Annotated in this window: 38 protein-coding genes and 1 tRNA gene (1 of these 39 running past the window's edge); 30 read left to right on the top strand and 9 right to left on the bottom strand. The window is 38.8% G+C overall.

Going from position 1 to position 57671, the window contains the following annotated elements:
- From G466_RS0103205 to G466_RS0103195, 3 genes are all read right to left on the bottom strand, one after another.
- On the bottom strand, positions 1-139 hold the 5' end (the start) of the coding sequence (locus tag G466_RS0103205) for an alpha/beta hydrolase (protein WP_026812353.1). The gene continues 776 nt to the left of window position 1, outside the view; the window shows 139 of its 915 coding nt (coding positions 1-139); it begins with the start codon at positions 137-139; the stop codon falls past the left edge of the window.
- A 236-nt stretch (positions 140-375) separates the two neighbouring features.
- Positions 376-2067: a M56 family metallopeptidase gene (locus G466_RS0103200; RefSeq protein ID WP_169720731.1), complete on the bottom strand. Its 1692-nt coding sequence runs from the start codon at positions 2065-2067 to the stop codon at positions 376-378.
- Positions 2068-2078: 11 nt separating this feature from the next.
- The gene (locus G466_RS0103195) at positions 2079-2438 is read right to left on the bottom strand and encodes a BlaI/MecI/CopY family transcriptional regulator (RefSeq protein ID WP_026812351.1); all 360 of its coding nucleotides are present in this window, start codon (positions 2436-2438) and stop codon (positions 2079-2081) included.
- Between the two features lie 381 nt (positions 2439-2819).
- Here G466_RS0103195 and rimK point away from each other — a divergent pair, with 381 nt between their 5' ends.
- Both rimK and G466_RS0103185 read left to right on the top strand, forming a co-directional pair.
- Entirely contained in the window at positions 2820-3698 is an 879-nt protein-coding gene (gene rimK / locus G466_RS0103190) for a 30S ribosomal protein S6--L-glutamate ligase (protein ID WP_026812350.1), read from the top strand.
- On the top strand, positions 3685-4650 hold the full coding sequence (locus G466_RS0103185; protein ID WP_026812349.1) for a succinylglutamate desuccinylase/aspartoacylase family protein: 966 nt from the start codon (positions 3685-3687) through the stop codon (positions 4648-4650). The genes rimK and G466_RS0103185 overlap by 14 nt, the downstream gene beginning before the upstream one ends.
- A 249-nt stretch (positions 4651-4899) precedes the next feature.
- On the opposite strand, the gene G466_RS21350 is transcribed toward G466_RS0103185, so the two are convergent.
- The 5 genes from G466_RS21350 to G466_RS21345 form a co-directional block, all read right to left on the bottom strand.
- Entirely contained in the window at positions 4900-7197 is a 2298-nt protein-coding gene (locus G466_RS21350; protein ID WP_169720730.1) for a glycosyl hydrolase family 95 catalytic domain-containing protein, read from the bottom strand.
- 363 nt (positions 7198-7560) lie between these two features.
- Entirely contained in the window at positions 7561-9327 is a 1767-nt protein-coding gene (locus tag G466_RS0103175) for a SusD/RagB family nutrient-binding outer membrane lipoprotein (protein ID WP_026812348.1), read from the bottom strand.
- A 9-nt stretch (positions 9328-9336) separates the two neighbouring features.
- A complete protein-coding gene (locus G466_RS0103170; protein WP_026812347.1) occupies positions 9337-12732 on the bottom strand; it encodes a SusC/RagA family TonB-linked outer membrane protein in 3396 nt (1131 codons plus the stop codon).
- Between the two features lie 601 nt (positions 12733-13333).
- On the bottom strand, positions 13334-14842 hold the full coding sequence (locus G466_RS0103160; protein WP_026812346.1) for a RagB/SusD family nutrient uptake outer membrane protein: 1509 nt from the start codon (positions 14840-14842) through the stop codon (positions 13334-13336).
- A gap of 20 nt (positions 14843-14862) precedes the next feature.
- Positions 14863-18039, bottom strand: coding sequence for a SusC/RagA family TonB-linked outer membrane protein (locus G466_RS21345; protein WP_084418696.1), 3177 nt, complete (start codon positions 18037-18039; stop codon positions 14863-14865).
- Positions 18040-18483: 444 nt separating this feature from the next.
- Here G466_RS21345 and G466_RS0103150 point away from each other — a divergent pair, with 444 nt between their 5' ends.
- The 21 genes from G466_RS0103150 to G466_RS21340 all read left to right on the top strand — a co-directional run bounded on the left by G466_RS0103150 (position 18484) and on the right by G466_RS21340 (position 47779).
- Positions 18484-19356, top strand: a complete 873-nt coding sequence (locus tag G466_RS0103150; RefSeq protein ID WP_026812345.1) for an AraC family transcriptional regulator — start codon at positions 18484-18486, stop codon at positions 19354-19356.
- A 97-nt stretch (positions 19357-19453) separates the two neighbouring features.
- Entirely contained in the window at positions 19454-20785 is a 1332-nt protein-coding gene (locus tag G466_RS0103145) for an L-fuconate dehydratase (protein WP_026812344.1), read from the top strand.
- Positions 20786-20822: 37 nt separating this feature from the next.
- Complete coding sequence (locus G466_RS0103140; protein WP_026812343.1) at positions 20823-21599, top strand: SDR family NAD(P)-dependent oxidoreductase; 777 nt, start codon at positions 20823-20825, stop codon at positions 21597-21599.
- 145 nt (positions 21600-21744) lie between these two features.
- Positions 21745-23988 (top strand): alpha-L-fucosidase, encoded by a 2244-nt coding sequence (locus G466_RS0103135; protein WP_034234497.1) that lies wholly within the window; start codon positions 21745-21747, stop codon positions 23986-23988.
- 210 nt (positions 23989-24198) lie between these two features.
- Entirely contained in the window at positions 24199-26550 is a 2352-nt protein-coding gene (locus G466_RS0103130; RefSeq protein WP_026812341.1) for a PDZ domain-containing protein, read from the top strand.
- A 13-nt stretch (positions 26551-26563) separates the two neighbouring features.
- Positions 26564-28162, top strand: a complete 1599-nt coding sequence (locus G466_RS0103125; RefSeq protein ID WP_026812340.1) for a sulfatase family protein — start codon at positions 26564-26566, stop codon at positions 28160-28162.
- 101 nt (positions 28163-28263) lie between these two features.
- Entirely contained in the window at positions 28264-29121 is an 858-nt protein-coding gene (locus G466_RS0103120) for a fumarylacetoacetate hydrolase family protein (RefSeq protein WP_026812339.1), read from the top strand.
- A gap of 124 nt (positions 29122-29245) precedes the next feature.
- Complete coding sequence (locus G466_RS0103115) at positions 29246-30706, top strand: sulfatase-like hydrolase/transferase (RefSeq protein WP_026812338.1); 1461 nt, start codon at positions 29246-29248, stop codon at positions 30704-30706.
- Positions 30706-32841, top strand: coding sequence for a GDSL-type esterase/lipase family protein (locus tag G466_RS23450; protein WP_026812337.1), 2136 nt, complete (start codon positions 30706-30708; stop codon positions 32839-32841). Before G466_RS0103115 ends, G466_RS23450 begins: the two co-directional genes overlap by 1 nt.
- Before the next feature lie 25 nt (positions 32842-32866).
- On the top strand, positions 32867-34261 hold the full coding sequence (locus G466_RS0103105; protein ID WP_026812336.1) for a sialate O-acetylesterase: 1395 nt from the start codon (positions 32867-32869) through the stop codon (positions 34259-34261).
- Between the two features lie 15 nt (positions 34262-34276).
- On the top strand, positions 34277-36643 hold the full coding sequence (locus G466_RS0103100) for a glycoside hydrolase family 95 protein (protein WP_026812335.1): 2367 nt from the start codon (positions 34277-34279) through the stop codon (positions 36641-36643).
- A 43-nt stretch (positions 36644-36686) separates the two neighbouring features.
- Entirely contained in the window at positions 36687-38027 is a 1341-nt protein-coding gene (locus tag G466_RS0103095) for an alpha-L-fucosidase (RefSeq protein WP_026812334.1), read from the top strand.
- A gap of 519 nt (positions 38028-38546) precedes the next feature.
- A complete protein-coding gene (locus G466_RS0103090) occupies positions 38547-39461 on the top strand; it encodes an alkaline phosphatase (protein ID WP_034234496.1) in 915 nt (304 codons plus the stop codon).
- Between the two features lie 13 nt (positions 39462-39474).
- On the top strand, positions 39475-41040 hold the full coding sequence (locus tag G466_RS0103085) for a sulfatase (protein ID WP_084418694.1): 1566 nt from the start codon (positions 39475-39477) through the stop codon (positions 41038-41040).
- 5 nt (positions 41041-41045) lie between these two features.
- Positions 41046-42089 (top strand): glycoside hydrolase family protein, encoded by a 1044-nt coding sequence (locus G466_RS0103080; protein ID WP_026812331.1) that lies wholly within the window; start codon positions 41046-41048, stop codon positions 42087-42089.
- Between the two features lie 17 nt (positions 42090-42106).
- Positions 42107-42889, top strand: a complete 783-nt coding sequence (locus tag G466_RS0103075; protein ID WP_026812330.1) for an L-fucose dehydrogenase — start codon at positions 42107-42109, stop codon at positions 42887-42889.
- A 53-nt stretch (positions 42890-42942) separates the two neighbouring features.
- Positions 42943-44256, top strand: a complete 1314-nt coding sequence (gene fucP, locus G466_RS0103070; RefSeq protein ID WP_026812329.1) for an L-fucose:H+ symporter permease — start codon at positions 42943-42945, stop codon at positions 44254-44256.
- Between the two features lie 122 nt (positions 44257-44378).
- Entirely contained in the window at positions 44379-44708 is a 330-nt protein-coding gene (locus G466_RS0103065) for an L-rhamnose mutarotase (protein ID WP_026809562.1), read from the top strand.
- 47 nt (positions 44709-44755) lie between these two features.
- Complete coding sequence (locus tag G466_RS0103060; protein WP_026812328.1) at positions 44756-45916, top strand: alpha-hydroxy acid oxidase; 1161 nt, start codon at positions 44756-44758, stop codon at positions 45914-45916.
- Positions 45917-46223: 307 nt separating this feature from the next.
- Positions 46224-46295, top strand: a tRNA-Arg gene (locus G466_RS0103055).
- Positions 46296-46933: 638 nt separating this feature from the next.
- The gene (locus tag G466_RS21340) at positions 46934-47779 is read left to right on the top strand and encodes a tetratricopeptide repeat protein (RefSeq protein ID WP_051315503.1); all 846 of its coding nucleotides are present in this window, start codon (positions 46934-46936) and stop codon (positions 47777-47779) included.
- 248 nt (positions 47780-48027) lie between these two features.
- On the opposite strand, the gene G466_RS0103045 is transcribed toward G466_RS21340, so the two are convergent.
- On the bottom strand, positions 48028-48909 hold the full coding sequence (locus tag G466_RS0103045) for an AraC family transcriptional regulator (protein WP_026812327.1): 882 nt from the start codon (positions 48907-48909) through the stop codon (positions 48028-48030).
- A gap of 218 nt (positions 48910-49127) precedes the next feature.
- On the opposite strand from G466_RS0103045, the gene G466_RS0103040 reads away from it, so the two are divergent.
- The 7 genes from G466_RS0103040 to G466_RS0103010 all read left to right on the top strand — a co-directional run.
- Positions 49128-50747 carry a fucose isomerase gene (locus tag G466_RS0103040; RefSeq protein ID WP_026812326.1) on the top strand — a complete coding sequence of 540 codons (1620 nt, stop codon included), beginning with the start codon at positions 49128-49130 and terminating at the stop codon, positions 50745-50747.
- 210 nt (positions 50748-50957) lie between these two features.
- Positions 50958-51893: a dihydrodipicolinate synthase family protein gene (locus G466_RS0103035; protein ID WP_026812325.1), complete on the top strand. Its 936-nt coding sequence runs from the start codon at positions 50958-50960 to the stop codon at positions 51891-51893.
- A 53-nt stretch (positions 51894-51946) separates the two neighbouring features.
- Positions 51947-53449 carry a sodium:solute symporter gene (locus G466_RS0103030; protein ID WP_026812324.1) on the top strand — a complete coding sequence of 501 codons (1503 nt, stop codon included), beginning with the start codon at positions 51947-51949 and terminating at the stop codon, positions 53447-53449.
- Entirely contained in the window at positions 53446-55125 is a 1680-nt protein-coding gene (locus G466_RS0103025) for a ribulokinase (protein WP_026812323.1), read from the top strand. Before G466_RS0103030 ends, G466_RS0103025 begins: the two co-directional genes overlap by 4 nt.
- Before the next feature lie 154 nt (positions 55126-55279).
- Complete coding sequence (locus G466_RS21335; RefSeq protein ID WP_189356648.1) at positions 55280-55822, top strand: exo-alpha-sialidase; 543 nt, start codon at positions 55280-55282, stop codon at positions 55820-55822.
- Positions 55823-55912: 90 nt separating this feature from the next.
- Entirely contained in the window at positions 55913-57076 is a 1164-nt protein-coding gene (locus G466_RS0103015) for a sialidase family protein (RefSeq protein ID WP_084418692.1), read from the top strand.
- 89 nt (positions 57077-57165) lie between these two features.
- A partial coding sequence (locus G466_RS0103010) for an IS256 family transposase (protein ID WP_026812321.1) occupies positions 57166-57671 on the top strand: 506 nt, incomplete at its 3' end.

The raw sequence follows: 57671 nt of genomic DNA, 5'->3' as shown, positions 1-57671 counted from the left end.
TGTCCGCACTTACTATTTCCTCTGTATCATTACCCTTTATGGCATTTGGAATTTTATTGGGCCAAAGGGGAAGAATGGTGTTCTGGGCAAAAGTGGTCATTGAGTATATACTGATTAAAATAAAAAGGAATGGTTTCATAGTGGTATGGATTGGTACTGTTAAAGATAGAAAATATCGTTTAATAAGCAGGTGTTATATCCTGGCCATGGTGTGTTGTGAAATGAAACACCTATTAAAAATATTAGGATAGCTAAATTACACATGAAATTAAACAAAGAGAGAGTAATTTATTTTGTTCGAATTGGGAGTTTTTAAAAAAAAATGGCAACCCCTTTCGAAGTTGCCATTTATATTATTTTTTGAACAGTGTATACTTATTCTTTCCTAGTTGTAATCTCAATCACTCCATTTTTCCCTTTTTCTCCAAACTTTTCTATAGCTTCTGCTCCCTTAGTGACATTTATGCTTTTAATGGAACTTGCCGGGATATTGTCGATATTAAAGTCTGCTTCTTTTTCTACACCGTCTACTATATATAATGGAGTATTAATTGTAGTTTGATTGGTGGCGCCATTGTTTTCTTTTTTGGTTGATATAGCCGGACTTTGTAGTGCTTGATGACTTTTAGTAGTAATCATAATAACACCATTTTTGGCCTTATCCCCGTATTTATGGGTTGCGGTAGATCCTTTAAGAACATTAATGCTGTGTATTTCAGAAGGATCTATGTCGGTAGCCTTAAAGTAGGCGCTTACCTCCGATCCATCTACTATATAAATTGGGGCGGTTAAAGTAGAATCTTGAGTAAGTGAGCCATTTAAGAGTTTGACTTTTATGGGCAAATTACTTTGTTCACTCCTCTGCTCATTAATTTTTGGTTTTTTGACGCTTATCTCATAACCTAGGGATATCATATTTCCTTCGTCATCGATTTCCATACTGAAATTAAATGGCTGGATGCCGTCCTTATCTGAAGAAGAACTGCTGCTGGAGCCGGTGTCGTCGTTATAAGATGAGTTGATAGCGGTGAGAATGCCATCCGCATTTCGGGATATGTCCGTAAATCTTAAGTCGATATTATAATCTTTTTTTATCGTATTGGAGATTCGCTCCAAGTCTTTCTTTGTTCTGTTTTTGTTTATCGTAAATTTAATTTTACTACTAGGAGCTTTTTCGCTTTCCAAGCCACTGTACTTTTGGACTGAATTCGGATTTACTTGGGTGACCGTTTTCGTGTTAAAAGCAACTAGAAAGAAGGCGAGAAAAGGTACTGCTAGACTGAATTTCCAAGCTCTGATTTTCTTTGATTTGTTTTTGTTTAACATAACTATTCGTTTTTTGATTAATGATGTGAAAAATGGATTGATGATTGATGAATATGGTGAGCCAACACCAGCTTGTTTAAGTAAGAGATACTGATATTCTTTTGGACTTGACATGTTTTTGGTGGCTGCATTATCGGCAAGGTATTCTAGATTAAGGGATAAGGTTTTCTTATATAACCATACAAATGGATTCATCCATTGAAGCGCAGATAATAGGTGAATCAATAATATATCTACTGAATGGCGCTGTAGGCAGTGTATTTTTTCATGAGCAATGATAGTTTTCAATTCCTGGGGCTGGTGCATACTAGGATTATATACAATAAGATTAAAAAAAGAAAAAGGAGAGGTGTTTTCCTTGGTCTCGACAATGGTAAGCCCATCTGTTTTGAAAGCAGTTCCCTTCCGTATTAGTTTATTTAAAGAAATTAGCTGTATACCTAAGCGTGTTAAGAATAACATAGCCCCAATGGCATAAATAGTGGTGATAACTGTCCACCAATCTGTAGTAGCATCAGGTAGCATTATTGCTTCAGAAGTTTGTGTTTCCGTTAGCGCGTAGGGCAAGGGATCTACTAGGATTAATTCTGTTAAGGTCCACAGAGGAAAAAGCAATGCGATAAAAATGCCTGATATTAGAAAAATCCGGTGCCATTCAAAAAAGGTTTCTTTTTCTAGAAAACGTTTAAAGCAACACCAGAAAAATGCCAGAATTCCACTGCTTTTTAATAAATATAGCATGAAATCTTCCATTAATTATTCTTTTCTATATGGTTTATTATTTCTTTTAGCTCTTCCACACTTATTTTATCTTCAGAAGCATAGTAGGACACTAAATTCTTATAGGAGTTATTGAAGTAATCTTCAATGGCCCCGCTGATAAATTGTTTCCTATATGCTTCCTTGGCCACTACTGGATAATATTGATGGGTGTTTCCATAGGTATTATGAGCGACATATCCCTTTTCTTCCAGGTTTCTGATAATTGTAGAAAGGGTGTTGTAATGGGGTTTGTCTTCTTTAAACTGGGCAAGAACATCTTTTACAAAAGCTTTTTCCAAGTCCCATAAAATTTTCATTATCTCCTCCTCTTTGTTTGTCAGTTTTTTCATTGTGCCATAATTTTAAGATTATAGGTGTTCCAATAAAGCACGTGAGACCGTGTGTTTTAAATCTTCGTACAGTATGTTAGTCAACTGTTTATTAATAAAATTCTAACATGAGAACAAGTTATAACTATTTTTACAGTTATGCAACTATAAAAACAGTTAAGAAACTAAAATAATAGTTTTTTGGTGTGAAAGTTCCTAAGTGGATGTAACATTAGAAATCCAGTATAATGTTCTTTATAGAAAAGTTCACGCTATAAAATAGGAGTAGATATGGATTTAATTAAAGCTTTTGCCGTATATTAAAATCTGGAAAAAATAGAATTCAAGTTCATCTCACTTTTATCTATGGTTCCATTTTAAAAACAACTAATTAATAGAAATATGAAAATTGTAATCCTATCCCAAAATCCCAATTTATATTCCACCAAAAGGCTTGTGGAAGCTGGTGAAAAAAAAGGGTATGAAATGTTGGTCGTTGATCATGGTAAGTGCGACCTAGTTATTGAAAAAAAGAAACCTGGACTAATCTATAAGGGGGAGGAACTATTGAATGTAAATGGTGTAATTCCACGTATTGGAGCTTCCATTACTTTTTATGGTACGGCCGTGGTAAGGCAATTTGAAATGATGAAGGTATTTACTGCGGTGGAATCACAAGCTTTAGTACGCTCTCGAGATAAGTTGAGAAGTCTTCAGATCTTGTCTAGGGCAGGTCTGGGGTTGCCAAAAACAGTATTTAGTAATTATTCAAAAGATGTGTCTACCATTATTGATAATGCTGGGGGTGCGCCTGTGGTTATAAAACTGTTGGAAGGCACTCAGGGATTAGGTGTAGTCTTAGCAGAGAATAGGAATTCTGCGGAATCTATCCTAGAAGCGTTTAATGGTTTAAAGGCTAGGGTGATAGTACAAGAATTTATAAAAGAGGCAAAAGGTGCCGATATTAGGGCCTTTGTAATAGATGGTGTAGTGGTAGGTGCTATGAAGAGGCAGGGTAAGGAAGGAGAGTTTAGGTCTAACCTTCACCGTGGGGGGTCTGCAAATATCATAGAACTTACCGATGAGGAAGAGAATGCAGCTATAAAAGCGGCACGAGTTATGGGCCTTGGTGTAGCCGGAGTGGATATGTTACAATCTTCTAGGGGGCCACTAATTTTAGAGGTAAATTCGTCCCCTGGTTTAGAAGGTATAGAAGCCGCTACCGGAAAAGATATAGCCGGACTTATTATAAAATATGTAGAAAGACATGCCGAACACTAGTTTTGAATTATTAGGGCATTCCATTTTACCGGGTAAGGGGATGTTGCTGAATCTAGATATCGCAAAATTGCATACGGGGACAAAAATTGAGGTTCCTATTATTGTGCAACGAGGTAAGAAACCGGGGCCTGTTCTATTGATTACGGGGGGGATCCATGGAAATGAAGTGAATGGGGTGGAGATTGTTCGCAAACTGATTTCTAAGAAATATAACCGACCAGTTTCAGGAACGGTTATTTGCATTCCCGTGATAAATATTTTTGGATTTTTAAATCAAGCTAGGCCTTTCCCCGATGGAAGAGATTTAAACCGAATGTTCCCTGGGAGTCCTCGTGGCTCTTTGGCCAGTAGGTTTGCCTACCATCTAATTAAAGAAATTGCGCCTGTAGTAGATTATTGTATCGACTACCATACCGGAGGGGAAAGTAGATTCAATGCACCACAAACTAGGATAAATAAAGGTGATGAAGAAAGTATGGAATTGGCTAAAGTATTTGGTAGTCCATTTATAGTATTGGCAAATACTAGGGAGAAGTCGTTTCGCGAAGCCTTGGCAAAAATGGGTAAAAAGGTATTGCTCTTTGAAGGCGGAAAATCCTTGGATATTAATGAGAAGGTAACCCAGACAGGAATTGCAGGCGCGCTCCGAGTAATGGATCATTTAGGAATTAGGGATTTTTCCGAGGAATTAGAACTGATGGAGGGGAAGGTCCTTAATCCTATTACTATTAAATCCTCTCAGTGGGTGAGGGCCAAATATTCCGGAATGTTCCATCCGTTTGTTGCCTTGGGCGCCAAAGTGAAAAAAGGCGATCTTTTAGGAAGTGTATCCGATCCGTTTGGCAATTTTGAGCGGAGTATAAAGGCAACTTTCACCGGCCATGTTATTTGTATCAATCAATCCCCTATAATTAATCAGGGAGATGCTATCCTTCATATTTCCCAAGAGTGACGTTGTAATAATAATTAGCTCTTCCCTTCTTTATTTCGGTAATGGAGATCCTAATCTAAAAAGCACGATTGATTCACATTTTTAAGACAGATAACCACTAAAATCAAGGGTGATAGTAGCTTATTTAATCGGATTTTAAAACGTTATTAGTGATGTAATCATCTTCCATGATAGACCAATTGGTCGGTATTATGGTGTAAGCATTTGATTGCCAGATGGTGTTTTGCTCTAAAGCTCAATATTCATACCCTATAGTCTAAACTGTACCTCTTGTCCCGGTTTCATATTTAGGATCATTATGTCGCCCTCCCATTGGAATTCTGTATCGGGTTCCGAAATAAGTCGTTGGGTAGAGAAGGGATTTTTAAGTCTTAATTCCCCTCCTTTTTCAGAAACTATTTTCACCCATTTTACTTCCTCAGATATCATTTGGGCAGAAACCAAAAAGGCACCTTCTGTCCTTAATTTACTAAAACCTACATTGTCCCATTTTTTTGGTACGGCCGGAAATACTTTTATAGTGCCTGTATGACTCTGTATTAGCATTTCCTGTAACCCAGCAGCAAAGGCAAAATTACCTTCTAAGGTAAATGGTCTATAAATTAAATTCGATTTGCCGGTACCTGATTGGTCACCGTTAACATGGAAGCTGTTGGGGAGTACAAAGGCTGTTGCAAAATCTTTTAAGGCCTTTGCAGCTCCCTCTCCATCCAAGGCGCGTGCTTTTAAATTTCCTAACCAACTAAAAGAATATCCAACCCATTGGCTAGATCCTATTTTGTCTAAATGGTCAATTGTGTTTTGTATAATAAGTTTTTCTTCTTCGCCGTTAGATACATCTATAAGTCCAAGTGGATGGATGGCCATAAGATGTGATAAATGTCTATGAGATTCTTTGTAGGGTAGGCTTGGAGATACCATAAGTCCATTTTTATCAATGGCATAATCTGGCCATTCCTTTAGGATGGCATTCCATTTTTCGGCCTCTTCCTTTAGGCCTAATTCCATTGCCAATTCAGCGGCATGGGTATAGGTCCACCTCACTAGGGAAAGGTCAAAATTGGTGATATCACTAAACCAAGCATCTCGAGTATTGTTGCGAATTTCGGGACTGGAGCTTAAAGGGAGTTTCCTCTTGCCATTTTCGTCCATAATCGAAAGTTCGTCAAAATGGATGGCTACATCCCTAATCCACGGATAAGCTTTGTTTTTAAGGAATTCTCGATCCATTGAGTATCGCCAATGCAAGTAAAAGTGCTGACCTAACCAAGCCCCTACCGTTGGTCCAAAGGAGTATTGTATCCACCCGCCCATAGGTTCTCCCGTTAAGGTGGTTACCCCGGGAACATTTAACCCTTTAGTGCCGTAAAAATCATTGGTATATTTCTTAAAAGCAGTTTTGTAATTGCTCATCCAATCTATAAAACCCTGTTCTAAATCGAGGTGGTTCCCTGAATAAGCGGGCCAATAACTTAACTGGGTATTTAAATCGTGATGAAAATCGCCCTTCCATGGTGGCAACTTCCCATTGTCTGCCGTCCACACACTTTGTAAGGATATTGGAGGTGCCCCTTGCCTTGCCGCTGAACCAAATTTGTACATTTCCATGTACCACTGATTTTGTAAAATGGGATCTGGAACGCTAACTGTGGACTGATTCCAGAAATTATGCCACCAATTAGTGTGACGCTCCAGAGCATTAGACATTCCTAATTTAAGGCTATTGGCAACTATTTCTTCTGCAGACTTGGAAGTGTCCAAAGTGGATTTTTTTGAACTGATACTCCAACTGCCCTTTAAGTGGGTAGGAGTGGGCTCCCATTGGGTGTGTACTTGAAATTTAAAGTCATCCCATCCCTGCTGGTCATAGGTAATGGTATGCTCTCTTTGTGTGACCCTTCCTCCTTCATAATCTAGTCTACGGAGGTCTTGTCCCGCTACCGGATCCTCATTTCCTTCTTGTTGTAAGGATACATAAGGTGGGGGAATGATAGTGGGGTTTAGGTCACTGTTTACGTTTTCAAAAGAATACCAGCCTAAAGGCTCCGTAGCGTGTACAAAGGCTTTAAAGGAAGCCCCGTTTTTCCATTTAATTTCGCATACGGCAGTAGCTAAGTTCAGCTTTACGTAATCTATTTCCCCAAGTCCACTTATGTCGAATTCTAAGGCGCCTCCTGGAATTTTGGAAGGTGCTGGTAAGTGGTCATAAGGTACATCATAGCGATCCTGTACATTTATATAGGTATCGTTTTCCCACTGTTGTTTAACCCAATCGAATCCGTAGTCCTTAAAATTTAAATTTTCCATAGGTCGTAGATCCCATAGGTCTGCCTTATCTAGGGAAAAGCGCAATTTGCCATTTTTTTCCCATATAAGAGCTCCTACCGTTGCATTTCCTAAGGGGATAGCCTCGTCCCAGGAGGAGGCTAAATAATCAAATTTAAGTTCATATTTGGGAATACGGTCCAGTTCTGTATATGTAACCTCCTTCTTGCAGCTTACGAGTAAGCTTAAAAATAGGATAGGAAATAGAAATCTATAATTCATTTGAATGTATCGGGTTAAGAAATTTGGGGGCTTCCTTTGTATTTAATCTAGTAAAATAACGAATTTTATTCTGATATGACACTCAATTTTTAGAGGGCCAATATACCTAACCTGCCAGAAAAGAGCAACTAATACAAATGCTATGTTTTATATTATTTTTTGTTGTCCTGGAGTTATTTTTATCTGAGCAGTAGCGTGCTTAAATCTAGACATAGAATTATGTAAAGAAGATTATTCTATTAGGTGAGGAACAAATTATTGAATTGAAAAAATCCGGAACCATTGAAACGGTATCCGGATTTCCCAAACTAACTCAATTTATACTTGATGCTGTTGATAGGACAACAATTACAATACTCCAATTTAATTTCCTCCACTACCAATGGTAGGATTGTTCTTATCCCACCACAATCGTTGAGAATTTAATACACTGGGCGTTTCATCTCTTGGACTCGTAAATCCTTGGTCTGTATTTGCTTGTAGCCATTTGGCAACATTTAGATCCCCGGGTTCAGGGGAAGGGATTCTTCTTGGGAACGGTATTTCAGGATCATCGGTAGCTGATCTTGCTAAAAGTGATGAACCATATTTTGGATATCCCGTACGCATAGAAAGAATCCATCCTTCTTCTGGCAAACGATAGAAATTTAGAAATTGTTGGATGAATACCTTTTCTAAATCATTAGTGCCATTTAACTGTAAGGAGGGGTTGGTTAGATAATTTGATATTTCCTCCTCGCTGATGGGCAAATATGGATATTCCTTATTTGCTACCCGCATAATTAAATCTTGCTTTTCACCAAGCATATTATAGGTTCTCAAAGAAGATTCAGTTCCTTTTCTATACCAGTCGGCCGCATCACCTGAGATATAACCTTTTAGTATAAATTCGGACATCATAAGGCATACTTCGGAATAAGATAGCATTACATCTACATAGTTTCCTTCGGGTTGTGGTAATCCTCCATATTGAAAATTACATTCCTGAATCAATCTTCTGTTGTATTTAGAAAGCATCGTAGCAGCAGGTCCAATTGCATTAGGTTGGTCAACGAAAGAATAATAATCAGGAATTCCTATGTTAGCATCGTTTCTATATGCGGGTAATCCTATAAATCGATATCCCAGAATCTCTTCACCATCTGCGGTAGTATACAGGACATCATTATCATTGTTTATGTCCACGGCGGGAGAAATAGTAGAAGGATCGGCAAACTCATCAATAGTTTCTTGGGTATATCCATTGGGCTCATAAAATATTCTCAACCGTGGATCTGTAGTAGATTTCATAAATTCTATAATAGGTTCTGCGGACCACATTACACCTTTCCATTCAAATCCTGCACCAGGGGAACCTCTGTAGGTTCCGCCTAAGTCAAATGTAAATTGGTCATCGTTGCTTTCAAACAATCTGCCATCGGACACTACACTTGTAATAATTTCCTGTGCTTTGGCCTCATTTTGACTTAATAAACGTGTTGCTAGTCTTAATTTAACGGCATTGGCACATTTGATCCATTTAGTGATATCACCCTGATATACGATATCATTGGATGAAAAATCATAATTGCTAGCTATATTCTCGTCCATTTTTTGAATGGCCGAATTTAATTCACCCAAAATTTGCATTAAGACGGCTTCTTGTTTATCGTAATTGGGGTCTAATTTACCTTCTTTACGACCCATGGCTGCTTCGGAGTAAGGAATGTCTCCAAATTGATCGGTGACTCTAAGGGCAAAAAAAGCTTGAAGGACATCTGAGGCAGCCACCATTTTTTGATAGAACTTTTGTTCTTCATCCGATAATTCAGAAATCTGAAGCCTCATTTCGGTTAGATGGTTCATTATTTTCACATAGAAGGTATTGTATTTGTTTCCTGGTAGAATAGTATTAATATCGCTATCATTGGCCTTACCCTGAACCAAATATTGGGCCCAGGTCATTTTTTGATGGTTTTCATGATACCATTCACCTTCATTCTTATAGGTAACCATTTCCTTTTGAACATAAGTAAATAAGGTTTCTGGAGGTGGCACCCCTATATTGGGATTGCTGTTGATTTCTGCAAAATCATCGTCACAACCGGTAAAAACAACCAAGCCGATTAGTATATATATTATTTTTTTCATGTTGTAAATTTAGAAATTGAGTTTTAACGAAAATGAAATAGATCTAATGTAAGGAGCCGACTTTTGTTGTAGTGGGTTTGCAGCTGCGTTACTACTTAGTGTTGGATTTATATTATCTGGCAAGGAATTATATAGAAGACCCAAATCACGTCCTGTTAATGCCACAGAAGCACTTTTTACTAGAATTTTATCCAATATTTCGGAGGGGACGTCATAAGTTAAAGTTACTTCCCTTAAGCCTACCCAACTAGAAGTGTAAACACCGGTTATTGGTGTTCCCGTACTTGCTGAAGTCCAGCGGTAAATATATCCGGACCAGTGGGTTGGTTCTACCAATCCTTGATCGTATGCTTCCTGATAAGTCAATCCGCCTACATCAACACTAGTTCTGTTATCTGAAGGTCCAGAAGTAACGGTGGTTCCATCAGGAAATACTCCATGTGGAATATACCCATCCTCATAGGTCTTCCCATAAAAATTTTGCCCTTGACCTTCACTTGTCCAAGTAATGCCACCTTGTGAGGCATCCCTGTTGGGTAATGAGCTTTCCAAAACCCCTTGATGAAGTCCATATCTGGCATCTGCCGAATAAATTTCACCACCAAATTTAGCATCTACAATAGCACTTAAACGGAGCCTTTTATATCTTACAGAAGTATTCATGCCACCATACCAATCGGCTTGCATATTACCCATAACATAGAGCGAATCCTTATTTTGAATACCAATAGGGTAGGCTACAGACCATCCATTTCTATTAGCAAGAACGGGGATGTCATGATTAGCAGTGTTTGCACCATCATAAAAGTCATAACCTCTTCTTGTTACTAGATCCCCGTAGTTTCCTCCAACATAGGCATAAGACGCCGTGTCTGCATTGGAGTCATCCGGATTTCCAAATAACCTAAATTCATTTATTCCCGGTGCCAGTTCAATTATTTTATCTCGGTTATGAGTGTAATTAACTCCTAAATCCCAGCTAAAATCGGGGTTATCTATTAATCTAAAATTAATGGCTGCCTCTATCCCTTGGTTTTGAAGGTTCCCAGCATTGATTAATTGATTGTTTATGCCTGACTCTGAAGGGACTTGTAATGGAATAATTTGATTTTTAGTATTATCCTTATAGTAAGCTAGATCCAAACCAACTCTGTTATTCCAGAGTCTAAGATCTAAACCAGTTTCAAAAGAATATTTTTTTTCTGGCTTCAAATTTACGGAGACAGCGGTATTGTCTTCAAACCTAAACATATTAAGGTTGGGGTTTTGACTAAAATTATCCGCTACAAACCCGGTAGATAACCTATAGGGATCGGTATCATTACCAACAATGGCGTAAGAAGCCCTTAATTTGGCAAACGATATATAGCTAGGAAGCTTAAACGTTTCTGAGGTCACCCAAGACAAGGTTGCAGAAGGATAAAAATAGGAGTTGTTTCCTTTGCCATTTGGATAAACCAAGGCTGAAGACCAGTCATTCCTAGCGGTAGCACTGAAATAAAGGTCTCGTTTATAACTGGTGTTGAAAAAAGCATAAATAGAATTTATTTTTTTTCTATGTCCGACACCGCCACTTGCTTGGACAGCATCTTTTGAGTTGGCCAAAGAGTAGAAATCACGTATTTTAAATCCACCCGTAGTATTGGCAAATTGACTTTGTTCTTTAGAAGTCCATAATTCCCCTCCTACCAACAGATCCATTCTGAAATTATCCGAAATTTGTTTGTCGAAAAATAATTTTGCAGAGAAACTGTGTTGGAATTTTTCACCATTACCAAAGTAGTAAGACCCATTTAAGCGATCCCTATTGTCTGCAAAGGTCTTGCTTTCTTGATTGTAGGTGTATTGGTTTAGATTTCCTTCCAACGTTGCTGAGATATTATCAGTAATCTTATAATTCAAATTTATATTAGAAATAAATGAACCTTCTGTTCGGGTTTTGTCGTCTTCAAGTGCATGGGCCCAAATTCTGCTCATTCTAGTAAAATTGTAGTTATCTCCATAGGGATGAGGAACTCCGCCATCAATGTCCAAATAGTTATCCTTCCACTTGTTTACATCATAGTTTCTTGGGAAACCATCATGAAACCAATGGCTAAGTCCACCTGGTTCTAAAGGATTTTTCGCTTTTGAACGAGTGTAGTGCATTACAGCGCCAACCGTTAGCTTATCTTTTATTAAATCATGTGATCCTTTGAAGCTTAAAGAATTTTTGTCAAAATCGTTTCTTAATTCAACGCCAGATTCGGAAAAGTTGGAAAAGGATAGTCGAAAACTACTAGTTTCGCTACCACCATCAATGGCTACATTAGTATTCCTTATAAAACCAGTATTAAAGTAATCCTTGTAATTATTGGGTTTTGCTGACCAAGTTGCTCTAGAACCATCATAGTCTATTATTTCTTGGCCATCAAAGCGAGGTCCCCAACTAGCTGCATGCTCCTCATAGGAATCAAAAGCCATAGAAGGTAAGCCGGTTTCAAGATCATAAGTGAAAAATTGACTTGTATCATGCGCATCATCACGTGTCCTTGTATTAGGTCCATTAGTGACAAAGCTAAAACCACCAGCAGTAAGGCCAGAACCATATTGGTTTTGGAAATTAGGAGCGTCATAAACAGTTCTTACACCAATGGTCTGGTTAACACTAACTCCGAGACCTTTACTTTTTTTACCAGATTTGGTGGTTACTATTACCACCCCATTTAAAGCCCGAGATCCATAAAGGGCAGAAGCAGCAGCTCCTTTTAAGATAGAAAAAGATTCAAAATCATCTGGGTTAAGGTTTTTAAGTTGGTTACCCCAATCGGCCCCTTCTTGACCACTAATGTCATTGTCCAAGATTACCCCATCCACAACAAAAATAGGTTGGGTATTCTGATCAAAAGTTGAGTTACCTCTTATTGTTATTCTTGTTCCACCAAATGTTCCACCCGATGTAGTGCTGACTTGGACTCCCGCCGTTTTTCCTTGCAATGAGTTGACTGGATTGATTTGTGCAACTTGAGCAATTTCATCTCCATGAATTTCAGATACAGCATATCCAAGAGCTCTTTCCTCTCGTTTTATACCCAATGCGGTTACTACTACTTCTTCGAGCTGACTAGCGTCTTCTTGCATAGCAATGTCTATGTTGTTAGAAGTGCCAACAGTTATCATTTGGGTTTTCATCCCAATAAACGAGAAAACTAGAACGTCGCCTGTTGAGGCCTGAATAGCATAATTTCCATCAAAATCGGTTTGAGTTCCAATTGTGGTGCCTTGTATAACAATACTCACTCCTGGCAGAAGTGTTCCATCATTGGTGCTTGTGACACTTCCTGCTACGGTTTTACTTTGTGCCAAGACCCCATTTAAACAGAGTAAGGTTAAAGCTGTTAATAAGAAACGAATTTTCTTGTTCATACGATTTTAGTTATTTGGTTCGTTATTTGCACGGTTTAAATAGTAACCGGATAAGGTTTTAAAATTACTAATTATTTGTTAAAATACTGGGAAAAAGTAAGGAATAATGTGGAAGGCAAACCTGTGTACTGTATTTACGTACCTGTCCGGAAATGTTTGGATAAGAAGTGTAAGGTAAAGTTAAGTGGAGGTGGTAAATATGCAAATTGAAAAAATCCGGGACCATTAAAACGGTATCCGGATTTTCCAAACTAACTCAATTTATACTTGGTACTGTACATAGGACCAATTTAACAAAGACTAACCTTAACTTTAAAGATTTTTTATTACTAATCCTCTTTAAGGAGGAATATAATGCAATATAGATTAAGAAAAGGGCATGCGCTACCAATTTAAGTACCAATGCTGATATGTTTTTTGCTCATAATGAGGTTGTTGCTATTTGGAGCGCCTTAGAAGTATAATAAGTGTTAAATCAGTAGTATCTAAATTACGTGCTAAAGGGTGTTTAATTGTATATAGTGCTAAAATGATGAAGGCATGGATAGTATTTATTTATCCATGCCTTGCCTACTGTTATTGTATTAATCTAACTACAAAATTAGTATCCCGTATTTTGCACTAGATTTGGGTTGTTCTGCATTTCTGATGTTGGTATCGGAAATAAAAGTTCTCTTTCAGTTAAAGCTTTATTTGGTAAATAAGAGAAGTTGTGGCCAATAAAATCCCTCAACTCATTTGTTTCGGGGTTATACGCTTTTCTCCATCTCACCATGTCGAACCAAGTCTGGTTTTCAAAACTTAACTCGTGAACTTGTTCTATTCGTACAGCTGTCCTGAAGTCATTTTGTGAAAGACCAGCTAAATCAGCAAGTTCAGCACGCTGTCTTATCTTATTGACCGCATTGTATGCCTCTGTGGAAGGACCCCCTTCAGCCTCATTTGCGGCTTCTGCATACATTAGTAATACATCGGCATATCTGTAGATAGTCCAATTTAAGTCGGACTGAGCACTCGCTTCATTTGCTTCAATATCAAAATGCTTATAAATATAAGGTGCTCCCAAGTTAATACTGTCGTTACGATCTGCTTCTAACGAGTAGTTTGAGAAGTAAAACTGCTTCTCTTCTGCTCGTTTATCCCCAGTCTCGTAGGAATCAACAAACTCGTTTGTTGAAAAGATACCACCTGTTTGGGCCGAATATGCTGAAATTCCTAGGTTATAGGGCAAAATTGCTGGTTGCCAATTGCCTGATTGAATATTGGCTGCAAATTGAGTCATAAAGATGTACTCGCCAGTGTTTTTGGTAGATGGGTCATGTAGCTCATCGTAAGTATCAAAAAGTCTAAACTCTCCAGAATTAATTACCTCTTTAGCTTTGGCAGCGGCAAGCGCGTAATTCTCTGTTTTTTGAAGTGGGTAGCCGGCCATGGTGAGATATACATCTGCCAATAGGGTTTTAACTGCCCCCAAAGAAATCCTGCCAGATTGATCTCTCCATGGTAAACCAGCGCTCTCAGCTTCTGTAAGATCGCTAATGATTAAATCATAAACCGCCTGGGGTGATGCTTGTTCGGGGTATAATTGATCCGAACCCAAATCCACAGAATTGGTAATAATAGGAATGTTTCCAAACATTCTTAGTAAGCCAAAATAGTAGTATGCCCTCAAGAATTTAGCTTCACCCAAATATTTTTGCTTCTGTGTTTCGTCCATATTGATTTCAGGGATTTTTTCAATTGCCAGATTAGCTCTAGAGATTCCTAAATAATAATTGCTCCAGAAACTATTTCCGTATCCATTGTCCGAATTGTTAATTAAATCCTTTACCAGATAGATGTTAGTAGCCTGCCCAAGGGATGTGTTGGCCAAGCCTGTGGCAAATTCCAACATTAACCATGGGCCTCCGCCAAATCCACTTTCGGTAATCGGAATCAACGGTTGATAGATTCCATTAATAGCACTCTTGGCATGTTCAGCCGTGGTAAAATAGGTATCGGTTGTGAAGTTAGACGCGTCTTCTTCATCTAAAAAATCACTACATGCTGTTGTGCATGTTATTGCGGTTACCACAGCTATAGCTCTTATAAAGTTTTTATAGATTTTCATTTTTTTTATCTTTTATATCGTTATAGTCCAACATTTAATCCTAGCATAAAGGTGCGAGGTCTCGGATAATCATAAAGGGAGTATCCTTGATCAAAAGCTCCACCACCATTAGAGCTTTCAGGGTCATAACCCGGGTAGCTTGTTGCTACGAAAAAGTTCTGAACTGAGGTATATAATCTTAGACGATTTAGATGTAATCGCTTTGCTACTTCAGGCTTAAATACATAGGATAACATTAAATTTCTTCCTCTTAAAAATGAAGCATCCTTTAATTTTCCGGAATCATTATTAGTGTCATACCCAGCAGCAATAGGTCTAATCTGAGCAATATGTGTATTTTGATTTTCTGGAGTCCATGCATTTAAAACGGTCTTAAAGCTATTGGCAATTGTTTGGCGGTCCTCAGCCGAATGTTCGTCCCAGTACATAACACTATTACCATACTGAAACTGTAAGTCGACCAGTAGCTCAAGATTGCCATATCTAAAGGTGTTGGAAAAAGTTCCAAAACCGTCTGGAATACCTTTTCCGATTATGGCTCTGTCATCACTATTAATAGCCCCGTCATTGTTAAGGTCGCGGTATTTAATATCTCCTGGCAGCCTGTCATATATAGCTGCCTGAGCTGCCTCATCAGTACTCCATGTCCCTTCATCAATATATCCGTAAAAAGTACTAACAGGTTCACCAACACGAATTAATGTGGATCCCAAGAAAATATCGGAACCACCAGAAAGTTCAACAACCTCATTTTTATTAATTGAAATATTAAAGTTACTGTTCCATCCAAAAATCTCGTTATCTATATTGGTTGTGTTTAAACTAATTTCAATACCCTTGTTTTCCATACTACCAACGTTTCTAAATACATTAGAAAAACCACTAGAAGAAGGTACTGGTGCATTTAGGAGCATATCTGTCGTTAATTTTCTATATACATCTATTTCCAGTCCAATACGATTATTTAAAAGCCCCAATTCTATACCAGCGTCTACTTGGTCTGTTTTTTCCCATTTTAAATCAGGATTTGCCATACGTCCAGGAACAGTATAGGCGGCACGATCACCCCCAAAAATTACGGTTCCGTTAGTTAAACCGGCTAATGCTCTGTAAGCGGGTATTTCGGAGTTGCCTGTAGAACCATAACTAGCTCTAATTTTTAAGTTGGAAATGGTAGAGGACTCCTTTAAAAAGTCTTCTTCAGAAGCTCTCCAAGCAAGTGCAGCAGAAGGGAAAAAAGCGAATTGATTTTCTGGACCAAATTTAGAGGATCCGTCAGCTCTACCGGTAAGGGTCAACAAATATTTATTCTTATAGTTATAGTTGACACGTCCAAAATAAGAGTTTAACCCATATGCAATCTTACTAGAAGAAGGCGCCTGAGGTTTAGATCCTGCACCAAGGTTGTTAAATCCGTAAAAGTCATCAGCAAATCCACGGGTAGATGCTCTTGCAGAAAACTCATCAATATGCTGCCAAGAAAGACCAAGCATAGCCGATAGCGAATTGTCACTATCAAAGTCTTTGTTATAGGTCAAATAATTTTCAAATTGCCATGAATTATAACGAGCATTATTCACATGTGCAGCACCGTCTGGTCTGGCTATGTATCTAAGGTCTTTACCGCCATAATAATCGTTTCTTTGATTAATGATGTTAGCTCCTAGAGTGGTGCGTAGTTGAAGGTTGTCATTAAATTTAATATTACTGTAGAAGTTACCCAGAACAGTCTGGGTTTTTAAGAAGTACCTACGGTCATTTGCTACTGCTACTGGGCTACCGCCACCTTCCATTCCAGGATAGTCTATGTTAGATCCCCAAGTACCATCCTCATAGCGAACGGGTATAATGGGTAGGGCTTCGTAAACTTGTCGCATTGTAGTGATACCACCACCCCCAAGTTCGTCTACTTGTTTTTCGTTTTGGTCGTTATAGCTTAGACTACCTCCAACTTTTAGCCAGTCGTTAACATCGGTATCCAAAGTAAACCTCCCTGAATAGCGCTTAAGCCATGATTCGATGAGTAGACCCTCTTCATCACGGAAACCCATGAATAGTCCAAAATTGGAGTTTTCATTGCCGCCGGTAAATGAAAGTTGATGGTTTTGGATAAAGGCATCTCTAATGGCTTCATCTTGCCAATCTGTATCATAGAGGGGTTTTCCATTACTGTCAAAAAGTCTAGGGTCTGTCCTTTTTAATCTAGGATCGGTATATCTTCCACCTGCCCATCCATCAGGATCAAATTTTTCAGCATTGGCATAGGCAATTTCCTCAACAAGTAAAAACTCTTCGGAATTTAGAAGGTCTAATTTTTTAGGTAAAGTCCCTAAGCTAAAATCTACATCATAGTTAACATTGGTGCGTCCAGTTTTAGAGCCTTTTTTTGTGCTTACTAATATCACACCATTGGCACCTCTTGCACCATAGATAGCGGTTGCCGATGCATCCTTTAAAACCTCGATAGATTCTATGTCATTGGGGTTCATGTAGTCAATTGGTGTACTGCCATTTGGTAGGCTGGCAGCACTTAGAATTACACCATCAATCACATAAAGTGGGGTATTTGCAATACTTACTGAAGTATTACCACGGATTCGTACTGTGGTTCTTCCTCCAGGTCGCCCTGAACCAGAAGATACGTTTACACCAGATACTCTACCGGCCATGGCTTGGTTTAATGAGGCTGCTGGTCTTTCAGCTAATTCTTCGGCCTTTACGGATCCCACAGCACCGGTGAGGTCACTTTTTTTCTGAGATCCGTATCCAATTAGGACCACCTCATCTAGACCAGAAGCTTTTTCTTCCAAGTTAACGGAAACGGTGCTTTGTCCGTTTAAAGGAACTTCTTTAGAAGCAAATCCAATGTAGGAGACAATAAGGGTTGCATTTTCATTGGTAACATTAATTGTAAAATTACCATCAAAATCAGAAGTTACTCCATTGGTAGTTCCTTTTTCTACAATGTTCGCCCCTGGAAGAGGATCGCCTTGAGTATCCGTAACGGTACCGCTAACTGAATGTTGTGGAACGGTAGCGTTTTTAAAGTCTAATGTGGAATTTAAATTTTCCGTGTAGGTGTTAGCATGAATTTTAAATAGTGAAATTATAAGTAAAAGGGCGGTCAGTTTCATTTTTAAATGATACGTACTAGACCAATCCAAATGGAAAGGCTCCGCTGAGTTTATTGTTCTCATCTTTTAATAAGTTTTGTTGGTTAACATTTTTGTTTTGCTCACTTCATTATGTTGGAGTTGTTCCAACAATCTTCGGTTTTTAGTGAAAGTGATTTTATTGTTGTTCTCTTTGTCAGTTCATTTTGTAAGTGTGCTTTTAAGTTAGTATAGCTAGTTGAGTGTCTTTTGAATGTTATAATAGTCTCAAATAATAGGTCTTCACAAATTATTCAGAATTCATTTCAATAGTCTTTATTAATTTAACTACTCCTAAGGTTGTTTTATCTCTAAGAAAGAGCTTACATAAAAAAGGGAATGTTCGAAGGTATTCTGTATTCTCCATGCAAGGCAACTAATATACAGTATTATTTCAATACTTTTTTTGCTTCATTAATAATTATGGTTAAAACTAAGTATATTTGTTGGTTATAGTTTAGCTATTTTACTCTTTAGTCAAATTTTATTATGAAACTACATTTACTGAATAGAGCTAGTTTGCAGCATAGTTCCTTTACGGTTACGATAAACAATTTTTCACACTTTTTAAAAGTGTGGCATTATCATCCAGAATTGGAGTTGGTGTATATTATAAAAAGTACGGGAACACGATTTATAGGAGATGGTATTGAGAAATTTGAGGAGGGTGAACTAGTGCTCTTGGGGGAAAATTTGCCTCATATGTGGCTTAATGATGAGGTTTATTTTGGAGAAGATTCCAATTTGACTGCTGAGGCAATCGCCATTCATTTTAAGGAAGATTTCTTGGGAGAGGAATTTTTGAAGGCTATAGAAATGAAGTCCATTTCTCAATTGGTAAAAAGAGCAAGACAAGGGATAAAGTTTACAAATATAGATAATGGAGTCTTGACCAAGATCAAGGAACTGGTCAATATGGACCCTTTTCATAAGATAATGGGACTTTTGGAAATTCTGCACCTGCTGTCTACCCATGAGGAATACCAATTATTGTCCAGTCCCGGTTTTTTGAACTCCTTTAACAAAACGGATAACAAGAGTTTGGATGAGATCTATGAATATATTTTCAAGAATTTTAATCAGCCTATAGGGTCCAAGGATGTGGCTGAGGTTGCTAGAATGAATCCCTCCGCTTTTAGTAGGTTTTTTAAAAGGGTCCACAGAAAAACCTTTACGCGTTATCTCAATGAGATACGGATAGGGTACGCCTGTAAATTGTTAATTGAGAACAGGGATAATATTACCCCAGTATGTTATGATTCTGGGTTTAACAATATTTCTAATTTTAATCGTCATTTTAAATCTATAATGGGGATGTCGCCTTCAGAATATGTGAAGCTTCATACTCAAAAACAAGAGTAGGTCCCTATTAGGGTTAAAAAAGTATCGAAAATGAGGCTTGGGGTGGTTGAGATGGTGTAGGGGTAGTATTAATTTTGTTTGACTAATATTTTAAGCAATGAGCAGTAAAACAATAATTACGGATGTTTTGGTGAAAGACGTCCGATTTCCGACTAGTAAATCTTTGGATGGTTCAGATGCAATGAATCCTGACCCAGATTATTCCGCAGCATATGTAATATTAAAAACCGACCATCCGGACGGATTGGAAGGTCATGGGCTAACCTTTACTATAGGTAGAGGGAATGAGCTTTGTGCTGCAGCAATTCACTCCCTTGCACCCTTGGTGAAAGGAAAATCTATGGAAAGCTTTATCCAGAATATGGGAGCTTTCTGGAAGATGATCACTGGAGATAGTCAGCTTAGGTGGTTGGGGCCAGAAAAAGGAGTAATTCATTTGGCAACAGGGGCTGTGGTAAATGCTGTTTGGGATTTGTATGCTAAAATGGAGAAAAAGCCACTATGGAAATTATTGGCGGATATGTCTCCAGAAGAACTGGTATCCTGCGTCGACTTTACCTATATCACCGATGCCGTTACACCAGAAGAGGCGCTACAGCTTTTGAAGGGAAAAGAGGCTGGGAAGCAGGAAAGAATAGACTATTTGCTTAAAAATGGTTACCCTGCCTATACTACTTCTGCAGGGTGGTTGGGCTACTCAGATGATAAGATGAGAAGACTCTGTAGGGAGGCAAAAGAAGCCGGATTTAAGCATATGAAAATTAAAGTGGGTTCCGATCTACAAGACGATATGCGCCGTGCAGCTATTATCCGTGAAGAAATTGGCACTGATTTAAGGTTGATGATGGATGCCAATCAGAAATGGGATGTAGATGAGGCTATAGCAAATATGGCTGAACTTAAAAAGTTTGATCCCTGGTGGATAGAAGAGCCTACTAGTCCGGATGATATACTAGGTCACGCTAAAATTGCGAGGGCTGTAGATCCTATAAAAGTGGCTACAGGCGAGCACTGTCAGAATAGGGTAATTTTTAAGCAGTTGATGCAGGCCGATGCTATGGGGATCTGCCAAATAGATAGCTGTAGAGTTGGAGGGGTGAATGAAATTTTGGCCATCCTGTTAATGGCGGCTAAATTTAATATTCCCGTATGTCCGCACGCTGGTGGAGTTGGATTGTGCGAATATGTGCAGCACCTCTCTATGATCGATTTTATTGCGATTAGTGGAACCATGGAGGATAGGATAATTGAGTATGTAGATCATTTGCACGAGCATTTCTACGACCCAGTGGTGATTAAGAACGGAGCCTATATGCCTCCTTCCATGCCGGGATATAGTATAACTATGAAGGAGCAATCTTTGGAAGATTATAGTTTTCCAAATGGTATTATCTGGCAGCAGGATGCGGCTGAAAAAGCGCAGCAATAAAACAAAATATGTATTATAAAATATTAATCTGAAGAACATGACACTTTTTAGTTTAAAGAATAAAACAGCCATTATTACTGGCGGTGCTAGTGGTATTGGCGAGGCTATTTCCAAAAAATTTGCGGCCCAAGGGGCTCAAGTGCATATTTTGGAGTTCAATGCCGAAAACGGAAATAAAACCGTAGAAGAAATTTCTGCTACAGGTGGTAAAGCAACATTCCATGCCTGTGATGTTTCCAATACGGAGCAGGTAGCCCAAATTGTGGATGCCATTTCTAAAAAACAATATATAGATATTTTAGTGAACAATGCAGGTATCGCCCATGTAGGAAATTTGGAGGGGACGGCTGAAAGCGATTTGGACCGAATTTATAATGTAAACGTCAAAGGGGTTTATAATTGTATGCACGCGGTAGTAGGAAAGATGAAAGAAAAAGGTGGGGTTATTGTTAATATGGCCTCTATTGCTTCTTCGGTAGGGATATCGGACCGCTTTGCATACTCCATGTCTAAAGGTGCGGTGTTAACTATGACACTTTCAGTTGCAAAGGACTATTTGGAGCAGGGTATCCGTTGTAACAGTATTTCTCCGGCAAGAATCCATACGCCTTTTGTGGACGGATTTATAGGAAAAAACTATCCTGGAAAGGAAGCAGAGATGTTTGAGAAACTTTCAAAAACGCAGCCTATTGGTAGAATGGGTAAACCAGAAGAAGTTGCCAATTTAGCATTGTACCTATGTTCAGATGAGGCCTCCTTCATAACGGGAACCGATTTCCCAATAGACGGAGGGTTTATAAAATTGAATGGTTAGGATTAGTGGGTTAATGTAACAATTGATTAATGTTCCAAAGTGTCAATTTGGAGATTTGTTAATGTGGTGATTGCTCAATTTGATAGCAAGACCATAATGCATACTGGTAATAATTTCGATCAACGAAAAGTGAAAGAATAATAAAATGAATAAAATTTTTCAATTTTTAGCCATAGCAGTTTTTTTGTCGGCCTGTTCCCAAAAACCAAAGTTCGATGCTTTGATAATGCCAGTTTCCAGTACTATTCCTGTGAAGGATACAGATACCAAGGATTCCATTATTGTAAAAGCGGCGCATGTAGTTCCTACCCCTAACCAGTACGAGGCCTTAAAAAACGAATTTATTGCGTTTATCCATTTTGGCCCAAACACATTTACTAGAATGGAATGGGGGAATGGAATGGAGGATCCAAAGATATTCGATCTTAAGAATTTGGACACAGATCAATGGGTAAAGGCCATGAGCGATGCAGGAATGAAAAAGGTAATCCTTACAGTAAAGCATCACGACGGATTTGTGCTTTGGCAAAGTAGGTATACCGATCACGGGATAATGTCTACTCCTTTTAAAGATGGTAAAGGTGATGTGTTAAGGGAACTTTCAGAATCATGTAAAAAGTACGGTCTTAAATTAGGAGTGTATTTGTCTCCAGCAGACCTGTATCAGATAGAAAATGAGGAAGGACTTTATGGAAACTTAAGTGAATATACAGAACGCACTATTCCAAGACCAGTAGAAGGTAGGCCTTTTGAAAATAAGACCACTTTTACTTTTAAGGTTGATGATTATAACGAGTATTTCTTAAATCAGCTTTTTGAACTATTAACCGAATATGGCCCCATCCACGAAGTATGGTTTGACGGTGCTCACCCGAAACGCAAGGGAGGACAGACCTATAATTACCTAGCTTGGAAAGAATTGATAAGATCATTGGCGCCAGAAACGGTAATTTTCGGGAAAGAGGATATTCGTTGGTGCGGTAATGAGGCAGGAGATACTAGAGATACCGAGTGGAATGTTATTCCGTACTTGGAGGATCCAGCAAACCTAAACATATTTGATGATATAACTGCTGAAGATATAGGAAGTCGTGAAAAACTCTATGATGGCAAGTTTTTGCATTATCAACAAGCAGAAGTCAATACTTCTATAAGAGAAGGTTGGTTTTATAGGGACGATACCGATCAGAAGGTACGTAGCACAGATGATGTTTTTGATATTTACGAAAGATCAGTAGGGGGTAACGCTACCTTCTTATTAAATATTCCCCCAAATAGGGAAGGGAAGTTTTCTCCGGAAGATGTCAGCGTTTTAAAAGAGGTAGGGCAACGAATAAAAGAAACCTACACCAATAATTTATTGGACGGTGCAGATGGCCCTAAAAATATCTTGGATGCCAATACGGAAAGTTTTGAGGTTTTCGATAAGGAGAATAGTGAAATAATTATAAGCACAAAAAATCCCATTACCCTTAATAGATTTGTACTGCAAGAAGCTATTGCTACCCATGGAGAAAGAGTAGAAAAACATGCTTTGGATGCCTGGATAGATAATGAGTGGAAAGAAGTAGCGGTATCTACAAATATTGGATATAAGAGAATTTTAAGATTCCAGGAAGTAACTACCAATAAGCTACGGGTAAGGCTAATGCAATCTAGATGGTATCCTGCAATTTCTTTTGTAGGTGCCTATTATTATAATACACGCCCTCCGCAACTTACTATAGAAAGGAATGTTGATGGAATGGTGACTATTGCTCCTAAAAAGGAAGATTTTGGATGGAAACCCCACGGTCAGGATATTAGCGGAAATTTAAATGGTGAGTATACTATTAGGTATACCAAGGATGGATCTAGTCCAACAGCAGATTCCCCTATTTATACCGAAAGCTTTTTATTCCCTTCTGGAGAGATAAACGCAGTATCCCAGATAAAGGAGCAAATGGGGAGCGTAACCAATACAGCATTCGGAATAATTAAAAAGGATTGGAAATCATTGGGAACCGATAGCCATACAGGAGATCAAACAGCAGAAAAAGCTTTTGATGGGAATCCCGCTACTTTCTGGAGATCTGGAGATAAAGGAGCTCCACATTATATCAATATAGATCTAGGACAAGAGTATACTATTAAAGGGTTTACCTATACGCCACAAACTGTGTCTTCGGAAGGAATGATTCAGCAGGGTAGAATACTATCTAGTGTGGATGGAAAATCTTGGAAAACGGTAGAGGATTTTGAATTTGGAAACCTGATAAACGATCCGGTGACAAGAAAACATGACTTTAAATCTGCCATAACCACAAGATATATCAGAGTGGAGTCTAAAGAAATTGCAGGAGGTAGTAAAGTTGCAGCTATCGCTGAGGTTGATTTTTTGGTAGACTGATTAGATAATACTAAGTATTGAGTACAAAGTATTGAGTTTTGAGATGTGGGTTCGATTCCGCTCAACCACCGCTTGGATAGGAGATTGAGCGTAGTCGAAATCATAAGGAGATTAAGCCTGCCTATAAAAAGGTAGGTTAATTCAAATGTATAGAGTTGAGAGTCTAGTGCCCAGTAGTGAGAATGTAGTTAAGGTGACTATATAAAAGAAATGAAAAAAACAGCGCCATTTATTTTAATGATAGCCTTATGCCTAATAGGGTGTTCCCCATCGGCATCCGATATTTATATAACGACCAGTGGAGGTGAATCTAAAAATGGAAAACTGGTTTTTAATACTATTGAGGAGGGACTTAATGCCGTTGTTCACTTGAGAAGTGAAGGGGTTCAGAATACATTGACAATTCACCTAATGGAAGGGGAGCATCGGTTAAGTTCCCCAATTAGGATTAAACCAGAACACGGACCTTTAAAAATAGTTGGCAAAGGTGCAGATAAGACTATAATTAAAGGATCCAAACTGCTTACCCCTAAATGGGAAAAGTATAACGATAATATCTGGGTAGCACAATTACAAAAAGAGGATAATTTTGATCAGCTTTTTGTTAATGGAAACCAGCAAATATTGGCCCGTTACCCCAATTATAATGAAAATGGGGGGCACTGGCAAGGTCATGCTGCCGATGCTATTTCCTCCGAAAGAGTTAAAACTTGGACCAATCCCGAAGGAGCAATAATCCATGCTATGCATAGTGGAGAGTGGGGAGGATTTCATTACGTATCTACCGGGGTTAATGAAAATGGCGAACTTATATTGTCTGGTGGACATCAGAATAACCGTCCTTCAGATATGCACAATAAGTATCGCATGGTAGAGAATGTATTTGAAGAATTGGACGCTCCAGGAGAGTGGTATTTAGATGTAGATTACAAGTTATTTTACTGGCCTACAGAGGGCGGTGATATTACCAATGCCCTAATAGAAGGAGTTCAACAAAAGCATTTACTAGAGATAGTGGGCGTTGAGAAAAATCCGGTGCGTGATATTGAAATAAGTGGAATTCGCTTTGAACATGCTCAACGTACTATTATGGAAGAATATGAGCCTTTGCTAAGAAGCGATTGGACCATCTACAGAGGGGGAGCGATCTTCTTGGAAGGGACATACAATGTAAGTTTACAGAATTGTGAACTGACCAACCTTGGAGGGAATGCCATCTTTGTAAGTAATTATAATAGGGAGGTAACACTATACGAAAACCATATTCATAACGTGGGAGCATCGGGTATTAGTTTTGTAGGTAGTCCCGAAGCGGTACGGTCGCCATCCTTTCAGTATGGTGAATTTGTTCCCGTAGCAGAAATGGACACAGTTAGAGGGCCAAAAAACAATACCTATCCCAGTAATTCTGTTGTAGATAATAATCTAATTCATCGTACGGGAAGAGTAGAAAAGCAAACGGCAGGTGTGCAAATTGCCATGGCGATGGATATAACCGTAAGCCATAACAGTATTTATGACGTTCCTAGAGCGGGGATAAATATTGGGGACGGTACCTGGGGCGGACACATACTTGAGTACAACGATGTTTTTAATACTGTACTGGAATCTGGAGATCACGGGGCATTTAATTCTTGGGGCAGAGACCGCTTTTGGCACCCTAATCGGAATACGATGAATCAGATTGTAACCGATAATCCAGAAATGCCCAAATGGGATGCTATCAAGACTACGATCATAAGGAATAATAGATTCCGCTGTGATCATGGTTGGGATATAGACTTGGATGATGGTTCTTCCAATTATCATATCTATAACAATCTGTGTTTAAATGGAGGTATTAAATTACGGGAAGGATTTTATCGCACCGTAGAAAATAACATCATGTTGAATAACGGATTTCATCCTCACGTATGGTATAAGAACAGTGAAGATGTTTTTAAGCATAATATAATTTTTACACAGCATAAGGATATTCGCTTGGATGGATGGGGTAAGGAGGTGGATTATAACTTTTTTCCGGACCAAGAAAGCTTGTTGTATGCTCAAAATAAAGGAGTCGATAAAAATAGTAGGTATGGTGAGGCTCAATTCATTAATGCAGAAGCCGGAAATTATAAGGTTAAAGAAGGTTCACTTGCATTGGAATTAGGATTCAAGAATTTTGAAATGGATCAGTTTGGAGTTACTAATGAAAAACTGAAGTCGCTTGCTAAAACCCCTGAGAACCCTCAGCTATTTTTTGGGGAAGACAGTGATAAGGAGGCAATATTCGATTGGTTGGGTGCTAAAATAAAGAATATTACCACCATGGCAGAACGCTCGGCATCCGGATTAAATAAGACCGCAGGTGTTTTATTGGTATCCATAGAAGGGGAATCCGTCGCTGGAAATTCGGATTTACAGCAAGGAGATGTCATTGTTGTAGCAGAAGGACACCAAATAGATACGGTGGCAGATCTAATGAAAGCGTATCAAACTTATAATTGGATGGGAAAATTAAACCTTACCATAATTAGGGACCAAAAGGAAAAGAAAATTATAATAAATACAAAAATCTAAATGCTGATAGGATATGAAAAGTAGATTTTTAAGTTGTTTAGTTTTGGCAATAATGGCCTGGTCATTAATTTCCTGTGGTTCTACAAGCAAGAAAATAGAAGAAAAGGGAGAAAAAAGGCCCAATATCATCTATGTCCTTGCCGATGACCTTGGTTATGGGGATATCGCTATTTATAATCCTGATGGTAAAATAAAGACTCCAAATCTAGATGCTATTGCTAAACAAGGAATGCGGTTTACGGATGCGCATACCTCTTCTGCGGTATGTACTCCTACTCGTTACGGGATTATAACAGGAAGGTATAATTGGAGAAGTCCTTTAAAGAGCAGTGTGCTAACAGGGAACTCCAAGGCGCTTATTCCTAATAATAGGACTACTGTAGCTTCATTGCTACAAAAGGAAGGATATGAAACCGCTTTCATTGGAAAATGGCATCTGGGATGGGACTGGGCTCTTAAAGACCCTAAAGTAGAATCTGGTGACGGTTGGAATCCGAACGATTTTGAAAATATAGATTTTTCAAAAGCAGTAAAAAATTCACCCAAAGATTTAGGCTTTACCTATTCTTACGGCCATAGCGGGTCGCTAGATATGGCTCCTTATGTTTATGTGGAAAATGGAATGCCTACTATGGTACCTGATACGGTTACCGAAAGCAAAGATAAATATGGCTGGTGGCGAAAAGGCCCTACGGCGCGTGACTTTGATTTTGAGGATGTTACCCCAAATTTTTTTAGAAGATCCATTGACTATGTCAAACAAAAATCTACAAGTGAAAATCCTTTCTTTTTATACTTGGCACTCCCTTCACCACATACCCCAATTTTACCTACCGAAGAATGGGCGGGAAAAAGTAATTTAAATCCTTATGGGGATTTTATGATGCTGATAGATTCTTATATGGGGCAGTTGGCAGATGCCATTAAAGAATCGGGTATAGAAAATAATACTATCGTTATCTTTACCAGCGATAATGGCTGTTCACCTGCAGCAGATATTAATGAGATGCTAGCAAAAGGGCATAGTCCTAACGGAATTTATAGAGGGCATAAGGCCGATATTTTTGAAGGAGGACACCGAGTGCCGTTTATGGTAAAATGGCCATCCAAAATAAAAGCAGGTTCAGTTTCCGATAAAACAATTTGTACCACAGACCTCTTAGCTACATGTGCAGATATTGTTGGGGTAGATTTAAAGGATAATGAGGGAGAAGATAGCTTTTCTATTTTACCCTTACTAAATGATGCCAATTCAGAAGTCTATACGAGAGAGGCTACCGTACACCATTCTATAAACGGAAGTTTTGCGATTAGAAAAGAGAATTGGAAAATGATATTTAGTCCGGATTCAGGTGGATGGAGCGATCCCAAACCAAATTCGGAAAATATAGGGGAGCTTCCTAAATTCCAGTTATATGACTTAGCTAATGATCCAAGAGAATCAACCAATCTTTATGGACAGTTTCAAGAAGTGGAAAAAGAACTTACACAATTGATGATTGCTTATATTAAGAATGGAAGAAGTACGCCTGGGAAAAATCAGGAGAACGACCCAGAAGGTTATGGAAGTAAGAATTGGAAGCAATTGGAAGTGTTTGGTGAGGAGATGTGAGTATTGAGTATTGAGATGTGTTTTCAGCAAGGGAGAGTATGAGCTTTATATGATATAATTGAAATAAGTTAAAAGGAACAGTAATTTAAAATAATAAGAAAATGAAATTAATTCGATTTGGAGAGGTAGGAAAAGAAAAGCCAGGAGTACAACTGGAAAATGGTACTAGGTTAGACGTATCTGCTTTTGGAAGGGATTACAATGAGGATTTCTTTGGAACTGACGGATTGGAGCAATTGAAAAAATGGTTGGAAGAAAATGAAAGTAACTGCCCTAAAGTGGACGATAGCGTTCGTTTAGGAGCTCCTTTGGTTAGGCCTTCAAAGATTGTTTGTGTTGGACTTAATTATGCGAAACACGCGGCTGAAAGTGGAATGGCGGTACCAAAAGAACCAGTTCTTTTCTTTAAAGCCACCTCTGCTATGGTAGGTCCTAACGATGACGTTATTATCCCTAAAAACAGTGTAAAAACAGATTGGGAAGTAGAATTAGCGGTGGTTATTGGTAAAAAAGCCTCTTATGTTTCTGAGGAGAATGCAATGGGCCATGTTGCTGGTTACGTGCTGCATAACGATTATAGCGAAAGAGAATTTCAAATAGAACGTGAAGGACAGTGGGTAAAAGGGAAGAGCTGTGACACCTTTGCTCCAGTTGGACCTTTTATTGCTACAAAAGACGAGATTAAAGATCCTAACAACCTTCACCTTTGGTTAAAGTTGAACGGAGAGACTGTACAGGATAGCTCTACCTCCGATTTTATTTTTAACGTTCAAGAAGTGGTAAGTTATATCAGTCAGTTTATGACCCTATTGCCAGGAGATATTATTTCTACTGGTACTCCATTTGGGGTTGGACTTGGATTTAATCCTCCCAAATACCTAAAACCAGGTGATGTGGTTGAATTAGGGATTGAAGGATTGGGAACCTCTAAACAAACGGCTAGAGCCTACCAAGGATAATAAATAGAAATAGAAGTAACATTGCCCTCATAAGATTTGTATGAGGGCAAATTTATCTAATGGTTTTCTAAACCAAATTAGATCTCGCAATAATCAAAAATCATTCGTACAAATTCAATTTGAAATGAGAAAGAATATATTTTCCCTACTTCTACTGGGAGTCCTCTTTTCCACCTGTAAACCGGTAGGGAAAAAAGAGGCAACCTCAGAAATGGAGAAAAGTGAAAAACCGAATATCATTGTTCTCTTTTCGGATGATCAAAGTTTTAAGGATGTGCACGCCCTTGGGAATAAAGAGGTTATAACGCCCACAATGGATAAGTTGGTGAAAGAAGGAACTACGTTTACCCATGCTTATAATATGGGTGGCTGGAACGGGGCAATTTGTGTTGCGTCTCGAGCAATGATTATTAGCGGTCGCTCTATTTGGAGAGCACAACAGATTTCTGAACAATACGCCAAGGATGAGGAAATTGAAAAAACTTGGCCAAGATTAATGCAGAGCTCCGGTTATGATACTTATATGACCGGAAAATGGCACGTGGAGGCAAAACCTAAGGATATTTTTTACCATGTGGGACATGTGCTAAGGGGAATGCCCTTTGATACGCCCGAAGGATACAATAGACCACTTAATGTACAGGATACAATCTGGAAGCCATGGAAGAAAGAGTTTGGTGGGTATTGGAAGGGCGGAAAACATTGGAGCGAACTAGTAAAGGATGATGCGGTTGCGTTTTTAGATAGTGCTGCCAATAGAAAGAAGCCATTTTTCATGTACGTAGCTTTCAATGCACCACACGATCCTAGGCAGTCGCCAAAGGAATATGTAGACCTGTACGACCTGGAGGATATAGCTGTTCCAAATAGTTTTCTACCGCAATATCCCTATGCGGAAGCCATGGGAGCCGGGCCAACGTTACGAGATGAGAAATTAGCGCCATTCCCAAGAACCGAATATTCAGTAAAAGTAAACCGACAAGAATATTACGCTATTACTACCCATTTAGACGATCAGTTAAAGGATATTTTGGAAGCTTTGGAAAAAAATGGCCAGATGGATAATACCTATATTATCTATACCTCAGACCACGGGTTGGCCGTAGGGGAGCATGGCCTTATGGGCAAGCAGAGTATGTACGATCATAGTATTCGGGTTCCCTTAATGGTTATTGGGCCAGATATTCCAAAAGGGAAAAAAGTGGCCACCGATGTGTACCTACAAGATGTGATGGCAACAGCGCTGGATTTGGGAGGGGTGGAAAAGCCGGATTACGTGGAGTTCAATAGCCTGATGAATTTGATAAGGGAGACGGAAGATACCGGCCATTATAACGCTATCTATGGTACCTATGAGAAAGGTTCACAGCGTATGATCAGGAAAGATGGCTATAAACTTATTGTATATCCAAAAACGGAAGTAGTGCGACTTTATAATCTAAAAGCTGATCCTGAGGAATTAAATGATATTGCAAAAGCACCTGAAAATGCTGCCTTAATAAAACAGCTTTTTGAGGAACTATTGCTGCTTCAAGAAAAGATGGGCGATCAGCTCAATTTAAAGCCTATTTATAATTTATTGTAATGGGAAAAAACAAACTCGTAATAGTGGTTTTAGGTTTTTTCCTATTTGTGGAAGCTTCTTGGGCGATGCTTCAAGAGCCAATCAAAATTGCTACTGTAGGAAATAGCATAACCTATGGATCTAAGGTAGCTAATAGGGAAAAGAATTCCTATCCCGCCCAATTACAGGAGTTATTGGGTGACTCTTATGAGGTTCGTAATTTTGGAGTAAGCGGAAGGACCCTTTTAAAAAAAGGGGATAGACCCTATTGGGAAACAGAGGCTTATTCCAATGCCTTGGAATTTAAACCAGACATTGTTTTTATAAAATTGGGCACCAACGATAGTAAACTTCAAAACAGGGTTTGTTTAGAGGAATACGAATCGGATTATACTGAATTAATAGCAAGTTTTAAAGCAGTAAATGATAAAGTAAGGATAGTAATACTATTACCATTACCTGCATTTACATCCGATACTACCAATATTTGGAACCCGATTATTAAAGATAAGATTATTCCTAGGGCTCGTTCGGTGGCCTATAAGACCAAATCCGAAGTCTTGGATCTATATCAACTTTTTATAGACCAACCCCAATTATTACCAGATAGGGTGCACCCTTCGTCATTAGGGGCAACAGTGATTGCAAAGCGACTTTATGAAACTGTGATGCTGCAAGAAAGCAGACCCATAGCTATTTTTGAATCCGACGATATAAAAATTACTGAAACCGTAAACTTTCACGGATACCCACAGACCAATTTTGAATATAACGGAATCCCTTCTAAAGTAGTACAACCTAAAAAAGTTGCCGCCGGGAGACCTTGGGTGTTACGAGCACGATTCTGGGGGCATGAACCTCAAACGGATATTGCTTTACTGGAAAGAGGTTTTCATATTGCTTACTATGATGTTGCCAATTTGTTTGGCGGTCCCGAAGCGGTTAAACGTTGGGATGATTTTTATGAGTTAATGACCCAAGCTGGACTTTCCAGAAAAGTAGTACTGGAGGGGATGAGTAGAGGTGGATTAATCGTTTATAATTGGGCGGAGAAGAATCCTAAAAAAGTAGCAGCGGTATATGCAGATGCTCCTGTTTTGGATGGACAAAGCTGGCCTGGTGGGTTGGGTAAGGGCAAGGGAAGTGCCTCGGATTGGGAAGCATTTAAAAAAGTATATGACTTAAAAAGTGAGAAGGATATATCCAAATTTAAGGGTAACCCAATTCATAAGATAAAATCCATTGCTAAAGGGGGGTATCCTATAATACACATTTGTGGTGCTGCCGATGAGGTGGTTCCGGTGGCAGAAAACACCAAACTATTTGAAGAGGGCATTAAAGCACATGGGGGCGATATAGAAGTGATATACAAAGAAGGGATTGGGCATCATCCGCATAGTTTGGAGAACCCCAGTCCGATAGTCGATTTTATACTGAAAGCAACGAATCAAAAAGTAAATTTTGCGGTGATCCCCTCTCCTTCGGCGGAATATAGATCAGCCGCAGGTTGGATAGAAGGAAAAGACTGGTGGGCACAGGCTAAAGATATTGATTCGCTGTGCCAGGCCACAAAAGAAACCGACCTACTACTCATGGGGAACTCCATTACGCAAGGTTGGGGTGGAAATAGACCCAATGTTACCTATGCCCCAGGAAAGGAAGCAGCAGTACTTTATTTTAAAGATTTAAACTGGATCGGTGCCGGAATTTCTGGTGATAGGACCCAACACGTTTTATACCGTATTAAAAATGGGAATTATGAAGCAGCAAATCCTAAGGTAGTGGTACTGGCGATCGGAGTCAATAATTTTGGAGAAAATTCAGCGGAAGAGATCGCAAAAGGGATTCAAAAGATCTTAATGTTCGCAAAAGAAAAATTTGCTCCCTCTACAAAAATAATACTATTGGGGCCATTGCCTACAGGTTTGGATCCAACTACCGATAGAAGGGAGAAATACAATAAAATTCATTCCCTTATTAATAAACTAGGAGATCAGAAAACGACGTTCTATTACAATGTCATCAATGAATTTTCGGATAACAATGGGTTCTTGAGTGCAGATTTATATGCTCAGGATGGAATTCATTTATTGCCAGAGGGATATAAGGTGTTGGGGAGAATCATAAGTGAAAGGTTTAATTCAATTATTGATTAAAAAGCAATAGTTAAAATATAAATAAATGAAAAAGTTATTAGGAGTACTGCTCTTACTTTTTACTACAAATATGTATGGAGAGATTTGGCTTCCTTCCATTCTATCAGACAATATGGTGCTGCAGCAGCAATCCGACGTCACTATTTGGGGCTGGACTACGGCCACCAGTGAGGAGATAACGGTATATGGTACTTGGAACAATAAAAAGATAAGCACTAAAGCCCATCAGGGATTGTGGACCGTTCAATTATCAACCCCAAAGGCAGGAGGAACTTATAAGGTTATTGTAGAAGGTCACGAAAACCTGGAAATAAGCAATGTTCTAATAGGAGAAGTGTGGTTGGGATCTGGCCAAAGTAATATGCAATGGACGCCCAAACAAGGGTTGGATAACGCGGAGGAAGAAATAAAAAATGCCAATTACCCGGAAATTCGCTTTTTTCAGGTAGCACAACAAATATCAGCCTCCCCGCAAGATCAATTAAGAGGGGAATGGGTGGTTTGTAATCCGGAGACTATGCAGAATTTTAGTTCTGTAGCGTACTTTTTTGGTAGGGAATTACATCGTGAATTATCGGTTCCCGTGGGACTAATTAATTCCAGTTGGGGAGGTACACCTGTGGAAGTTTGGATGAAAAAAGAATTGTTTGCCGAGGATGCGGAATTAACCAAAGCTGCAAGTAAACTAAGGGAGGTCGCCTGGTGGCCCAACGATCCTGGTTATGCTTATAATGCGATGATTCATCCTATTACAAAATTCAATATTGCAGGTTTTATATGGTACCAAGGAGAGTCTAATAGAGTTAATCCAGATTCATACTATAAATCATTTCCTTCAATGATAAAATCGTGGAGAACAGAATGGGGTAAGAACCTTCCTTTTTATTTTGTACAGATAGCTCCATATAAGTATGACGATCCCAAGGCTACAGATGCTGCTCATGTGCGTGATGCGCAATTATATACCATGCAAAATGTAGCTAATACCGGTATGGTGGTCACCAATGATATTGGAAATTTGGATAACATCCACCCCATTAACAAACAAGATGTCGGACACCGACTAGCACTCTGGGCTATGGCAAAAACCTATGGAAATCAAGAGTTGGTCTATTCTGGCCCAGTTTATAAGTCAATGGAAATTAATAAGAAGAAAATTGTACTTAGTTTTGACTTTGCAGAAAATGGATTAATGAAAAAGGGAAAGGAGTTGGTAGAGTTTTATATCGCAGGAGAAGATAAAGTGTTTTACCCAGCAAAGGCTAAAATAGATGGTAGTTACATAGCAGTATCGGCAAAGGAGGTGAAAAACCCAAAGGCGGTCAGATTTGCCTTTACCAACGGAGCAACTCCAAACCTTTATAATTCCGCCGGATTACCGGCCTCCGCATTTAGAACCGATGATTGGGACTTAAATTAATAATTAAATAAAAGAATGAATCAAATTAAGACGCTTCTACCAATACTACTTGGATTAACATTTTACTGTTGTCAGACTCAGGAGAAGGTTTTGCCTACTAATGAGATATGGTATGCACAGCCAGCGGCCAAATGGATGGAGGCTTTACCCGTTGGTAATGGTAGATTGGGAGCAATGGTTTTTGGGGATCCAAATAAGGAGCGTATTCAGCTAAATGAAGATTCTATGTGGCCCGGTGGTCCGGATTGGGGAGACTATAAAGGCACTCCAGAGGACTTAGAGCATTTTAGAAAATTGTTAAGGGAAGGAAAACCACATGAAGTAGATGCTACCTACATGGACAAGTTTTCCTATAAAACGGTAGTAAGATCACACCAAACTATGGGTGATCTTTTTATCGATTTTAAAGGAAAAAAGACAGTAGAGAACTATAAAAGATCTTTAGACCTAAATAATGCCTTGGCAGAAGTGAGCTACACAAGTAATGGTGCGCAATATTCTGAGAAAGTATTTTCTTCTAATGCAGATGACGTTATGGTAATCCATCTGAGTACCACTGCTAAGGAGGGGATGGATTTTGACTTAAAGTTAGAGCGACCACAAGATCACGGTCATAAAACGGTATCCACTTCTAATCCTTCAGACAAAGAAATTAGTATGCAAGGAATGGTGACCCAATACGGAGGGAAAAAAGAATCTAAACCTTTTAAGATCGATTACGGTGTAAAATTTGAAACTCGACTAAAAGTAGAAAATAATTCCGGTGAGGTAAGTGCCAACAATGGAACGTTAAGCCTAAAAGGAGTAAAAGAAGCTACTATCTACCTTGTCGCTAATACATCCTTTTATTCGGACGATTATAAAGTCAAAAATACTGAAACGCTAAAAAGTGTGGAGGGAAAGACCTTTTCAAACCTTATAAACAGACATGTTGAAGATTATGCTTCCTTGTATAACCGAGTTACTTTAGACCTAGGGGGTAAGGAGCTAGATTCCCTACCTACAGATGTAAGGTTACAAAGAATTAAAGCTGGTAACGATGACCCCGATTTAGCTGCTAAATTGTTTCACTACGGTCGTTATTTGCTAATATCGTCTTCCAGGCCAGGAACCAATCCCGCTAACCTGCAAGGTATTTGGAACAATCATATAGAGGCGCCATGGAATGCGGATTACCATCTTAATATTAACTTGCAAATGAATTATTGGCCAGCTGAGGTGACCAATCTCTCAGAACTGCACATGCCCTTGTTCGATCTTGGGGACCGCTTATTAGAAAGGGGAAGAATTACGGCAAAGCAACAATATGGAATTAATCGTGGAGCAGTTATGCACCACACAACAGACTTATGGGCAACCCCATGGATGCGTGCAGAAAGAGCCTACTGGGGCGCATGGATTCACGGTGGTGGATGGCTAGCCCAACATTATTGGGAACACTATAAATTTACGGAGGATAAAGAGTTTCTTCAAGAGCGTGCCTATCCATACTTAAAAGGGATAAGCGAGTTTTATTTGGACTGGTTGCAAAAAGATGAAAGCAGTGATAAATGGATTTCTTACCCAGAAGCCTCCCCAGAGAATTCTTATTACGCAGCAGATGGAAAGCCGGCCGCTATGACCACCGGAGCTGCTATGGGACATCAAATTATAGCTGAAGCTTTTGGAAATACCTTGGCAGCGGCAGAAGTATTGCAGATAGAGGATGACTTTATAAATGAAGTGAAAACGAAATTAGATGGTCTCTACCCTGGAGTTAAGATTGGAAAAGATGGTCGGATTTTGGAGTGGAATGAAGAATATGAAGAGCCAGAAAAAGGGCATCGTCATATGTCTCACCTCTATGCACTGCATCCAGGGGTTGCGATCACCTCAAAAGATAAGGAGGCTTTTGCAGCAGCTCAGAAAACAATCGACTTCCGTTTGCAGCACGGGGGTGCAGGTACAGGATGGAGCAGGGCTTGGATGATTAATTTTAATGCCCGATTATTGGACGCTGCATCTGCAGAAGAAAATATTAATAAGTTTATGCAGATTTCCGTTGCGGATAATTTGTTTGACGAGCATCCGCCATTTCAAATAGATGGTAATTTTGGATATACCGCGGCAGTAGCAGAATTGCTATTGCAATCCCATGAAGGGTTTTTAAGACTGCTGCCTGCATTACCACAGAACTGGGGTACGGGTAGTATCGCTGGGTTGGTAGCGCGTGGTAATATTGAAGTTGATTTGAAGTGGAAGAACGGCCAACTGGAAAGAGTGGGACTAAAGTCCAAAAAGGATACAAATGTTACATTGGTTTACGGTAATGTCAATGCCAATATATCACTCAAAAAAGACCAAAAGGTTTGGTTAAATTCGGAACTTAAAACAAACGATTAATCCCCTAATGGGAACACTATATTAAAATTACTTATTTACACAAATGAAGAAACTGATAACTTCTATTTTTTTATTGGCTATTACTTCAAATTTCGCCCAAGAACAAGCGCAGGATACCGTTTCCCAAAATGAGGAAAAAATGGAATGGTTTAAAGATGCCAAACTGGGGATTTTTATCCATTGGGGTTTATATGCTGTCAATGGTATAGATGAATCTTGGTCCTTTTTTAATGGGTATATCTCTCATAAAGATTACCTAAAGCAGACCAAGGGATTTACGGCCAAGAAATATGATCCAGCCGCTTGGGTAGATCTTATAAAAAAGAGTGGGGCCAAATATTCGGTCATCACCTCTAAGCACCATGATGGATTTGCATTGTGGGATACTAAATTTGGCGATTTTAATGCCGTTAAGGGCGCATCTTCTAAAAAAGATGTACTAACCCCTTTTGTTTCAGAACTTAGGAAAAACAATTTAAAAGTGGGGATTTATTATTCGTTACCAGATTGGTCTTATAACGATTATACTCACTTTATCAGGGACTCTATTCGATACAAAATAGCAGATGAACCTAAAAGATGGGATAAATTCTTAAAATACTATCAGGGGCAACTAAAAGAACTTTCTGATACCTATAACCCGGATTTGTATTGGTTTGATGGGGATTGGGAACATAGCTCAGAAGAATGGCAGGCACCCAAAGTGCGACAGATGCTGTTAGATAGGAATCCAAATACCATTCTTAATTCCCGATTAAATGATCAAGGGGACTACGCTACCCCAGAGCAAGGAATGCCTATTACGAGGCCAGAGAATAAATTCTGGGAATTGTGCCTTACTATGAACGATTCGTGGGGCTATCAAAAAAACGACCACAATTATAAGACTGAGGATCAGATTATCGGCATTTTTGCCGATGTTATTAGTAATGGCGGTAACCTACTTTTAGACATAGGCCCTAAAGGCGATGGAAGTATCCCAGACGAGCAAGTAGCTATTTTAGAAGGGTTGGGGAGATGGACCAATAAACATAAAGAGGCCATTTACGATACGCGTTCAGGCATTCCTAAGGAACATTTTTATGGACCTACCACCTTATCTAAGGATCAAACTATTCTGTATTTATTCGTAAAAGGCAACCCAGGTGGAGAGGTCGTTTTGCGCGGACTTAAAAATAATATCAATCGTATTTGGGTAGTGGGAGAAGGCACCAAACTATCACATCAGGTGCTAGGGAAAGTGTACTGGAGTCATTATCCAGGTATAAAATATATTAAGTTGCCCGAACATGTGTTGGATGAAAACATGACAGTAATTGCTGTATTGTTAGATGGTAAGGTGGATCTATATCGTGAGGACGGAGCTGTGATAGAGAGTAATTAAAGTAGTGCGACTTCAAAAGTTCGTTTATAGAAAAAGTAGTTGAAGTTTTTAGTCTTAGCGAAGCAGATTTCCTTATACGCAGAATAGTGGTCGAAAGCTCCGAGATCAGGAGCGGAGGAACGTAGCGACGCGGAGTTTCGGACACGGTTTTTCGACCTTGTTGTCGAAAAAATTCATTAGGACCGAACGGAAAATGCAACGATTTGCATTAAAAGTGAGGGGCCAGTTGGCGCGCTGGCCTTCGCTACGGCTGGCTCCTCTAAACCAAGGTACACCGTACCTTAGTTTATCGGCCCTGTTCGTTTCTTTTGGGCGAGCAAAAGAAATGAAAGGCGGACAAAAGAGGTAGATTGCTTTATGCTTAGATGTAAATAAAATGACAACAAGAGGCTAAATAGAGCTCATTAGAGAATTACAATGTTGACTTTTGAGATGTATAATCTAGTGTTTGGAGTCAATTATGGATAAGTACTAAATTGGATTAGAAACTGAAAAATTAAAAATAATATAACCAAACCTATGAATCATTTACTAAAAAATATAGCGGTAGCTATAACATTATTTGCCGTTCTAGTGTCGTGTAAAAGCAGTCAATCTGCCGTAGAGCAAAAGCCTCTTGCAAAACACGTTATTTTAATCGGGTCCGATGGATTTGGAGCCTATGCTTTTGAAAAGGCCAAGCTTCCAAACCTCCGAAAGTTGATGGCAGGTGGAGCCTATTCCTTACAGGCAAGGTCGGTATTGCCATCTTCTAGCGCCGTAAATTGGGCTTCCATGATTATGGGGTCAGGTCCAGAATTACATGGGTATACAGAATGGGGAAGTAAGACTCCAGAATTACCGTCTAGAATTATAGGAAAAGGCGATATTTACCCTACTATCTTTAGTTTGGTTGATGATCAGATGCCGACAGCTAAAAAAGGAGTTTCCTATACTTGGGGTGGAATTGGGTATTTGTTTGAAAAAAACATGGTTGATCTGGATTTTAATGGAAGAACAGATGAGGAGACGATAGAAAAGGCCATGGATTTTCATTTAGGCGATAAGGCAGCGCTAACCTTTATACATCTTACCCATCCAGATAATGAAGGTCATGAGATTGGGCATGGAACGCCCGAATATTATACTGCAATAGAAAAGGTAGATGCTCAGGTAGGAGAGATTTTGGCATCTGTAGAGAAGGCGGGGATGATGGACGATACCATTATTATTTTTAGCTCCGATCATGGTGGAATTGGTAAAGGCCATGGAGGGAAAACCTTGGCTGAGGTAGAAATTCCTTGGATAATCTATGGAGCTAATATTCCTGCTAAAGGAAAATTAAATTCAAGTATTGTCACCTATGATACGGCAGCTACTATTGCACATGCCCTTGGATTAAAAACTCCCGATTTTTGGAGAGGTAAACCAGTGTTAGAGGCTTTTAGCAATTAAAAAATGTAATTAAATGAATAGCGGTAAACTACTAATTGCCTTTTTTGGGTCGATCTTATTGGTTGGATGTAAAGAAAAGCCAAATGTGAAATCTGAAATGCCATCTACCCAGCCCAATATCGTTCTATTTTTTGTGGATGATATGGGATGGCAAGATACCTCTGTTCCTTTTTGGACAGAGAGGACTCACTACAACGACTTGTATCAAACTCCAAATATGGAGCGCTTGGCAGAGGGAGGGATGAAATTTACCCAAGCTTATGCTACCGCAGTTTGTACCCCAACACGGGTTAGTTTAATGACAGGGATGAATGCTGCGAGACATAGGGTAACTAATTGGACGCTACATAAAGATCAATTGCAGCCCATGGAGACCAATCATAAGACCTTGTCATTTCCGGAATGGAATGTAAACGGACTAAGTCCAGTAGACGGCATTGATAAAGCGGTTTACGCTACACCAATGCCACAGTTATTGCGAGATGCGGGCTACTTTACCATCCATGCAGGGAAGGCGCATCTAGGAGCTATTGGTACTCCCGGAGAGGATCCTCTGAACCTAGGTTTTGATGTGAATATTGCAGGTCACGCTGCGGGTGCACCAGAGAGTTATTTGGGTACGGAGAATTTTGGGAACGGAAAAAAAGGCAAGGAAGTATGGGCAGTTCCCGGCTTGGAAAAATACCATGGTAAAGATATTTTTCTTACCGAGGCTATTACTGTGGAAGCTATGGAGGCTATGGATGCTGCACTTGAGAAAAATCAACCTTTCTTTTTAAACATGTCGCATTATGCAGTTCATATTCCGATTATGGCGGACGATCGGTTTGTGCAAAAATACTACGACAAGGGGCTAGATACCATCGAGGCAAAATATGCTTCCCTAGTAGAGGGAATGGATAAGAGTTTGGGGGATATCATGGATTTCCTAGAAGATAAAGGTCAGACAGACAATACCATCATCCTTTTTATGTCCGATAACGGAGGATTAAGTGTCCATGCCAGAGGGGGAGAAAGAAACACCCATAATAAACCACTTAATAGCGGGAAGGGATCTGCCTATGAAGGGGGAATACGCGAACCAATGTTGGTGAAATGGCCTGGGAGAACGGTCCCTAATTCGGTTACCGATAATCAGGTTATCATCGAAGATTTTTATCCCACCATTTTAGAAATGGCAGGGCTAAAGAACTACAAAACGGTACAGGCAGTAGATGGTGTTAGTTTTGTTCCAACTTTGGAAAATAAGAATAACAATTTTGAAGACCGACCTCTGTTTTGGCATTATCCCAATGAATGGGGTCCTTCGGGACCTGGAATCGGAGCTTCCAGTACAACCCGCATAGGAGATTATAAATTAATTTATTACTATTTGGATAGTAGAATGGAACTCTTTAATCTAAAAGACGATATTGGGGAAACCAAAAATTTAGTGGAGGAGGAGCCCGAAAAAGCAAAGGAATTGGCAAAGATTCTGTCCGATTATTTGCGTGAAGTGGAGGCGCAAATACCAGCTAAAAAAGAATCAGGGGAGCAAATTCCCTACCCAGATGAGGTTTTAAATTTAAATAATAAATAAGACGGATGGCATTTAGATTATTCTGGATATGTTGTTTTTATCTTTTCTTGGGTTTTGCTCAAGAAAAGGAGGATGATCTTAAGCTAAATGGTGTTTTTAAGCGGATTTCTGAAGATAATATTTTTAAGACAGCCGGATATTACAATTGGGGTAGTTCTATAATAAAGGAAAGCGATGGCAAATATCATTTATTTTATTCCCGATGGAAAAAAGAATATGGATTTACAGGATGGTTAACCCATTCAGAAATAGCCCACGCCACCAGTAATACACCTGCTGGGCCGTGGAAGTATAAAGAAACAGTGCTTAAAGGGAGGGGTGTTGGTTATTGGGACGGAATTACAGCACACAATCCTAAAATTAAATATTTTGAAGGTAAATTCTATTTGTACTATATAGCTACAAACATGGGGGGCAAGGATTATGCTGAAAAGGAATTGGTGGAGACGGCCAAGGTAGGGTATAATCATCCTAACTGGAAGATACTGCGACCAAATCAAAGAACGGGAGTGGCGGTATCAAATTCACTAAACGGCCCATGGAATAGCATGGAGAAACCTTTAGTGGAGCCCGCAGGACCTATAACTACGCTTACAGTTAATCCTGCAATCGACAGGGGTAAGGATGGTAAGTATTATTTGGTTGTAAAGGGTGATAAACCAAATGATAAAAATTTTGTCCGCAACCAAGCTGTAGCGATATCGGATCATCCTGTTGGACCTTTCGCCATACAAGAGAAACCAGTAATAGATTACATGGACACTGAAGATATGTCGATATGGTTTGATGAAAACCGCAATCGGTTTTATGGTGTTTTTCATGCTCACAACTTTGTAGGATTGGTAACCTCTGAAAACGGTATGGATTGGGAAAAAGCTAACAATTTTGTGGTAATGGAAAAGCATATCGAAAGAATTGATGGAACGGCGATAATTCCAGATAGAATGGAACGTCCCTTTATATATCATGAGAACGGAGTACCAAAAGTGTTAACCCTAGCGATAAAAAAAGGGGATGAGTCCTATTCTGTATTTATTCCTATCAAATAAAATTTTAAAATATAATAATGGATTTACAACTTAAAGATAAAGTAATACTAGTAACAGGTGGTTCCAAGGGAATTGGTCACGGAATAAGTGTGCTACTAGCCAAGGAGGGGGCTATTCCCGTTATTGTTGGAAGAGATAAAAAGAGTGTTTTAGAAGCCGTTAGCGAAATTGAAAAAAATGGGGGCAAGGCCTTTTATGCCCTGGCAGAGCTTACAGACCCGGAACAATGTAAGTTGGCGGTAGAACGTACCACTGCGCGGTTTGGTAGAATAGACGGTTTGGTAAATAATGCTGGGGTTAATGATAGCGTTAGTTTAGAAAATGGGAATTATGAGGATTTTCTGCGGTCTATAAACCGTTCCCTTACCCATTATTATATGATGGCGCATTACGCTCTGCCAGAACTTAAAAAGACCGAAGGCGCCATTGTTAACATTGGTTCCAAGACATCCGTTACTGGGCAAGGAGGCACATCGGGATATGCAGCTTCCAATGGGGGACGTAATGCGTTAACCAGGGAATGGGCGGTTGAGCTTTTGCCTTATAATATTCGTGTAAATGCGGTTATTGTTGCTGAATGCTATACGCCTTTATACGACAGGTGGATTAAGTCATTTGAAAACCCAGAGGAAAAATTAAAAAGCATTACTGATAATATTCCATTAGGGAATAGAATGACTACCTCGGAGGAGATTGCCAGTACCGTAGCCTTTTTGCTTTCCAATAGATCTAGTCATACCACTGGGCAATTACTCTTTGTAGATGGGGGTTATACCCATTTAGACCGAGCGATATCATAAAATTAAATACGTATTTTTAAAATAGTAGTGAAATATAATAATAAAATAATCCAATGAAAGACCAAAAGCCACCAGTAGTATCTAAAAAGGTGATTGTCCCATTTATTTTAATCACCTCCTTATTTGCCCTTTGGGGTTTTGCCAATGCGGTAACCGATCCCATGGTGCAAGCCTTTAAGAAAGTATTGGAACTCTCTAACTCCCAGGCAGCCTGGGTGCAAATGGCATTTTACGGAGGGTATTTCTGTATGGCTTTGCCAGCAGCCTTATTTGTTCGTAAATACTCCTATAAAGTAGGCGTATTAATTGGACTGGCCCTCTATGCAGCAGGGGCATTGTTGTTTTATCCAGCAGCGATTACTGAGCAATTTTGGTTTTTCTGTTTGGGACTGTATATACTCACCTTTGGATTGGCATTCTTAGAAACTACGGCTAATCCCTATATCTTGGCAATGGGAGCACCAGAAACGGCTACTCAGCGCTTAAATTTAGCCCAGGCCTTTAATCCCGTGGGACTTCTATTGGGATTATTGGTGGCCCAACAATTTGTGCTTAAGCGACTTCAGTCAGTGGACTACGATGATTTTTCTGCGCTCTCGGAAGCAAAAAAAGCGATGATCCGTACTTCAGACCTTATGGCGATACGTAATCCCTACGTAATATTAGGATTGGTAATCCTTGCTATATTTTTTCTAATCCTTGTAAGTAAAATGCCCCAAGCCAAAGAAGAGGGAGGTATCCCCAGTTTAAAGGATACTTTTAATGGTTTGGCAAAAAATAATAAATATGTTTTAGGGGTGGTCTCACAAATTTTATATGTGGGAGCCCAAATTATGTGTTGGACGTATATCTACCAGTATGCAGAGGCCATAGGAATGTCTAGTGAAGATGCTGCTAATTATCAAATACTCGCCTTTATACTATTTTTAGTGGGTAGGGCTATTGGTACTTATATGTTACGATTCATGAGTCCAGGGAAATTACTGATGTACTTTGCAATATGTGCTGCATTATGTGCCCTAGGAGCCATTTATATAGAAGGTATCATAGGCCTGTATAGTTTAGTTGGAATTACCTTATTTATGTCTGTGATGTTCCCAACAATTTATGGAGTAGCACTTACTGGACTTAATGAAGAGGAATCCAAAATTGGAGCAGCAGGCTTAGTTATGGCTATTGTTGGTGGTGCTTTAATGCCTAAACTACAGGGGATGATCATAGATTTAGGTGGTAATGAAGTAGACGATATTAGAATTACAGGGGTTACAGAGGTTAACTTCTCCTTTATCCTTCCATTCTTGTGTTTCGTCTTTATAGCTTGGTATGGATTACGCGTATTTAAAAAGTACGAAACAGAGTTGGTGTAAAGTATTGTTATAACGTCTAAAATATAAGATATGAAATGAGCCATAACAATTAAGTTGATACTAACCGAAATGTTTAATGGCGAATTACATCTGACCAATAAAAAACAATAAAATTTAAACAAATGAAAAGATATTGCTTAGCCTTAGATCTTAAGGACGACCCTGAGTTGATTAAGGCATATGACGATTACCATAAGGAAGTTTGGCCAGAGATTCTACAAAGTATTAAGGAATCTGGAATACAGGATATGCAGATTTATAGGGTAGGAAATCGGATGTTTATGATTATTGATGCCGATGAAAGTTTCTCTTTTGAAAAGAAGGCAAAAATAGATGCGAAGTACCCCGAAAATGAAAAATGGGAGGAATTAATGTGGAAATACCAACAGGCATTGCCTTTTGCAAAACCAGGTGAAAAGTGGATACTAATGGAAAAGGTTTTCCAATTGTAAGTCCAGTTAACGAAGAATAAGTAAACACATCATAGGATATAAGCGTTATGCAGCAAAAAAAGAAAGAGATAAAAATCAATACCAAATACCCTTCCGTAACCGATTTAAGGAATAGGGCAAAAGAAAGGATTCCAAAATTTGCTTTCGAATATTTGGATGGGGGCTGTAACGAGGATGTAAACTTGCATAAAAACACCTCCGAAATTAGGGAAGTGGAGCTTTTGCCTTACTATTTAAGTAAGCATACGGGCTCTAGTATGAAAACAGAGCTGTTTGGACACACTTACGACGCTCCTTTTGGTATTGCACCTGTAGGATTACAGGGACTTATGTGGCCCAACTCTCCAGAAATACTGGCGAAAGCCGCTTTTGAGCATAACATTCCCTTTATCCTAAGTACAGTAAGTACCAGTAGTATAGAGCGAATTAGTGAGATTACCGAGGGTAAGGCGTGGTTTCAGCTATACCATCCTACGGAAGATAGTGTTAGAGATGATATTATTAAAAGGGCCGAAGCTGCAGAATGCCCTGTTCTAGTTATTTTGGCCGATGTTCCTACTTTTGGGTTTAGGCCACGGGATATAAGAAATGGACTGGCTATGCCGCCAAAAATGTCTGTAAAAAACATCCTTCAAGTGTTGGGGAGACCTAGTTGGGCAATGAATACTCTAAAGTATGGACAACCTAATTTTGAGACCTTAAGACCATATATGCCCAAGGGGCTGGACTTGGCGCAGTTGGGGAAATTTATGGATCAGACTTTTACCGGTAGATTAAACGAAGAGAAAATAAAGCCCATCCGTGATATGTGGAAAGGGAAATTGGTGATAAAAGGTGTGGCTAATGAGGCTGATGCAGAGCGATGCATTAAGTTGGGACTAGATGGGATTATCGTTTCCAACCATGGGGGTAGGCAGTTAGATGCTGGGGAATCTACCATAAAACCCTTGGTGAGAATTGCGGAAAAATACGGAGATCAAATAAAAGTGATGATGGATAGCGGTCTAAGAGGCGGTCCAGATATTGCTAGAACTTTGGCCAGTGGAGCGGAGTTTGCTTTCTTGGGGCGTTCTTTTATGTACGGAGTGGCTGCATTAGGAAAAGAAGGAGGAGATCATACCATTTCCCTTTTGAAAACAGAATTGCAACAAGTAATGGAACAGATATGTTGTGAGGAAGTAAAGGATTTTCCTAATCACTTGATATAATTCGGAGGAATTTTTTGATAGAAGAAAAAATATGGAAAACATTAAAGAATCTAATTCTTTTTTTGGTAAATAAATTCTATTTTTGCACCCGCGGATTTCAGGGATAATCCGTTATAATTGCCTCATAGTTCAACGGATACCCGCCTGACGTTCGGGCAGGGAATAGCCCCGAAGCGTCGGAGTCCTAAACTTTAGAACTGTTAGGTTTTTGATATTTTGATTTTTAATGGTCATTTAGTTCATTGGTTAGCGTAGTTTTGGGAAATCGGGCTGCTAATTTCAGAATTGAATGGAAATTGACATTATTGGCCTCATAGTTCAACGGATAGAATAGAAGTTTCCTAAACTTTAGATCCAAGTTCGATTCTTGGTGAGGTCACGAACAAAACGTGCAAAGCACGACAAGCGCAGCTTGTGAATCGAAGCCTGTCCTGAGCGTAGCCGAATGGGATTCTTGGTGAGGTCACTTTTTAACTATAAATCAGTGTGTATTTTAATAACACACTGATTTATAGTTAATTTATTTTTTGTGTCCAACGATAATCTAGGCTATAGCTTAGTCTTACTTATTGCAAAAGATAGTATTCATTTCGTTTTACCCAGCACCATTTTATTGTTGAAAAAGCCTATCGCCTGCAAAAGAACTTAACAGGGATTTCCTAGACCTGTGTGTTTCAAGAAAGGAGAAACCAACCTCGATTTTTCCCACCCGTACCGAAACGGGTATGTTCGCGCCGGTTGAATATTTTTTTATTCATAAGCTTATCTATCGCTTTTTAAAGGAATTCATGAGTCCTGAGCATTTCATCATTGGAAAAAAGTATTGACATGTTAAAAAAAGGAAGGTTCATCCTATTGCTCCTACCTCTTAATCTATATCATACATAACATTAGCATGGCCAGAAATAGGCGAAGGGTACCCTATTTTTAGAAATACGGAAAAAGATATAATTGTCTTTGTCAATATTTTTATAAAACTTGCAAGAATATTAATATTACAAACAACTCAAAACTAGAATGTCCAGATTATTTTTAGCACTACTATTTTTATTTTTACCAATTACTTCATTTTCGCAAGAAACCATGAAGATAGATAGTATAGAACAGCCATTATACAGACCACTTATTGAAAGATATATAATGGATGAGATAAAAAGTTTAAGAGAAGAAAATCAAAGCTTAAGAGCCCAAGTGACTAAGCAGATTGCCGAAGCTAAATTAGAGTCATCAGATAGAGCGATTAATTATACCACAAGTACCGTAAATAATATTTTTTACATCATAACAGCAGCAGCATCATTGTTGGTGCTTTTAGGTTGGCGTTCTTTGAATGATATAAAGAATAGCCTAAAGATTGATACGGCCAAAAAAATACAAACGCTTACCTCTGACTATGAAAATCGTTTACAGCAGATTGAAGTGAAAATGACGGAACGTTCTAAAGTTATCATAGAAACGCAGAAAAATATAACTGATACAAATTCAATTCATTCATTATGGATGCGCGCCGGACTAGAAAAAGGGGATGAAGATAAGATTTCGGTATATGATGAAATTTTAAGTATCAAACCGGATGATATTGAAGCAATGACCTATAAAGCTGATGCATTATTGGAAATAGGAGAAGTACGTTGGGCATTGGATCTTACAAATCACGCTATTGAGCTAGACAATGAGTACGCTCTTGCCTACTGGCAGCGTGCTTGTTCTTATTCAAAAATGGATAAGCAAACGGAAGCGTTAAATGATATAAAAAAGGCAATTGAATTGTCAGATACCCTAGAAGATGAACTACTAAATGAAAAACATTTTGAAAATTTACATGATAATAAAGCGTTTAAATCATTAATTTCGGAATCATAGTTATAAGAAAATTTAAGATTTATAACTGGCATTAAGGTGCAGTAAATCATGATTTAGGTTCTTAAAGGTACTTTTTAAAGTAATTTAACTTTCGTTTTTATTAAGTTTAGCCTAAAGATAAACCTCATCGGGGCTAAAACTATATTTTCAATGCTATTATGAAATAACGATAAATGAAAAGATATTTAATCTTTTAAAAAAACCTATTGCCGAACTTTTCTGTGTATGCCATATTAAAAAATATGGTGCTATAGATAAGGGGTAGAGTAATATTTCTTCTTGTACGCAAAAGGTGTCATTCCAGTAACCTTCTTGAAGTGCTTATAAAAATTAGAGACATTATTAAACCCACATTCATAGCAGATCACTTCTATGGGCAGTTTGTCTTCAAGTAGTGTCCTACATGCATTTGATATCCGTATCTCAATCAAGAATTCAAAGAAAGTTTTATTGGTCTTAGCCTTAAAATACCTGCAAAAACTAGATACACTTAGGTGAGCTAATGAAGCTATTTTCTCCAAGCTAATTTCCTCCTTATAATGTGCAAGGACATAAGTATAAATTTTCTCTAATCTTTGCATTTCCGAAATAGTAACTAAATGGCTATTTGCATAACCAGGTGAAATAGTGCCATACTCGGTAGTTGCTACTAAGATTTTAAGTACTTCCAGAAAATTAATAACCCTTTCCAATTGGGTTACCTTAGTAATTTTAAGTAAGATTTCAATAATTCTTTCTCTAGTATCTCCGTGTAAAATCATGCCCTTTTTTGCTTTCTCAAATAAAGTAGAAATGGACTTGGTTTCTGGTAACTTAAAAAAAATCTCCCCAAAACAAGTAGGTAAAAATTGAATAACAACCGCTTCCACCTCAATATTATCTTGTCCTTGGAAGTATGCATCTGTGCATCTCCACGTATGAGGTAGGTTTTCTCCTAAAAAAATGAGGTCTCCATCAGTAAAGCTACTTACCGTATCTCCTATGTATTGTGTGCCTTGTCCTTTAATAATATAATGCAACTCTAATTCTGGATGGAAATGCCAAAGTGTTCCAAAATTTGGTTTCCTATCATGTCTAACACTAAATGAACTCTCAGACGTACTCGGTATATTGTAAAAATGTGGCTTCACTCGCTTTATTTAAATTGATCGCTTGGTTGAAAGCAATTTAAAAATTTTGAGAATATATTTTATCATAATGTATCTGATTGTATTCAATTGCCAATATATAGAGCTATTATAATCTGGTTTTGAGAAGATAGTATAAGTTATTGGCAAAATCTAACAATTAACGAATGGCATTTCCGCCTAAGTTTGTTGTGTATCTCAGTAAACTCAAAATCAAAAAGATGGATAATAAAAAAAAAATACTACTAGTTACTAGCGGAGATTTACGTTTAGATGCCAATCAAGTAGGGTGGGAATTCCAAACTATAATGGAACAACAACTGGAAGCATCCTTGTCAGAATTAGGGTATCAACTTAAGCGGGGGCATGCTTTTGATCCGGATAAACAACATGGTTTTATAGATTCTCAAAAAATGGGGATGGAGGTCTTTAAAAACCTCGATACCGATCTTCCAATAATAGTTGCTGAAAGTGTCTGGCAATATTCGCATCATGTCTTACCAGGATTAATGACGCATAAAGGACCTATATTGACATTGGCCAATTGGGAAGGGTTATCTTCTGGTTTAGTGGGAATGCTAAACTTAAATGGGTCTTTAACTAAAGCAGAAGTGGAATATAGCACACTGTGGAGTCACGATTTTAAGGATGACTATTTTAAAACAAAATTGCATGAATGGCTAAAAACAGGAACGATTATCCACGATGACTCTCATGTTACCTCCTTTAAAAGCCTAAAAATCAGCTCCGATATAAAAGACAAATCTGAACGGTTTGCAAGCGAGTTTCTACAAGGAAAAACAATTATGGGAGTTTTCGATGAAGGTTGTATGGGTATGTTTAATGCCATAGTTCCAGACAGACTCCTTAATCGTTTAGGAATATTTAAAGAGCGCTTAAGTCAATCTGCACTTTACGCAGAAATGTTAAAAGTGGGAGATTCGGAAGCAACAGATGTATTGGATTGGCTACTTAATAAAGGTATGCGTTTTAACTGGGGTACCAACCCGGATACAGAGCTCACTAAAGATCAAACATTAGAGCAATGTAAAATGTACATAGCCGCAATTAGAATTGCAGACCAATATGGCTGTGATACTATTGGAATTCAATATCAACAAGGGTTAAAAGATTTGGTAGCTGCCAGTGATTTGGCAGAAGGATTATTGAACAATGTAGACCGTCCCCCAGTGTTTGACTCTGCCAACAAAGAACTTTATGCCAAAAAAGCTATACCTCATTTTAATGAAGTTGATGAGTGCGCTGGAATTGATGCATTAATAACGACTAGACTCTGGAAAGAGCTTGGGCTTTCTCCTGAAACTACGCTTCACGATATCCGATGGGGGGAAGAATGTCTTGTTAATGGAAAAACGGAATTTGTTTGGGTCTTTTTGATATCTGGAGCTGCTCCTCCGGCTCATTTTATTGGAGGATATGCTGGTGCAAGTAGTGAAAGACAACCCCCCATGTATTTCAAAAAAGGAGGCGGAAGTCTTAAAGGGGTGAGCAAGCCTGGTTTTATTGTATGGAGCAGAATTTTTATACAAGAAGATGGACTTCACTGCGACTTAGGAATAGGGGAGGTAGTGTCTTTATCAGAGGAGGAAACCAATAGAAGGTGGGAGAATACTACTCCGGCTTGGCCCATTATGCACGCAGTATTACCGGGAATTTCCAAAAACCAAATGATGGGGAGACATAAAGCCAACCATATTCAAGTGGTTTACGCAGATTCAAAAGAGAGCGCAATTAATGCCGCTAACCTTAAAGCGTCCGTGTTTAATTCCTTAGGAATAAATACGTCAATATGTGGTGATTTTCCTGAAACAACTAAATAAAAGTGATAAGAACACCTATTTTCAGTCGGTTTTTAGGGTTTTAATCGTCTCAACTGTGACAAATGGAGAAAGAACACTTGTATTACTAAAATCGGACAATTTTGTCATTATAATTATATGTACTGATCCATTTCTGAGCATATAATCGCTTTTAACAGAATGGAGGGTGTTAAAAACCTACAAATCTTACAAATCTTTTAAATTTATAAAATGACTTTAAAAATTAACAATATAACACCCTTAAGAGGTATAGTGCCACCAATGATAACTCCATTAAATCTTGATGGATCGTTAGATTTAGATAGTGTAAAGAAACTGATTGAACATCTAATTTCTGGAGGCGTTCATGGGATATTTATCCTTGGGACTACAGGGGAGTTTTCAGGATTGAGTTATAAAATCCGTAAGGAGTTAATTAGTGCTACCTGCGATATAGTAGCTGGAAGGATACCAGTTTTAGTTGGAATCACGGATGTTTCTTTAGAAGAAAGTATCCAGCTGGCTAATTATTCTGAAAAAGCTGGGGCATATGCGGTAGTATCTGCGCCTCCATTTTATATGAACATTGACCAGCAGGAACTGTACACTTATTTTAATCAATTAGCAGATTCAATTTCCCTGCCCATGTTTCTGTATAATATGCCTTCTCATACAAAACTTAATATAGAATTGGATACTGTAATTAGGCTTTCTTCACACGAACGAATCATTGGGTTAAAGGACAGTTCAGCACATGCCGTTTATTTTCAATCATTGTGCCATTTCTTTAAAGATCGGGAAGATTTTGTGCTTATGGTAGGTCCAGAGGAAATGATGGTGGAGACCGTTTTGATGGGTGGCCATGGAGGGGTGTGTGGTGGTGCAAATGTGTTTCCTAGGCTGTACGTGGACTTGTATGAAGCTGCCATTGAGAAAGATTTTGAAATGATAAAAAGTCTCCATGCAATGGTAATGGAAATCAGTAAAAATATATATCAGTTGGGTGGATATAAGTCAAGTTATTTAAGGGGGTTGAAAACAACACTTTCCTTTGCGGGACTTTGCCAAGCAAATTTCGCTCCTCCCATATATCCATTCTCGACCGTAGAAGTAGAAGAATTAAAAAAAAGATATAGTCAAATTAGCGCTGAGATGAGTATAAATTAAAAATAAGAAGTTAATTCCCAATTGTAAAAACCATCTATAACATACCCTGACCAATGGATTTACCAATAATAGATTTAATCGTTTTTTTTGTGTACATGGCTGCCATAGTGTTGTTTGGGATATCTTTTTCATTTAGAAAAAGGACTTCCTTAGAATATACCACAGGAGGAGGTAGACTTCCAAGTTGGGCAATAGGAATGTCCATCTTCGCCACTTTTGTGAGCAGTATTAGTTTTTTGGCACTACCTGGCAATGCTTATCTGTCTAACTGGAACGGTTTTGTATTTAGCTTATCCATTCCCTTTGCGGCTTGGATTGCGGTTAACTATTTTGTTCCACTTTATAGAAACCTAAAAAGTGAATCTGCATACTATTACCTGGAAACCAGATTTGGATCTTGGGCAAGAATTTATGCATCAATATGTTATTTATTGACACAACTTGCAAGAATGGGGGCCATAATGTATTTGTTGGCATTGCCCATGAATGCACTTTTTGGATGGAGCATTCCTGTTATTATCATTTGCACTGGAATTAGTGTTATAGTTTATGCGATGTTGGGCGGAATAGAAGCAGTAATCTGGACGGATGCCATTCAGGGGATAATCTTGATTGCAGGAGCCTTGTTATGTCTTTTCGTGATTTTGTTCTCCATGCCCAATGGACCGGGAGAAGTAATTACTATAGCCGCAGAGGCAGATAAATTTAGTCTGGGTAGTTTTAAATTTAATTTTGTGGAGTCCACCTTTTGGATGATTCTGATTTATGGACTGTTTATTAACTTGCAGAATTTTGGGATTGATCAAAGTTATATCCAACGATATATTAGTGCGAAAACTGAAAAGGAGGCTGTAAAGTCTACCTGGTTGGGCAGCTTGCTTTATGTGCCCGTTTCTCTCTTGTTTTTCTTCATAGGAACCGCGCTTTTCTCCTATTATCAGGTTTTCCCGGATTTATTACCATCAGAATTACATTTGGCGCAAAATGCAGACAAAGTATTCCCTTATTTCATTGTTTCGGGGCTTCCCAAAGGTGTTACAGGAATTTTAATCGCATCTATTTTTGCCGCGGGTATGAGTACGGTATCGACAAGTATAAATAGTTCTGCAACGGTATTTTTATCAGATCATTATAGAAAATACATTCACAAAAACGCTACCGACAAACAATCGATGAGAGTGTTATTTATCAGTTCATTTATAATGGGCGGATTAAGTATTGTAGTGGGTTTAGCATTTAATGGAGTAACTAGTGCATTGGAAGCCTGGTGGGCACTATCCTCTATCTTTAGTGGCGGAATATTAGGACTGTTTTTGTTAGGTTTTGTAGTGAGAAAAACGTCTAGTAAAGCGGCAGCAATCGGGGTTCTGTGTGGAGTTATTGTAATCGGATGGATGAGCCTCTCACCAATTGTTTTAAGTGGGACAGATTTTGAGGGTTTTCAGAATACACTGCATACTAATTTGACAATAGTAATGGGAACACTTACGATATTTATAGTCGGATTTCTTTTGACTTACTTCATTTTTAACAAGAAAAAAAGTACTGAATTATGAGTTATGTGATCGGGTTGGATTATGGGACAGATTCTGTGAGAGCCATTTTGGTGCGCTGCTCCAATGGGGAAATATTAGAAAAATCAGTTTTTGTATATCCGCGTTGGGAAAAAGGGCTTTACTGTGATCCCGAGAAAGACTTTTACAGACAACATCCACTGGACCATTTAGAGGGCTTGCAATTTACAATATCAGAGTTAGTGGAAAATTCTAAAATAGACTCACATGAGATAAAAGCAATCTGTGTGGATACCACAGGTTCCTCTCCCATGCCAGTAAATAAGGATGGTGTCTCTTTGGCGCTCTTACCTGAATTTAAAGACAACCCCAATGCTATGATGATACTTTGGAAAGATCATACTTCTATTAAAGAAGCAGCAGAGATCACCAAATTAGCTGAAAATTGGGGAGGGGAAAATTTCACCAAATATTCAGGAGGTATCTATTCCTCAGAATGGTTTTGGTCAAAAATTCTCTCTATACACCGAAAAGATAATGAAATATCCCAGGCGGCATTTTCTTGGATGGAGCATTGTGATTATATAACAGGAGTACTCACTGGATTGGATTTAGCAAATTTAAAAAGAAGTAGATGCGCAGCCGGGCATAAAGCACTCTGGCATAAAGACTGGGATGGGTTGCCTCCTAAGGAGTTTCTTTCCAAACTAGACAATTCGCTGGTATCGCTCCGTAATAACTTATATTCTAAAACCTATACCTCAGATATGCCTGCTGGTTATATTAGCAAGGAATGGGCAGCAAAACTGGGATTATCCCATACTACTCTTATCGCGGTCGGAACGATAGATGCACATGCCGGAGCTGTAGGTGCAGGAATAAAAGAGAATGCTTTGGTAAAAGTAGTAGGTACTTCCACCTGCGATATGTTAATAGTTTCAAAAGATGCTTTAGGTAAGAAACTCGTAAGTGGAATATGTGGGCAGGTAGATGGTTCAATTTTGCCTGGATTTTTTGGACTGGAAGCTGGACAATCAGCCTTTGGAGACGTTTTGGCCTGGTTTGCAAAACTAGTTTTAACTCCGGCAGTGTCACTAATCAAAGAGAGTCAACTTCTTGATCACAGGACCAAAGATGCATTAACTCAAGAGCTCATGGATTCCATGATTATTCAATTGTCCAAGGAGGCATCCGACTTGTCCGTTGAGGATAGTACAGTTGTTTCGCTAGATTGGATAAATGGACGTAGATCTCCATATGTGAATGAATCGCTACAGGGAGCAATTATGGGACTAAAAATGGGAACACAATCTGCCCATATTTTTAAAAGTTTGGTAGAATCACTATGCTTTGGCTCCAGGAGAATTATTGATCGATTTGAAGAAGAGGGAATACATATTGAAGAGGTGATCGCTATTGGAGGGGTAGCAAATAAATCCAAATTAGTAATGCAGACCATGGCAGATATTCTAGGTCGTTCCATTAAGACTACTGCTTCTACCCAAACGCCCGCTTTGGGAGCTGCAATGTACGCCGCCGTTGCCTCCGGTGTTTATCCGACTATGGATGGAGCAATAAATAATATGGGACCGGGATTTGATGAAGTCTATGAGCCAGATCTAAAGAATAAGAAGATCTATGATGCAAAATATCTATTATATCAGCGATTAGGGGAACTAGAAGAAGGATTCAACGCTAGAATTGATTGCACTTCCTAGATCTCTCAATTTAAACTAATGGAAGATAAGTTCAAAATAAAAGGACATAATCTGGTAGAGCGCATTGGCATGTATTTTAATCCAAAATAGAATATTTTTCTAAACTAGTAGGGTATTAAATAGCAGTAATGTTTGGCGTGCTGCTAATGTGATATTGGCCGGCTTTTTAACACATGATGGTGGATTGTCATGGGATTTTATTTCTTATAGCACAGAGGAACAGGGTGGTTTTGACATTATGCCTTCATCTGTTAGAATCTCAGAGAATGAGTTGTTAACTACAATTAGAACGCGTAACAAGGACGGAATGGATTTAATTTCTAGTTATAGGTCTGAAGATAATGGTAAAAATTGGAAGAGGCTCAAGGATCCAGCTCCCTACACGGGAAGTGCAGGCTCTCCACCGGCTTTAATTAAGTTAAAAGAGGGTAGGTTGGCACTAGGTTATATATACAGAAGTAATTTTGGGTCTCGGGTTCATGTAAGGTTCAATGAAGATAATGGCGAAACATGGAAGGACGAAATAACTCTGCGCAGTGGCGATGGTGCTAGCCGTGATGTTGGATATCCAAGAATTGCGCAACGAAAAGATGGGAAAATTGTTATGGTCTACTATTGGAACCATGCTTTAGATGCTGATAAAAAGCCCTTTAGATTCATTGCTTCAACAATTTTTGATCCCGCAGATTATAAATAAACTATAAGTAGGTTATAGTATAAATTAATAAGATTTTAAACATTTTCGGCAAATTTGCTTTGCCTTTTATTAACTATATAAAGAAACAGTATGAAACAAAATATTTGCATAGTCGCGTTATTATCCTTGTCCCTATTTTCATGTAAAAATAAAGATAGTAAGGATAAAACTCAGATTTCTGAGACTAATGAAATTATAGAAGTAACAGGTAATTATAAATTACCGCCATTGGCCCAACCTGGTCAAGGTGCATATGTAAGTGGAGAATTAATATATAGGCTGGACAATAAGCCCACCGAAGAATGTCACTCCTCTAGTATTATAGAAACACCTTCTGGCTTGCTAGTAACTTTCTTTGCGGGGACACATGAAAAACATCCAGATGTGGGTATAAGAACAAGTAGATTGGTAGATGGAAAATGGACCACATCGGTGGAAGTTGCCGATGGGGTCGTAAATGATACGTTGCGTTACCCAACATGGAATCCTGTACTATTTCAACCTAAAGAAGGACCGTTATTTTTATTTTACAAAGTAGGACCAGACCCAACTTCTTGGTGGGGGATGGTAAAGACATCAAATGACCATGGAAACACATGGTCAGAAGGGGTAAAATTGGGGCACGATGAGAAAATAGGGGATCTGCTTGGGCCAATTAAGAATAAACCGATACAATTGGAAGACGGTACAATTATTAACCCTTCTAGTACCGAGATAAAGGATGAAAATGGAGATCTTAAATGGATGGTTCATTTTGAAATATCTAACGATAATGGGAAGACTTGGGAAGTTGTTGGACCAATCAATGATGGGGTTGAGTTCGATGCTATTCAGCCAAGCATATTAACATATCCCGATGGTAGATTACAGATTTTATGTAGGACAATACAGAATGTGGTATCCGAAAGTTGGTCAGAGGATAACGGTAAAACTTGGAGCAAAATGACGGCTACTAGTTTACCAAATCCAAACTCTGGGACTGATGCGGTAACCTTAAAAGATGGAAGACAATTACTGGTGTACAATCATACTACTAAAGAAGGTGTAGAACCTAAAAATAGAAATATGTTGAATTTGGCAATTTCCAATGATGGAAAAAGTTGGGAGCCCGTATTGACACTAGAATCAAAACCCGTTAAATCTGGTTACTCTTATCCTGCTATAATACAATCTTCGGATGGACTTGTACATATAACGTATACCTATATGAGAGAATCTATCAAGCATGTTGTGATTGATCCTAATAAGCTATAGGGACTATCTTATAAAGTGTGTAAATAGAAAAATAACGGGGGTCATGACCCCCGTTATTTTTTTTGTTTAATTTTAATTTTTTGCACTTTATGAAAAAAGAAGATTTATTTAATGATGATTTCCTTAAGCAGTTCAAGACCGGTGATGAGCTTACCAGTTTTCTTAAGGAGATCCAAAAGCGGGGCATTGAGAAAATGCTCGAAGGTGAGCTGGACGGCCATCTTGATTACGAAAAACATCAGAAGTCCAATGGCGGCAATGTTCGCAACGGACATTTCAAGAAGAAGATAAGGACCTCTTTTGGGGAATCCGAGATCTCGGTTCCTAGGGACAGGGAGGCTTCCTTTAATCCGATGATAGTTCCCAAGCGGGGCAGTATTGTTGATGGGATCGAGAACGTTATCGTATCGCTCTATGCTAAAGGAATGAGCAATAGCGATATTGAAGAGCAGATCCGTGAGGTCTATAATTTTGAGGTATCCACTTCCACCATATCTAGGATCACGGAAAGCATATCGGGTGATATAGTCGCATGGCAAAATCGCCCTTTGGAGCCTGTCTATCTCATTGTCTGGATGGACGGTATCGTCTTCAA

Source organism: Arenibacter certesii DSM 19833, assembly GCF_000429545.1.
GTDB classification, from domain to species: Bacteria; Bacteroidota; Bacteroidia; order Flavobacteriales; family Flavobacteriaceae; genus Arenibacter; species Arenibacter certesii.
Note: the sequence above shows the minus strand (reverse complement) of the source record. Positions and strands in the feature narration are given on the sequence as shown.

Excerpts from the sequence above, each read along its gene's own strand:
- G466_RS23450 (WP_026812337.1), top strand. The coding sequence starts at position 30,706 with ATGGGAAAAAACAAACTCGTAATAGTGGTTTTAGGTTTTTTCCTATTT.
- G466_RS0103125 (WP_026812340.1), top strand. The coding sequence starts at position 26,564 with ATGAAAAGTAGATTTTTAAGTTGTTTAGTTTTGGCAATAATGGCCTGG.
- G466_RS0103025 (WP_026812323.1), top strand. The coding sequence starts at position 53,446 with ATGAGTTATGTGATCGGGTTGGATTATGGGACAGATTCTGTGAGAGCC.
- G466_RS21350 (WP_169720730.1), bottom strand. The coding sequence starts at position 7,197 with ATGAATTATAGATTTCTATTTCCTATCCTATTTTTAAGCTTACTCGTA.
- G466_RS0103135 (WP_034234497.1), top strand. The coding sequence starts at position 21,745 with ATGAATAAAATTTTTCAATTTTTAGCCATAGCAGTTTTTTTGTCGGCC.
- rimK (WP_026812350.1), top strand. The coding sequence starts at position 2,820 with ATGAAAATTGTAATCCTATCCCAAAATCCCAATTTATATTCCACCAAA.
- G466_RS0103080 (WP_026812331.1), top strand. The coding sequence starts at position 41,046 with ATGGCATTTAGATTATTCTGGATATGTTGTTTTTATCTTTTCTTGGGT.
- G466_RS0103120 (WP_026812339.1), top strand. The coding sequence starts at position 28,264 with ATGAAATTAATTCGATTTGGAGAGGTAGGAAAAGAAAAGCCAGGAGTA.
- G466_RS0103100 (WP_026812335.1), top strand. The coding sequence starts at position 34,277 with ATGAATCAAATTAAGACGCTTCTACCAATACTACTTGGATTAACATTT.
- G466_RS0103060 (WP_026812328.1), top strand. The coding sequence starts at position 44,756 with ATGCAGCAAAAAAAGAAAGAGATAAAAATCAATACCAAATACCCTTCC.
- G466_RS0103090 (WP_034234496.1), top strand. The coding sequence starts at position 38,547 with ATGAATCATTTACTAAAAAATATAGCGGTAGCTATAACATTATTTGCC.
- G466_RS0103130 (WP_026812341.1), top strand. The coding sequence starts at position 24,199 with ATGAAAAAAACAGCGCCATTTATTTTAATGATAGCCTTATGCCTAATA.
- fucP (WP_026812329.1), top strand. The coding sequence starts at position 42,943 with ATGAAAGACCAAAAGCCACCAGTAGTATCTAAAAAGGTGATTGTCCCA.
- G466_RS0103105 (WP_026812336.1), top strand. The coding sequence starts at position 32,867 with ATGAAAAAGTTATTAGGAGTACTGCTCTTACTTTTTACTACAAATATG.
- G466_RS21340 (WP_051315503.1), top strand. The coding sequence starts at position 46,934 with ATGTCCAGATTATTTTTAGCACTACTATTTTTATTTTTACCAATTACT.
- G466_RS0103140 (WP_026812343.1), top strand. The coding sequence starts at position 20,823 with ATGACACTTTTTAGTTTAAAGAATAAAACAGCCATTATTACTGGCGGT.
- G466_RS0103175 (WP_026812348.1), bottom strand. The coding sequence starts at position 9,327 with ATGAAAAAAATAATATATATACTAATCGGCTTGGTTGTTTTTACCGGT.
- G466_RS0103075 (WP_026812330.1), top strand. The coding sequence starts at position 42,107 with ATGGATTTACAACTTAAAGATAAAGTAATACTAGTAACAGGTGGTTCC.
- G466_RS0103035 (WP_026812325.1), top strand. The coding sequence starts at position 50,958 with ATGACTTTAAAAATTAACAATATAACACCCTTAAGAGGTATAGTGCCA.
- G466_RS0103015 (WP_084418692.1), top strand. The coding sequence starts at position 55,913 with ATGAAACAAAATATTTGCATAGTCGCGTTATTATCCTTGTCCCTATTT.
- G466_RS0103095 (WP_026812334.1), top strand. The coding sequence starts at position 36,687 with ATGAAGAAACTGATAACTTCTATTTTTTTATTGGCTATTACTTCAAAT.
- G466_RS0103195 (WP_026812351.1), bottom strand. The coding sequence starts at position 2,438 with ATGAAAAAACTGACAAACAAAGAGGAGGAGATAATGAAAATTTTATGG.
- G466_RS0103030 (WP_026812324.1), top strand. The coding sequence starts at position 51,947 with ATGGATTTACCAATAATAGATTTAATCGTTTTTTTTGTGTACATGGCT.
- G466_RS0103200 (WP_169720731.1), bottom strand. The coding sequence starts at position 2,067 with ATGCTATATTTATTAAAAAGCAGTGGAATTCTGGCATTTTTCTGGTGT.
- G466_RS0103185 (WP_026812349.1), top strand. The coding sequence starts at position 3,685 with ATGCCGAACACTAGTTTTGAATTATTAGGGCATTCCATTTTACCGGGT.
- G466_RS0103150 (WP_026812345.1), top strand. The coding sequence starts at position 18,484 with ATGAAACTACATTTACTGAATAGAGCTAGTTTGCAGCATAGTTCCTTT.
- G466_RS0103160 (WP_026812346.1), bottom strand. The coding sequence starts at position 14,842 with ATGAAAATCTATAAAAACTTTATAAGAGCTATAGCTGTGGTAACCGCA.
- G466_RS0103170 (WP_026812347.1), bottom strand. The coding sequence starts at position 12,732 with ATGAACAAGAAAATTCGTTTCTTATTAACAGCTTTAACCTTACTCTGT.
- G466_RS21345 (WP_084418696.1), bottom strand. The coding sequence starts at position 18,039 with ATGAGAACAATAAACTCAGCGGAGCCTTTCCATTTGGATTGGTCTAGT.
- G466_RS0103040 (WP_026812326.1), top strand. The coding sequence starts at position 49,128 with ATGGATAATAAAAAAAAAATACTACTAGTTACTAGCGGAGATTTACGT.
- G466_RS0103065 (WP_026809562.1), top strand. The coding sequence starts at position 44,379 with ATGAAAAGATATTGCTTAGCCTTAGATCTTAAGGACGACCCTGAGTTG.
- G466_RS0103085 (WP_084418694.1), top strand. The coding sequence starts at position 39,475 with ATGAATAGCGGTAAACTACTAATTGCCTTTTTTGGGTCGATCTTATTG.
- G466_RS0103145 (WP_026812344.1), top strand. The coding sequence starts at position 19,454 with ATGAGCAGTAAAACAATAATTACGGATGTTTTGGTGAAAGACGTCCGA.
- G466_RS0103115 (WP_026812338.1), top strand. The coding sequence starts at position 29,246 with ATGAGAAAGAATATATTTTCCCTACTTCTACTGGGAGTCCTCTTTTCC.